Below are 57,671 nucleotides of genomic sequence, written 5' to 3' on the forward strand. Positions count from 1 at the left end.
GTGCCGCGCAGGTGCTCGTCGATGCCGGGGTGTTGTTTGGTAAAGCCCTTGACGTGGGTCTCGTAGACGATGGTCTCGTCCCAATGGGCTTCCTGCCGTTGCGGCTCCTGCGCCCAGTCGAAATTGGGATCGCACACCACGCATTTCGGCATGAACGGCGCGCTGTCGCGCTCGTCGAACGTCAGGTCGTCGCCGGTCTCCATCTTGTAGCCGAACAGCGCCGGATCCCAGGTGAGGTGGCCTGCATGGGCGCGGGCATAGGGATCGAGCAGCAGCTTGTTCGGATTGAAGCGGTGGCCGCCGTCCGGCTGGTAGGGACCGTAGACGCGATAGCCGTAGAACGTGGCGGGCTGCACGCCATTGATGAAGCCGTGAAACACCTGATCGGTATATTCCGGCAGCTCGAAACGGTGCGTCTCGCGCTCGCCGTCGAACAGGCAGACCTCGACCTTGGTGGCGTTGGCGGAAAACACCGCAAAATTGGTGCCGTGGCCGCTCCAATGAGCGCCCAGCGGATAGGGCAGCCCTTCCTCGATCACATAGTCGGACATCGGTCCCCCAAGCCTGGAATTGGCAAATCAACCAGCAACAAACGCCGCCGCACGGAAAACGTTGCATAGGGTCAATTTAACGGCACGGGTTCATGTTCGTATGACACTGATCTCTCCATCGTCATTCCGGGGCTCGCGAAGCGAGAGCCCGGAATCCATTCCACCTCTTGTTATGCGGCCCAATGGATTCCGGGTTCGTGCTTCGCACGCCCCGGAATGACGAGGAGAAAATGTGCAAACCATCCTCGGCTGAGCAGGAGCGCCTCTAGTTCTCCGTCAGCATCGCAAACCGCCGTCGGTCGATCCGCTCGCGCGCCGATTGTCCCGCGGCCGCGCAAAGATCGGGCGCATAGAGCTGGCAGTTTCCGCGTGCTTCGATTGCCTTGTCGATCAGATCCAGCAGCCGCACAGGCGCGATATCGGGCGGTGCGGCAATGCGGCCGGTGACGACGTGCTTCTCCATCGTCGCGTGATCGGCGTGATCGATGTCGGGCTTGCGCCAGCAATTGGCGCACATGATCTTGAAGCTCTCGGAATGCGAATAGACGACGGCGTCCCCGTCCAATTCCTCGCTGATGCCGGCCAATTGCCGCGCCGTCTCCTGGGTGCCCGCGAAATCGAAGAACTGGTAGTTCCGGCGCAGCAGCGTTGCCAGGTGGGGGAAGACCGGGATCTGCTCGTCACCATAGGTGTGATGCGTGATCGGCGCGCCGTCGATCAGGATGACATCGCCATAGTCGACGCCGAGGTCGCCGTACAGCACGCTGCGGATGATGCCGTGGCACGGACTGAGCCGTTCGATCCATATCGTTTCCTCCTCGCCGGGATCGTCGAAGTCCGCGGTCCGCTCGGCAAGCGGCCGCTCGGCGAGCCTCACCTTGCAGGCCGGATATCCGCCTTCCGGCAATCCGAACCGTCCAGGCTCGATTTTGTGGCCCATCCGCTTCCAGACGTCCAAGGCGGTCCCGGTAACTGCCGACGCAGTCGCTCAACCTTCTCATCATCCTGAGGCAAGTATATTGTCTGCATGGCTTGGACATAGAGCCGCTGCTCGCTCAACCCGGTTTGGCGCGCAATATCAGATACACAAGAATGTTCGAGAGAAAATAAAATTGGCTCGAAGAGAGGCGTTAACACACCTTCCGGATCAATCTCGGATAGTTCTTTGCGCATCTCATCGCGTCCGCGGGTGGACCATATAGTAGGTAGAATTCTCTCTACATCAGATAGGAAGCCAGCTTTGCGTTTGGCGAAGTAATGCATGGCCTGTTTGTGACCAGGCGTGCCTTGCACGCTCTTCTTAATCTCGGCGTAATCAATAAGACGGAAGAATCGTTGATCAATGGAGAATGCCTCTACAGCATCAGATAGGACTGCGCGGTAGTTAGCGATTTGTTCCAATGAAACCGTGTCAAAACAGGGGTAGCGCCCAGCATCACGACATGCAAGGATTCGCACTGGTACGATTGGGGCGTCTTTAAACGCGAACCAACTACGTATTGGAATGGACGATGCCGCAAGCTCGACCAGTAGACGAACAAAAGTGGGCTTATCGTTTACTTGAAGCCTCGGAGGATTGGCTGCGCCCTTCCTTAGGAGCTTTCGAGTCGCCGCGCATTCCGTTGGGTTTTTGATGCGCTTCTCACATTCCTGTATAGCTGCTTCAAAAAGATGCTTTATGCCGCATTTCTCGTCCGTCGCAGTGGGTTGAGCGCATTCTCGGGCGCCATCTCCGACCCGTTTGGCAACGTCTTCGATCAGCGTGGCCATTTTTTTCTGCGCGACGTGGCACGCACGTGACAAACTGTAGAGCGATATCAGCGTATAAAACTCGCCCATGTCGGGAAGCGTTCCACGATTCTTCAAAGGCGTAGATGTGCGAAATGGGAGGAGCAGGATCGCGAACTCGACCTCGCCACTTTGTTTAATTGCATGAGAGATTTGGCAGGATCGCTCATATCGGCCCGCCTCACTGATGAAGCCTTTTCGGATTGATTTTTCGGTCATGACTTCGCAAATCAGCGCCGCGGGGCCAATCTCTCCCAGGCGGTCGTTCCGCAGGACGCGATTCACTGCCTTTGACGAAAGATTGGTTACCAGTCGGTCTCCGAAATCTTGCAATGACCTTATTATTGAGCGCTCGAACATCTTGGCATCAATCTTGAGAGATTCAGCATTAGAGTCGCCCCTACGGGCGAGGGCGTCAATTCGCGTCAAGCGCTCAAACGTGCTGCCAAGCGCATCAGTATTGTATTCGATTTTCCGGGACATCCTGGCGTCTGTACCTAGTGGAGCTTCTTCCATACTCTGTCGTCATCATTGCCAATCTGAAAACCCAGCGCGATATCTTCGCCTTTATTTAGGATTCCACAATCGAACAAGGCTCCGTTCCGCCCTGGGCTCCCCCGATCGAGATGGAGTTAAAAGGCGCCCAAGCCCGTATCTACGATGCAGCGACCGGACACCAATAGAGAACAGTCGCTACTGAAATGACCTCAGATCCCATCTCGGCGGCGCTCCAATAGTGAGAGCCCGCGTGTTAGATAAGTTGCCGCCGATCCGTTCCGGGACTTCGCAACACGATACCAGATCTCCTCCCTGGCTGGTAAAAACTGGAGCTTCCCTTGAGCGTTGCGCGCAAGTCGCAAGCTTCCCGTCGCGCTTAGCCTGTTCCAGAGCCCTGCGCTCCATCTTCGGTTCGTTCCATCGGACGCCTGTAATTCTGCCTCGGCGAAAGGACTCGAAGGCGACTCGGAAGGTCAGAGCAGGACCCGCGGCGGCCCGCGGCTCCAATTCTGGTGCGGTCGACCATCGCTGAAGAGTTTCGAGCTGCTCCAGTCCGACAAGCGCGAGAACGTCACTGTCCTTCAAAATTGAGATGTCGCGAATGCAACGCCCCCAAGTTGGGTGTCTAAGTCTTGTGATTCCAGCCAGCGGCTGATTGCGTCTAATGGAGACTTGGCCTCAGCACTCCTTCTCGCAGTCGTGGTTGGAGTCCTCGCGGCTGGCACAAGGGGGTGAATGCGATTTGGCCCCGAGAACGCTCCGTTGGTCAACTACAAGAACCTGCAGGTGACGGAACCGACTTGATCCAGGATGTCGTCCGACTAGTCGTGCGAATCCTAAGTTCGCCAGTTATGACCGCCCTGCGTGGGTGATCGCTCATGAGCGATAACCTGCGCGCGTAGTCGCGCCGGCCACGGTCGCTGGATAGAGCGCCACCACGGGATCGCGCAAATGGCGGTGCCATCTGCGACTGCGCAGCCGATCTTCTCGATAATCGGCGCCATTGCCGTCAGCATCACAGCGTTCGTCCGCTTCACGGCGATGACAACGCCGGAGTCAACCGAAGCAGGGCAGGGCGTGTGGCTGACAGCCCCCAAAGGGGCGGTCGTAGGGCCAGATTAGGGGCTAGGCTTCGCGATATGCGTCTCACGCCACGGCTGCGGTGGGGCTGATGAGCACGGTGAAGCTCGGATCGCACGCAAAGGTCCATCTTGATGCGCCCGTCGGTGCAATGGCAGGCGCCACGGCGAAACTCGGCACAACGCGGCCAACAAGTCCGGGACGACGGGCGCCTTGGCGAGCAGTCATTGTGGTGACCATTTCCGTCCTTCTCGAATAGAGAGTTTCACTCGCCGTGGAATCTCTCGCCGGTAGCCGAAGGCATCGCGACCGTCGCCATGTTCCCCTTGATGTTTGCTTTTTCGCACCGAACGGCCTCTCCGATCGGTGGATCTGGCCGAAGGGCGGCTAAAGCCTCGACCGCCTATGGCGCAATGGCGCCGATCGACTTTCTTCCCTTGCCGGCTGCGCCGTCATTCCTCGCGAAACAACAAAGTCGCCCGGCTGCCATCCTTCGCTGGCGCTTCGGCCCCTTCGGTGTGCGCCGTCGATCGCCTCCGGCCTGTCGATCACCATCGAGGCCGCAAGGTGCGGGCTCGGAAACCGAGATCAAGGAGAACTACCATGGCGACCATCGGCACCTTCAAGAAGACCGGCAACAACGAGCTCACCGGCGAGATCGTCACCCTCTCGCTCCAGGCCAGGAACGTCCGGATCGTCCCCGAAACCAACCGCTCCGGCGACAACGCACCGAGCCACCGCGTCTATGTCGGCCGAGTCGAGATCGGGGCCGGCTGGTCCAAGCGCTCCAACGAGGGCCGCGATTATCTGGGTCTCAAGCTCGACGATCCGAGCTTCACTGCTCCGATCTTCGCCAACCTCTTCGCCGACGAGGAAGGCGAGGGCTTCAGCCTGATCTGGTCCCGCCCCAGCCGTCGCAGCGGCGACTGACCCGAGCCACAATGCCTCGCCCGGCCTGGCCCGGGCGGGGCATTACCTTGCGCGGGAGCCGGCCGCGAACTTGCGGCAGCGTCGCACCACGACCATGCGAGCTTCGCAGGACGGACGCACCGATTCCCTCAAGGAGCTTTAGTCGCAAGTAACCGAGGGCGCGTCGTCGTGCTTGAGGTGTCGCTTTCGGACATTGTAACTCACCAGCCAGATGACGCCGACCGCGATTGGCACGAAGGCTGCGGTCAGGAACGAGGGCTCTACTCGCAGTCCGACATCATGCGCGCCCTTGGCAAGATAGCTAAACAGGCTGACCACATAATATCCTATCGCCCCGACCGACAATCCTTCGACCGTGCACTGCAGCCGAAGTTGCTGTCTCGCGCGCTCGTTGATGGCCTGCAACAGGTCACGGTTCTGTCGTTCGATTTCGACGTCGACCCGAGTTCGCAACAGATCGGCGGCACGCGCGAGCTTGACCGACAGAGTCGCCTGGCGATCCTCCACAGTCGCGCAGGTTCGCATCGCCGGCGCCATGCGGCGTGCCAGAAACGACGACCAGGTTGGATAGCCCGAGACATCGTTGCCTTCAATGATGGACAGTCGCGATTGGACCAGCTCGTTATAGGCCCTGCTGGCGCCGAAGCGAAACAGGCTGCCGGTCGCGCCTCTCTCGAAGGATGCGGCCAGCGCCGTCAGCTCGGCAAGCAGATGGTTGTTGAACTGCAGCCCCTCACCGCTTTGCATCTTCTCGAGCGCCTCAACAAGACGGCGGTCGATGCGATCAACAGATGGTGCAAGCTCAAGGGCCGCCGACAGGCCAAGCAGCGCCAATGGACGGTAGGTCTCGATTTCCAGGAGCCGTTGCACCAGCGCTCCGAGATCGTGCGACGTCAACCCGAGGTCGCTGACGAGGATTTTTGTGAAGCCTTTTTCGTCTACGCGGAAGTCTGAGGCGGCAACGCCTAAGCCGCTCTTTGTGGCAACCATGGCCAGGCTGTTCTTGTCAAAAATCTGTTCGGCCCGCTTGATCGGCGAGGTGTCCTGCTCCACTTCTAGCCTGATTGCGACCAGCAACTGTCCGGTCTGACGCAACGCGCGGATCAGCGATCGGACGGTACCCTCAACTTTGTCAAATTGGTCTGCGGCAGAACAATTCACGTTAGTCCAGATCCAGGTGAATGTTGTAAATTCCGAATGCTGCTCCCAGCGTAGCGTAGCGGGCCCGATGACAATCTGATGAAGTTTCGCCGATTGCTCAGGCGGCGGAAGATTGCGCTCGAGACAAAAATCGATAAAACGGCAACGATCGCTTGTGGCTGCCTCGCCCTGTGCAAGAAAAGCGAAGTGGATCACGCTGAGGGCGAAACAAGGCGCGTGAAAGGGCGCGCGTGCACTTCGCCGAGCACGGCGTCGCGTTGCGGATGTGGCGTGAAGGTTCGCAGATCCAGTTCATCGATCATGTATTGACGCCTCGCTTCAGAGCGAGCAAGCAGCCGTCAGCCTTAACGCGGTAGGCAATGGCGGTGCTGAAAAACGGTTTCGCCAGCAAGCCGTTTCGCGACCTTGGCCGTGGCGCGCGCACCTTCCGACGAATGCCCAGATTTACGTGGACATGGTTGTCTGTCTCCAAATCCCACCGACATCGCCCGCCACCGAAGGCTGCCGCGCGCAAGTGAAGATACGTCGGCCCTTTCTGAAAGCAGGTTTCCGGTGGCATGACCGATGCCGCGCGAGACCGTGGCAAGCAGGAGCGTCTTTCGTTCGCCCACCGTGGCGAAGGCAGGCGGCCTCCGGTGTGGCGACCGCATTATCGATTGACAGTTTGAGGCCCAAACGCGACTCCCATCTTGATGCCGCCCCAAAACTTCTTGGCGCGGAGAGGCGGTGCAGGATTTGGGCCAGCACTGTAGAAGGGACACGTCCACGTCTTTTTGGACGCAATGTGGCTTTCGAAAACAGTCGGAGACGGGTTTCAGACATGGAGCGCGCTTGTAATCTGACAGAATGCGCACGTGCGCAGGCCACAGGGAATTGCCTGTTTCGGCACGGTGATCGCTCGCTTGGCGGCCCCATTATCTGAGGCGCCATGCTGTGGTTGGATTTGTCCATGCAGAGGAGGCCGGCGCGTGACCGCGCCCGAAGCCGCCGGGTAAAGCTTGGCGATGGGCTGATAACGTCACGTCGAGTGAGGTTGATCACGCAGCCGGAGCGCTCGTCGTCCTCGTCTTTGAGGTGACGCTCAGGCAGTGCAAGCGTCGCGGCTCGACAGATTGTCGCAGTGAGGCAGATACGTGGCAATGTCGTGAGCGATCGACCAAATAGCGGCGGATCACAATACGGCCGACAACTCGACTCGTCGGGCGTATTGCTCGAGTGTGGTCACGGAGGCTTAGATCCGTCGTCGGCACGCGGCCGAGAGCCAATCTCCGTCGAACTCGCTGGCCGGTCTTTGCGGGACGCCAGGATCGCCATGTTCTCTTGATTTCAGCTCTGTTCGGATCGAGCGCATCAACGGCCTCTTCGATGGATTGATCTGCCCGAAGGACGGCTGACGCCTCGACCGCCTAAGGCGCAACAGCGGCGTCACAGCTTTCTTCCCCTGCCGGCTGCGCCGTCATTCCTCGCGCGAGCCAAGAAAGTTGCTCCTTTGCTGTCAGGCCCCTTCGGGGTGCGCCGTCGATCGCCTCCGGCCTGTCGATCACCATCGAGGCCGCAAGGTGCGGGCTCGGAAAACAGAGATCAAGGAGAACTACCATGGCGACCATCGGCACCTTCAAGAAGACCGGCAACAACGAGCTCACCGGCGAGATCGTCACCCTCTCGCTCCAGGCCAGGAACGTCCGGATCGTCCCCGAAACCAACCGCTCCGGCGACAACGCACCGAGCCACCGCGTCTATGTCGGCCGAGTCGAGATCGGGGCCGGCTGGTCCAAGCGCTCCAACGAGGGCCGCGATTATCTGGGTCTCAAGCTCGACGATCCGAGCTTCACTGCTCCGATCTTCGCCAACCTCTTCGCCGACGAGGAAGGCGAGGGCTTCAGCCTGATCTGGTCCCGCCCCAGCCGTCGCAGCGGCGACTGACCCGAGCCACAATGCCTCGCCCGGCCTGGTCCGGGCGGGGCATCACCGCGCTCGAGAATCGCGAAGGCACCTCGTCGGCCGTGCCGCAGCAAGCAGAGGGCGTAACAGATGGCGGTTAGCGCCCGCGTGCCGGTTTGATCGGCCGTCTTTGATGGGCCTCCGCCACGCTATCGACGATGTCATCCCAGTCGGGACAGATTGCGATGAGGCGGTCTATCACCGTAGGGTCTCGGTCGATCTGGCCGAGCGCCTGAGCGCGCCATTGGTCGTTGAAGCTTATGCTCATCAGCCCCAGGCATTCGACGACCGAACTGTGGGGCGGCAAATGCTCCAACGTCGCCGTCATGATGCCGGTCCATTCTTGTATCAGACGCCAGCGGTCCGACTCGGCGTTGGTGTCCAACTTTTCTTGGAGCAGATCAACTAGTGCGCGGAAGCGAATTGGCCAAGGTTGGGGCCTGAGTTCCGCAACGTAGGCATCCACCACTTCGCGGATGTCGTCTGGCAAGTGCTCGTATAGCGTCGTCATAGCGCAGGCTCCGCTCTGCCAACCGTTACCCTTCGGTCCTTCGAACAGAGCAACAACCGTCGGGCCAGAGCAGATCTACGCCCAAAGCCGATCATCTACCACGTTTAGGTGATTTCCAGCGCGCCGGTGCCGCGGCCTGGCATAAACGTACCTGTCATCGACCGTGAGTAGAATGAACCGTCGTCCGCTTAATCAGGTCGGTTGCTTCGACGCCCAGCGCCTTCGCGATCCGACCCAGCACCGTCACGCTGGCCGACACGTCTGCGCGTTCGATTGAGCCGATGTAACGGACGCTTAGTCCGGCGCTATCGGCCAATTCTTCCTGCGACATCTTCTTCACATGACGGATCCGACGCAGATTGATCGCCATGATCTCCTTGAGATCCATAGCGACAAGGGAACTCACATCGGAACGATCGTTCCAGGAACGATCGTTCCGATTCGTACAGCGCGATGTTATTCATAGGCTCTGTCCGGGGCCTGTTAGCCGTTTCCGGGGACCACCGCGATGCGGTCTCCGCATCGCGCAGCTAATCGTGTGACATTTCGCGGCTTGCCAAGTTCCACGGCAAGTGAATGTCTAAGGTTGTTTCGATCCTGAGGGGGACGATCGCAATGACCGAAGCGCCATTCCAGGAACAGCCGCCACAGACCGACCGTGTAAACGCCTACGACGAGCAACATCTCGCGATCTATGTTCAATTATTAATGGCTGAAGAAGAGGGCGCCGACTGGCGTGAGGTCGTGCAGGTGATCTTCGGTCTCGATCCTGCCCGAGAACCCGAGCGTGCCAAAATCGTCCACGAGAGCCATCTCGCGCGCGCCCGATGGATGACGGAAGCCGGATATCGGCATCTGTTGGACCCGCGAATGCAGTGACCGGGAGGCGACCGTCACACAAATTGTGGTCGTCGGTGATGCAACCTATGGGTCTAGTTTGCCGGACCGTCTTTCCTGATCGTGGTGTGTCCCTCCTTCGGGAGGACAGAACAAGAAAACGCAGGAGGACACACCATGCCCACACAGTATTGGCGCTCGCCGGAGACGATTGAGCGCCTGAAGCGGCTCGAGCGCCCGGGCTTCGCGCTTGAGTTCCTGCGCCGCAACGCTGAGTACCGCCGCGATTTCGCCCGCACACAGCGCCAGATCGCGCGCGACGGCGTTGATCCAGAGACCGTCCGTTCCAGCCTCGCACGTCGTTGGGGGTTGCGATTTCGCTCATGACCCAGCTTCCCCGGTTGGGCCCGAACCAACCATATGGCTGCCCGAGGCATCACCTGGAACCGTAATCCTCGAACCCGCGCCATCGGGCTTCAAAACCATCCATTCGATCGATCGCAATGCATTCGGACTGCCGCTCGTCGAGCGGACGGATGCTGACGGTCGCGAGCTGGTGATTGCGGACGGATCGGGTGAGCTTCATGTTCGTTTGCAAGACGAACAGGCCGCGCGACGTCCTGCCGTGCTTCTGCCGCTTGACAGCATGGCCGAGCTGCGGCTCGACGTCGCGCTATACTTCGTGCGCCATCTTGGTGACCACCGTCTGGGCCTTCTTCCAGCGGCTCTGCGGCTGACGCCCTTCAAGAAGCGGCGATTGATTCAGCTGCTTCACGCCTTCGACGTTCATGAATCTGGGGGCAGCCCCCGAGACGTGGCAGCAGAGGTGCTCGCTTCCGACCACGCCCAGCGTCGTTCGGTTGAGTGGAAAGATTCGCATGCCCGCCGTGCGGCGAACCGCCTCATCCATGATTCGACCGCCTTGGTCGAGCGGGGCTACCTGAAACTCCTGCGCGGCCTCTGACAGGCCCCTCGATCCCTCCACGCAATCCGCCGTGATGACGCTCACCCGCGCTCCGCTGGTAACGCCTCGGTTCGCCTGGTTACGCCCGTAGGGGGGACACGCATCTGCAAATATTTTCGTCCACCCCCAACGCCTGAACTCTCCGCCACTCTGGCCCCGACAAGCCGCGACTTGGCCGCGGCGCTTCGAGGCAAGACGGAGATCTCCCATGCTCGACCGGACCGCGCAGCTCACCACGCGCTACGTGCGCACCCCTGAGGCGGCGCGCCTCCTTGGCCTCTCGCCGCGCACCCTTGAGAAATACCGCTGCCATGGCAACGGCCCGACGTTCCGCAAGCTCGGAGGCCGCGTTGTCTACGCCGTTGGCGATCTAGAAGCCTGGGCAGATCAGGCTGCTTGCAGCTCGACCTCGGATCCTCGCTACGTCGAGGCCCGCGCAGCCGGCCACGCGCATCGCTAAGGCAACGCTCGCCATGCTGACGCGACGCCTCATCACGCCCAGCGAGCGAAGCAAGCTCGATCCGTTCGTTGTCGCCACTGGTGACGCCAGCCCGCGCGATCAGCGCGACCTGATGGAGCGGCCATTCTTCTCGCTTGCCAAGGCGAGGCGTACCCGGCCGATCCTCTACCAGGCCGGCGATGTACGCGTCGAAGTCCATGCAGTCCCTGAGCACGGTATGGCGACCATTTGGGACGCCGACGTGCTGATTTGGGCGGCGAGCCAGATTGTCGAGGCCGAGAACCTTGGTCTGAAGACCTCGCGCTTCCTGCGCTTCACGCCCTACCAGCTTCTGATCGCGGTCGGCCGACAGACCGGGGCGCGAGACTACAAGCTCTTGAAGGGGGCACTGGCCCGTCTGCAGGCAACCGTCATCCGCACCACCATCCGGCAGGGCGAGCATTGGCGACGCCACCAATTCTCCTGGATCAATGAATGGGAGGAATGCGCAAGGCGCGACGGTCGCGTGGAAGGCATGGAATTTGTCCTCCCCGACTGGTTCTACCGCGGCGTCATCGATCGCTCCCTCGTCCTTGCAATCGATCCGGCCTACTTCCGCCTGACCGGCGGGATCGAGCGCTGGCTCTACCGCGTCGCGCGCAAGCATGCCGGACGACAGCCACGAGGATGGCTGTTTGAGATCGCGCACCTCCACAAGAAATCCGGCAGCCTGGTGCGAGCCTCCGATTTCGCGCGGCAGATCCGGCTTATCGCAGCACGCCAACCACTCCCCGGCTACAGCTTGTACGTCGAACGCGAGGGCCGCCGTGAGCTGCTGCGCATTCTGCCGGCGAAGTTGTCCACCGCCCCTGTGGATGGCGCTGTGGACGAGCTCGGGACTTCGCACGCAATCCTTGTCGGGACTTCGCACGCAGCCCCATCGGGACTTCGCACGCATACATTAGAATCTAACTTAGAGTCTAACCTGGAATCTAACTGTTGTAGTGGGCTCGTGCGTCATGCGGATAACGCCGACGCGAGCGCTGAGCCGTCGTCAAATACGCCCCCAAGCCAACAATCGCTGCCGCTTCTCGATCACAAGACGGGAAGCAAGCGATGATTGTCGCACTGCTCAACCAGAAAGGCGGAGTCGGCAAGACGACGCTCGCGCTACACCTCGCCGGCGAATGGGCGCTCCGCGGAAAGCGTGTAACGCTGCTCGATGCCGACCCCCAAGGCTCGGCATTGGACTGGTCGCAGCAGCGGGCGCGGGAGAACGTCTCGCCGCTATTCGGCGTCATTGGCCTCGCGCGGGATACACTCCATCGCGAGGCGCCTGAGATCGCGCGCACTGCCGATCATGTCGTCATTGACGGGCCGCCGCGCGTCGCCCGATTGATACGATCGGCGCTGCTGGCCGCTGACCTGGTGCTGATTCCTGTGCAGCCGTCGCCATTCGACGGCTGGGCGTCGGCGGAGATGCTGGCTTTGCTGCGCGAGGCTCGCATCTACCATCCGAAGCTCGCCGCTCGCTTCGTGCTCAATCGCTGCGATACGCGCACAGGCATCGCCCGCGCGACAGCGGAGACGCTCGCCGATCACGATCCGCCAGTGCTCGCCACCACGATCGGACAGCGTGTCGTCTTCGCCGACGCCGCGCAGTCGGGTCGGCTCGTCTTCGAGTTTGCGGAGCAGAGCACCGCATCCGGCGAGATAACCGCGCTCGGCGCCGAAGTCGCGAGGCTCGCGCCATGAGCGGGCGCTCCTCCAAGCGCGGCTTCGCGTCGCGACCTGGCGATGCCGAAGGCTGGGTCAAGGCCAGCGATGCGTCGCGGCGTCGCACAGATAACACAGCAGCATTGACCCGCGCGCCTGACAATCGACGTCTCGCCGGCGCTGCGCGGCCGCATCAAGGTCGCCGCATTCCAACGCGGCGTCACCGTCGCCGACATGCTGCGCGAATTGCTGGCGCGAGAATTCCCACTGAGACCGGAGAGCCGTCATGAACGACAATGAGGCCTTGCCGCCGCGCGCCGTGCCGCCCTCGCATCGGCGGAGCGTTGCGCTCACCCATGTCGAGCTGACCTGGATCGAGAAGAGGATCGAGCATTGGCTGCGCTTCGGCCGTCGCACGGAGGAAAAGATTCTCGATCGCCGCCGCAGTGTTTCAAGTTTTGCGCCTGGCAGCATCTTCGGCTTCGTTTGCTGGGCATCGAACGACTATGGCACCGTGGTCTCGCGGATGGACATCGTGCGCGCCGTGGAGGCGGGCCAGCGCTATCAGACGCTGCCATTCGTCCGGCCCGGCGGAGAGATCCTGCTGCGCGTCGATAGCTGGCCGAAGGTCGAGCTCGTGTTGCAGGCGATCGATGCCATCGAGGCGCTCGCCATCAATCCGGCCGATGCCGCGCCCGATTACTGGCGGCATCTCCACAACCGTCTCGCCGCCGACCACGTGCCGCGCGCCTACACGCGCGAGCAGCATGTCGCGTGGCTCAAGCGCCGGAGCGTCACGCCATGACCCGATTTGGCTATGTCGTGGTGACGTATATTGCCGTGCTCGCTGCCGGTGGCTTGGTGTTTTTTCATCCCGCGCCGAGGCTGGTTTGGAACGCCACCGCAAGCACGCCGACAGGGCTCTACACGCTGCATCCGGCAGGACGGCTGCATGCCCTCGAGCTGGTCCTGGTGCAGCTCCCGGAGCCGATCGCGAACTTCCTCGCCGATGGCGGCTTTCTGCCGAAAGGAGTGCCGTTGCTCAAGCATGTGATGGCGCTGCCGGGACAGACCGTGTGCCGGTCCGGCGATGCCATCACGGTCGACGCGGTCGATGTCGGTACCGCACACGATCACGACCATCTCGGCCGACCGCTGCCGCATTGGAGCGGTTGCACCACTCTTCAGCCGGGTGAGGTCTTCCTCATGAACCCGACCGTCCCGGACAGCCTGGACGGCCGCTATTTCGGCTCACTGCCCGTCAGTTCGATCGTCGCACGCGCGATCCCGCTTTGGACCAATGAGGCCGCCGACGGCCGCTTCGTCTGGCGCGCCGCCACCCACTAGCTCGCTTCTCAACCCGCCAAGTAAGGAGGTTTCCCATGGCGCAAATCGGCCAGTTCACCCGCGATAAGTCCGGCTTCACCGGGCGCGTTGAAACGCTTTTCTTCGAGCGGATTCTCACCCTCGTCCCGGCCGAATCCTCGGAAGCCGAGAACGCGCCGGACTACCGCATCCGCCTCGGCGATGCTGACGGTCCGGAGATCGGCGCAGGCTGGAAACGCACCGGCGAGAAGGCTGGCGAGTACGTTTCGCTCATCATCGACGACCCGGCGCTGCCGCGGCCGATCCGCGCCAATCTCTTCCAGTCAGGCGACGACAAATCGGCCTGGACGCTGAACTGGAATCGGCCGCCCCAGCGCGCCGAGCGGGATTGATGGCATGCAGGGTCCCGTCACGCATGCTGCCGACAAGGCGCATCTAAGCTCGATCCCTTTGTTCGCGGCAAAGCCGTCTCATCCCTCCATTCCGCGCAACCGTCAGCCGGCCGCCGCGCACAGCGGTGGTGAAGCCGGTGGTCCGCGCGCACCGCTGCTAGGCAGCACGACGGCTTACCGTGATGGCGGAGCCACGGCGGGCCTTGCCGTTCTCCTCCTTACCGGCCTGCTGGTGATTGGCGGTTCAATGCCGGCGGCGTCAGCAGAGAAAGCGCCGGCGCGCGGTCAACCTACGAACGATCGCTATGCCACTCATGTGACGGAAGCCGCGCGGCGCTTCGGCGTTCCGGCAGCATGGATACACGCCGTCATGCGCATCGAGAGCCATGGCGAGCGGCGCGCGGTGTCACCCAAGGGCGCGCTCGGCCTGATGCAACTGATGCCCAAGACCTGGGCGGACATGCGCGTTCGCTACGGTCTCGGGCGCGATCCCTTCGATCCCCGTGACAACATCCTCGCTGGTGCCGCCTTCCTTCGCGAGCTCCTCGACCGCTACGGCTCGCCGGGCTTCCTTGCGGCCTACAATGCAGGGCCCGGCCGCTACGAGGCGTTTCGCGATAGACATCGTCCACTGCCGGCCGAGACCGTCGCCTACGTCGCGGCCATCGTCCCTTTTGTCGATGCGGAGAGGGCACCAGGACCTCTTCTCCTCGCGGCCTCTTCTCGTTCATCCTGGACGCGGGCGCCGCTCTTTTTCGACCACGCTGACGAGCGGTCGGCTGCCGCGCGAGCGACAGTCGATCGACCGGCGCACGACAAGTCGGCAGCAGTTCCCGTGCATGATCTCTCTGCGATTGCGCCGCAATCAGAAGGCCTGTTCGTCGCGCTCTCGACAACGGGACCATCGCAATGACGGCACGGCATCATCAACATCAGCGTCGAGTTCGACGCTCGCCTGCAGGCACCCATGTTGCGGAGATCTGGATATCCGCTGTGCGATGGCGGCTTGCTATCGCGATCGGTTGCGAATTCGTGCTCAGGCGTGCCTTAGCGCATCCCTGCGAGGGAGAAAGAGCAGGCGAGGGAGATGAGCAGGCAACGACCGAACGAGGGCGAGATAAAAGGCCGCAATGTGCGGCTCGATCGGTCGGTTGTTGTTGCTTGGCTTTTTCGCTGATCCAGCAACGTGCGCATCTAGCACGCAATGTGCGCTCCACCATCAACTCATTGCACGGATTCTCACTTTCGCACATTGCCGAGGCTGGCCATGGCTGAGGAGAAGGAATTTCGGCCGCGGCCTGGCCGCATCCGCTCCCCAAGGAGCCAGCGGGCCAAGCCTTTCATCGCCCAGGCGCTTGCCGCCACTCGGCGCGCCGGCGGCGTCGTTTCGCGAGCAGGCCGTCTCGCCAACCATCGTCATTCGCGCTTTGGTCGCGGCCGGGTTGCCAGCGAGCGGGCGAACCGTCTGCTCACCGGCCGCTCGCGTCTGGTGACGGTCAAGACCCGCGTCGTCCGTCATAGGACGAGATCAGCCCCGCTCGCCGCGCATCTCGACTATCTCCGGCGCGAGGGCGTCACCCGGGACGGGGAGAAGGCCCGTCTGTTCGGCCCCGATACCGACGATGCCGATCCTAAGGCGTTCGGTGAGCGCTGCCAGAATGACCGGCACCATTTCCGGTTCATCGTCTCGCCGGAGGATGCGGCCGATATGGCCGACCTCAAGGGCTTTGCGCGCGAACTGGTCGGCCAGATGGAGAAGGATCTCGGCACCAAACTCGATTGGGTCGCAGTCGATCACTGGAATACCCAGCACCCTCACGTCCACATTCTCGTGCGCGGTATCGCCGAGGATGGCCAGGATCTCGTGATCTCCCGCGACTATATCAAGGAAGGAATGCGTGCCCGCGCGCAGGACCTGGTCACACAGGAGCTCGGACTTCGCTCCGATCTCGACATTCGTCGCTCGCTCGAGAGCCAGGTCGAAGCCGAGCGCTGGACACAGCTCGATCGGCAGCTCGTTCGCGATGCGGGTCGCCACGGCGTCATCGACCTTGCACCCAATCCGTCGCAGCAGCCTGATCAGTTCCATGCGTTGAAGGTGGGTCGGCTGCGGCGCCTGGAGAGCCTTGGCCTTGCGCATCAGCTCGGGCCAGGCCAATGGGTCATGGACGAGGCCGCTGAGACGACGTTGCGCGAGCTTGGCGAGCGCGGTGACATCATCAAGCGCATTCACCGCAGCCTGACCGAACGCGGCATCGAGCGTGCGACCGCGAGCTACGTGCTATCAAGCGAAAGCCTCGACGTCCCCGTCATCGGACGCCTCGTCGACCGTGGTCTCGATGACGAACTCAAGGCGACCACCTATGCCGTGGTCGACGGCGTCGATGGCCGTACCCACCACATCAGGCTCCTCGACCTCGACGCCGCCGGCGACAGCACCCCAGGCTCGATTGTCGAGCTCCGCAAATTCGATGACGCGCGAGGACAGCGTCGCGTGGCGCTGGCCGTCCGCTCCGATCTCTCGATCGAAGCGCAGGTGACCGCAAGTGGCGCGACGTGGCTCGACCGGCAGGCGGTCGCCCGTGATCCGGTGGCGCTTGGCCATGCCGGTTTCGGCGGCGAGGTCCGTGAAGCCATGGAACGGCGGGCGGAACAGCTTGTCGAACAAGGTCTTGCCGAGCGCCAAGCGCGTGGAGTGGTGTTCGCGAAGAACCTCGTCGGCACACTGCGCCGCCGGGAGTTAGAGGCGCTCGGCCAGAAGCTCGCCGCCGAGACGGGCCAGCCGTTCAACCCGTCGGGCGCCGGCGAACATGTCACTGGGACCTATCGACAGCGCTTCGCGCTCGCCTCCGGCCGCTTCGTGATGATCGACGACGGTCTCGGCTTCCAGCTCGTGCCTTGGACCCCCTCACTCGAAAAGCAGCTCGGCCGCCATGTCTCTGGCGTCGCCCGTGATGACGGTGGCGTCGATTGGGGCTTTGGGCGCAACCGGGGGATCGGACTGTGAGCGATCCTTCCAATCACCGACGTTAGGAAAGGGCGGCGGAAATGTCCGCGACCAAAATACTCTGGGGACAGGTAATCACCGTCTTAGTGATCGTCATGCTGACGTTCTGGACCGCGACGGAATGGACCGCCTGGCGACTCGGCTTCCAGGCGCAACTGGGGCAGCCCTGGTTCAAGCTGTTCCACTTTCCATTCTACCTTCCACCCGCCTTCCTCTGGTGGTGGTACGCCTATGATGCTTATGCGCCACATATCTTCATCGAGGGCGCCTATATCGCGGCATCCGGCGGCGTCATCGCCGCAGCGGTCGCAATCGGCATGTCTGTCTGGCGCGCCCGGGAAACCAAGAATGCCGAGACCTATGGCTCGGCACGCTGGGCTGCGGCGAAGGAGATCGGGGAGGCTGGTCTGCTTGGGCCTGACGGCGTGGTGCTCGGCCGGTTCGAGCGGACCTATCTTCGCCATGATGGACCGGAGCATGTCCTCTGCTTTGCGCCGACCCGGAGCGGCAAGGGCGTTGGCCTTGTCATCCCGTCACTGCTGACCTGGCCTGGATCTGCGATCGTCCACGACATCAAGGGCGAAAACTGGCAGCTCACGGCCGGCTTCCGTGCTCGGCACGGCAGCGTTCTTCTGTTCGATCCCACCAATGCGAAGTCATCAGCCTACAACCCGTTGCTGGAAGTCCGGCACGGCGAGTGGGAGGTACGCGATGTTCAGAATATCGCCGACATTCTGGTCGACCCGGAGGGCAGTCTCGAGAAGCGGAACCACTGGGAGAAGACCAGTCACGCGCTCCTGGTCGGCGCGATCCTCCACGTCCTCTATGCCGAGGAGGACAAGACGCTTGCCGGCGTCGCAGCCTTCCTGTCCGACCCCAAGCGGCCGATCGAATCGACGCTCGCAGCGATGATGCGCACCGCACATCTCGGCGAGGCCGGCGTCCATCCGGTCGTTGCCTCCGCGGCGCGCGAACTGCTGAATAAGTCCGGCAACGAGCGCTCCGGTGTCTTGAGCACCGCGATGTCGTTCCTCGGCCTCTACCGAGATCCCGTGGTGGCCGAGGTGACGCGACGCTGCGACTGGCGGATTAGTGGCATCGTAGGCGGAGACCGAGCGACCACGCTCTACCTCGTCGTACCGCCATCGGACATTAACCGCACCAAGCCGCTGATCCGGCTGATCCTCAACCAGATCGGCCGCCGCCTGACCGAGGATCTCCAGGCCAAGGCCGGGCGCCGCCGGCTCCTCCTGATGCTCGACGAATTCCCTGCGCTCGGCCGGCTCGACTTCTTCGAGTCGGCGCTCGCCTTCATGGCCGGCTACGGCATCAAGAGTTTTCTGATCGCCCAGTCGTTGAACCAGATCGAAAAGGCCTACGGGCCAAACAACTCAATCCTCGACAACTGTCACGTTCGAGTCAGCTTCGCGACCAACGACGAAAGGACGGCCAAGCGGGTGTCCGACGCATTGGGCATGGCGACCGAGATGAAGGCGATGAAGAACTATGCCGGCAGCCGGCTGGCCCCTTGGCTCGGCCACCTCATGGTGTCGCGGTCGGAGACCGCCCGGCCGCTGCTGACGCCTGGCGAGATGATGCAGCTCCCCCCATCAGACGAGATCGTCATGATGTCGGGTCTGCATCCGATCCGCGCCAAGAAGGCGCGCTATTACGAGGACAGCCGTTTCCAGGAGCGCATCCTGGCACCGCCGACGCCGACCAAGCCCAACAACAACCGGCCGGACGATTGGAGTTCACGGCCACTGCCGCCTCGCCCCAAGGCACCGCCGGCGTCGACGGACGACCAGGCCGACGTAGAGGATCCGAAGACGGCTGACCGCCGGCAGCAGCCGGAACTGGATCGGGACACCGTGGAGAGGAAGGAACCGATCGACAACGAGTTCGCGCCCGATTTTGCCGACGAGCTCGATGAAGACGCTCCGCGAGTCAGGCGCATGAACGACATGATGCAGGGCGTCGCGCGCCAAGCATCACTCGATCCCGACGACGATCTCGGATTATGAGGCAGGCATGACCTCGCCGAAGAAGAAAGCCCAGATATCGGTCTATCTCGATCCAGACGTCATGAAGACGCTGTCGGCCTATGCCGCCCGGCGCGAGCAGTCGATGTCGCTCATCGCCGAAGCCGCGATCGCGTCCTTCCTGTCGCCGGACGCAGACGAACGGCGGGAGGCTGCCGTTGCCAAGCGACTTGATCGGGTCGATCGCCGCATGGCGCGGCTCGAACGCGACATGGGGATCTCGGTCGAGACCCTGGCGTTGTTCGTTCGCTTCTGGCTGACGACGACACCACCACTCCCCGAGCCGGCTGCAAAGGCGGCGAGGGCGCAGGCGGCCGCGCGCTACGACAATTTCGTCGCGGCGCTCGGGCGACGGCTCAGTCAAGGGCCGAAGCTGCGGCAGGAAATCCCAGAGGATATTCAGGACAGCGAGCCGACGGGAGGGGCGCCACTTATAGTCCGATGACCGCCTACCCGTGTGGACGAAAATCCAACCGCGGTGGCGATTCAAGTCCGTGCATCGCCAGCAGTTCCCGCGCGAGAACCGACAGTGCGCAGCCGATATCCTCAACGCACGCGGATGCGTCCTTTTCGATAGACTCCCGCTCAATCGCCTAGAGGCTTGTTCACATGTCGTAGTCGCCGCTGACGGCTCCTCGAAGACACGAAGTTCGGTAGGATCGAGCCCAGCAGATTGACGAAAGGGAGTAACTCCATGAACCAGTACGTTGGTTTGGGATCTCTATGGAAGACACCGGCATTTGCGTTTTGAACCAGAGCGGCGCTGCCACATTCAAAGGTTGCGTGTCTACCAATCCGGAGGCTATCGCTCAACTCTTGCGGCGTCATGCCGGCAGTCCGCGCCTGGCGCGCGCCGGGTCCCTTCGACCCCGCGCGCATTTTGGAGGGCTTCGCAAGCGTGTCGCGTCCGAGGGCGGGAGCTAGCCGTTCGAGCTCAATTTGTGGTCATTGCAATGGCGCCATTCGACATTCAAGAAGCCCTCAACGCCACAGCTTAAATGCCGAAGAATCTCGTGTCTGCTTTTGGAGCCACTTCATCTTCTCGTGCTCTGCAATAAAGAGGTTGCCCTCTGTTTCACGAAGCGAGCCTGAAAAAGCGCGCGATGGGGTTTATGCCTCGGCCAATCTCTGCGATAAGGCATCGAGTACTTGAAGGCAACAGCCGTCGAGTGGCTTGCAAAACGAAATGGGAGACATTGGGTTGCGAACAGATTTTTCGCGTATCAATCGGTCTAAAGCTATCTTCGATGATATTTATGCTTTGGATGATCCAAGGGCATATTTCTCTGTCCTGGGAGACTTGGATTATATGATCCCGGACGTGGCTGAGCCGGTTGTGCGCCAAATTCTGGCAGCGAAAGCTTCGGCAACCGGCCTTAAGCCGGTCGTGCTTGATGTTGGCTGTTCATACGGCATCAACGCAGCGGTGCATCGGTTTCCACTGACCTTTGGGGGCTTGCGTCACCGCTACGCCCGGCGCGAGATGAGGGCGATCAGTTCTGAGACACTGGTGCATCTCGATCGAAATTTTTATGCAGCTTGGCCTGATGTCGGTTTGGCGCGGTTTATCGGCCTCGATGTGTCGGCACCGGCTATCAGCTATGCAACGGATGTTGGTCTCCTGGAGCAGGGCATTGTCGCTGACCTTGAAAAGGAGGCGCTATCGACGGACAGCGCGCGCATTATCCGCTCCACGGATGTTATCATGTCGACGGGTTGCATCGGCTACGTTACCGAGAAAACGTTCAGCAAAATTCTCGATGCGACAGATCAGCGTCTATGGATCATCTCCTTCGTCCTACGAATGTTCCCATTTGATTCCTTGGCCGCGACGTTCGCGAGGCGTGGCCTTGTGACAGAACGTCTTGCGGGCGCGACGTTTGTCCAGCGTCGCTTCCGCGATGCTGACGAGTTTGAAAGTTGTTTGGCCAGCTTGGCGGCTCTTGGCGTCAATGCTACCGGTCTTGAATCAGAAGGGCTGTTTCACGCCGATCTGATCTTGTCCCGCCCTGAGGCGGATGCGCGCGCCACGCCTCTGGAAGACATTGTCACCGTCGCCAGCGGCAGGGGTCGGCCGATCGGGCCCCGTTATGTTCATGTTGAGGACAGCAAGGGCTTGCAGGTCGCGCTGGAGCCGTGACAGGTTCGTTTTCCGAAGATAGCCAGTGGGTGTGATCCAGCGATCTGTGCACCTTAGTGGATCACGCCCTCGCTCCCTGCACGGTTACGTTCGGTCCGGTCGGCAGGCTAGAGAGACGCCGTGCTCATGACAGCTTTGCCGATTTCGAATCCATCTGTTTCAGTGCCGTATGTCGAGATCGAGGCTGGGCATCGTCAACTTAATCGACCGCTGAGCCGAAGAAGGGGATTCTCAGAGGTTCGAGATTCGGCGATAGCGCTTGTCGTGGAGATCTCGCCCCAAGTCGCAAAGGCTCGCGCGAAGCACGACGGAAGTCGGCAGCGACGGCTCCGGGATAGGGGATGTTGAAAAGCTTCGCGACCTGATCGTGAACTGACAGAAACCGTTGAGTTTGGCGGGACGATTTGAAACGCTTCATGATCCGCTCGCGTCGCCGCGTCGGCCTGATGAGAATTCTCGGCCGATTGTTGGGAGCTTTGTGCTGACGATGTTCGACGTGAAAGCCCAGCTTCCCCCTCGCAGCGCCGTACAAACGGAGCTTGTCCGTGATCATCACGCGGCGGCGTACCGGCGGATTTCAAGAGCTTCTTCATGAGCTGCTCCGCGGCGCGCGAGTCTCTTCAGCGCTGGATCAAGACGTCGAGACGAAGCCATTCTGGTCGACAGCGCGCCAGAGCCAATGTTGTTCGCCCGCGAGCGAGATAACGACTTCGTCCAGATGCCATTTGTCGCCGCGAGCGGGAGCGCGCTGGCGCTGCCCGATGGCGTGTCCGGCTGTTCGCAGCTTCTGGAGACGTCTTTCATCGGCAGCATTAACTCTACGAGATGGCAGTCAATCTCTCTCAGTAGTCGCAATCTGGTGTCGCTTGATGTTCGCGCGGGCGAACTCGGCGACGCGTCACCGAAGCGGCGAGCAATCGATTCCATGTATGTTTACTTCTTACAGCTAATCAAACCTCGCAGTGCCGTGCTGCCCTCGGCGCTGCCTTGCAGCGGCCCTGTCGTGTTCTTGCACAGCAGGGCCGCTTGCTTGTGAATCAGCGACGCATTCCCAGTTGTCGCCTCGTTCTTGACTCGCATGCAGCCGGTCGAGTGGAGTGATCTTCGGTACCGCAGGCCGACAAAATCGCGTGCTCAAAAATCACAGCACGCCCGAAGTCGATAAACGTCGAGAGAAGATTGTACGATCAGTCCATTGAATTGAGGATGCTAACCATCTGCTGACTTAAAAAGCGAGCGCACGTCCGTTCCTTATATCGAATTAAACGGTCTGCATCGATACCACTCAGGTCAGAAGCGTGGGTTTCGGGAACGTGCCATGGGTGCTGCAAAGAAGCAGTCCGCAAAACCAAATAACGAGATATCCGAAGACGTGCAGATTCTGCAGCGCAGGTGGAGAGCTGCGGTCAGGACCGGCGCAAATCTTCCGAGCTATGAGGACGTGTTGCTCGGCAGCCTCGGGCGGCTCGCCGATCACATCGTTCTGCTCAAGTGCGAGATTGGTGCGTTCGCCGTCTCGCGTGCCGGCCGCTATGCGCGGGAATGGCTGGGCAATGAGGGCTGGGGCGTTCCGATGCCGGATTGCGCGACCGTCCTGAACGAAGCTGCCTCCAACGCTATTGCAAGCAATCGCCCCTATCTCACGACGGCCCATTGCGTGCGCGACGGCATAGTAAGGGCCTATGACGTTCTGGCGCTTCCGACATTGTCGCGCTGGGGCGGTATGCTGGTCGGCGTGTACGTCAACGAGCGTGGCACGCAATACAATCTTCTCGATGCGATGTTTTCCACGACCGGCGACGGCGTGATCGTACTATCACCGATTCGTGACGCGACGGGACGTCCGTCCGATTTTCAGATCGTACATCATAATCCGGCCGCGGCGAGACTGCTCAACGTCGCAGAAGGAATCCTGCAGTGGCAGCGTCTCAGCAATGGACGCCATCTGCTCTGTTTGGAAGCCGTAGTGGCGCGGCTGCACGCCGCACTCGCGAACAGCAAGCCCGATCAGTTCGAAATCGACAGCGACGGTAGCAGCCTGCGGCTTAGGATAACGCCCTTCGGCAACATCCTTTCGCTGGCTATTTCCGACATCACGACCTTGAAACGGCGAGAGGCGTCATTCCGGCTGCTGTTTGACAGCAACCCGATGCCGATGTGTGTGGTCGACCGCGCGACGATGGCAGTTCTGACCGTCAACGACGCGGCGCTCGGCCCCGTGATCGCCGACATGGAGAAGCTCACCGGCGTGGAGGCTCGCCGTATCCACGTCGATAAAGGGTATCGCGGCCACAATCATCCGCATCGGTTCAGATTCTGGATTTCGGGTCAGGTCCGCCGCGTCACAGCTCCCATCCGCCGCGAGATGAGGCGTCGCGCGGCTGTCGAGCCCGTCATCGGTCACATCAAGGCCGAGCACCGCATGGACCGCAACTATCTCAAAGGGCGTCCCGGCGACTGTATCGACGCTGTCCTCGCCGCCGCCGGCTACAACTTCGGCCTGCTCCTGCGATGGCTCTCAGAGCTCTTGCGTGCCATCATCCGAGCCTTCCTCCAGACCATCCCGGCGCCAAATATCGCCTGAGCCCGATGGCACGCCGGTTCTTCACGAACGACTATAGAAGAAGCGCCTGGTGAACTGTTCGTAGTCCTCCATGGTATGGGCGGTAACGTATAAGATAAAATCAGCAAAAGGGGGCTGAAGCCGGTTCTTTTTCAGATCATTCCAATCAAGATGGAGAGCGATCTCAGTCTGGAAAGTGACGCTCATAAAGGCGACCGTCGCCTACAGGGCAACAGCATCGCTTTCACAACTCGGCGCTCTCTTCCGATCTCGCCTGGGCAGCAGACGTAGGAGCCGAATTTCCGACTAGCTAGGGTGGGACTGCGCAGCCATAGCCTGTTGTCGCAAGATATTGCAAAGATTTGGCCTGGATCCGATCGGCACGCATTCGATACAGCAAGTATTTTCTCTCTACTCTACGCTGGCTCCCTACGACGGCTGAATACTTGTTGAACTGACCCATTTCCTGCCTTTTCTATCCATCCCCGTCACCGATCGCTTGTTGCGATTGGTGCTCGACGGGGGCGGGCGTGGCGGTCACTTCAATCCATTCAGAAGCCTTTTCGCGTGGCGCGCGCATGCTGCGCACCGCGCTGGGGCCTGCAATTGCGACGTTCCTCGAAGATCCCTCGATCGTCGAGGTGATGCTCAACCCCGATGGTCGGCTCTGGATCGACCGGCTGGCGGGCGGGCTGGAGGATAGCGGACGCACGATGTCCGCCGCCGACGGCGAGCGGATCGTACGCCTGGTTGCGCACCATGTCGGCGCTGAGGTGCATGGCGGCAGCCCCCGCGTGTCGGCTGAGCTTCCCGAGACGGGAGAGAGGTTCGAGGGGCTTCTCCCGCCCGTCGTTGCGGCGCCGGCCTTTGCGATCCGCAAGCCCGCGGTCGCGGTGTTCACGCTGGAGGATTACGTCGCCGCCGGCACGATGACCGCCGCTCAAGCGACGGCGCTGCGGGCTGCCGTCGCATCTCGTAAGAACATCCTGGTCGCCGGCGGCACTTCGACCGGCAAGACCACGCTCACCAACGCACTGCTCGCCGAAATCGCCGGCACCACCGATCGGGTGGTGCTGATCGAGGACACGCGCGAGCTGCAGTGCCGCGCTCCGAATTTGGTCGCGCTGCGCACCAAGGATGGCGTCGCGTCCCTGTCCGATCTCGTCCGGTCCTCGCTGCGTCTGCGCCCCGACCGTATTCCGGTTGGGGAGGTGCGGGGCAGCGAGGCCTTGGAGCTTCTCAAAGCCTGGGGGACCGGCCACCCCGGTGGGATTGGAACGATTCACGCAGGCACGGCGCTGGGCGCGCTCCGTCGCCTCGAGCAGCTCATCCAGGAAGCCGTTCTCACCGTTCCCAAGGCGCTGATCGCCGAGACGATTGATGTCGTCGCGGTGCTGCGCGGCCGCGGAAGCGAACGCCGCCTTGCTGAACTTGCTCTCGTCGCCGGCCTCGATCCCGCCACCGGCGATTACCGCGTCCAGTCCGCCGGGGCGGGCGGCGAATCCTCAATTACCGGAGAACCATCATGATCCAGTTCCCTTCCGCGATCCGTCGTGTTCGACGTCGCTTCGCCGACCTCGCCGCGATTGCCTTCATCTCAATCGCGCTCGCACCCGTGGCCTACGCCTCCGGCTCTTCGATGCCTTGGGAGACGCCGCTCAACCAGATCCTGGAATCGGTGCAGGGTCCAGTCGCAAAGATCATCTCGGTCATCATCATCACTGTGACCGGCCTGACGCTTGCGTTTGGCGACACCGCCGGCGGCTTCCGCCGGCTGATCCAGATCGTCTTCGGCCTGTCGATCGCCTTCGCCGCCTCGAGCTTCTTCCTGACGTTCTTCAGCTTCTCGGGCGGAGCGCTGGTCTGATGGCTGCGATTGTCGATCCAGACGTGCCGGGCTTCTTTGCGCCGGTTCATCGCGCACTCACCGAGCCAATTCTGATGGGCGGCGCGCCGCGCTCCGTCGCGATCGCCAACGGCACGTTGGCGGCTGCTATCGCTCTCGGCCTTCGTCTCTGGATTCCCGGCGCACTGATCTGGGCCGTGGGCCACGTCGCCGCCGTCTGGGCGGCAAAGCGCGACCCGCAGTTCGTGGACGTCGTTCGCCGCCACCTCCGCTATCCGCCTTACCTCGCCACATGAGGCTTCCATGCTGAACCTCACTGAGTATCGCAATCGACCTGCCAGTCTTCCCGACTTCCTGCCGTGGGCCGCGTTGGTTGAACGCGGTGTGGTCCTCAACAAGGACGGATCATTCCAGCGGACGGCGCGCTTCCGTGGTCCGGATCTCGACAGCGCGACACCTGCGGAGCTGGTCGGGGTGACGGCCCGCCTCAACAACGCATTGCGCCGCCTCGGCTCAGGCTGGGCGATCTTCGTCGAAGCCCAGCGCAGCGCCGCCCAGAGCTACCCCTATGGCGCCTTTCCCGATCCCGCATCGGCGCTTGTCGATCTGGAGCGGCGGGATGCGTTCGAAGAGGCCGGTGCGCATTTCGAGAGCCGCTATTTCCTGACCTTCGTCTGGCTCCCGCCGGCGGAGGACGCCTCGCGCATCGAGGGTTGGCTTTATGAGGGCCGTGCGCAGAGCGGCGTAGATCCTTACGAGCTGCTGCGCAGCTTCCTCGATCGGACCAACCGTGTCCTGCAACTGGTCGAAGGGTTCATGCCGGAGGTGGCGTGGCTCGATGACGGCGACACGCTGACTTACCTGCACTCGACCGTCTCGACGCGGCAACAGCGCGTCCGCGTCCCGGAGACGCCGATGCATCTCGACGCGCTGCTCGCGGACGAGCCGCTCGCCGGCGGGCTCGAGCCGCGTCTCGGCAGCCACCATCTTCGCACGCTCACCGTGGTTGGTTTTCCGACCGCGACGCATCCCGGAATCCTCGACGAGCTGAACCGGCTTGCCTTTCCCTACCGCTGGTCGACCCGCGCGATCCTCCTCGACAAGACCGAAGCGGTGAAGCTGCTGACAAGGATCCGCCGGCAGTGGTTCGCCAAGCGAAAGTCGATCGCCGCCATCGTCAAGGAGGTGATGACAAACGAGGCCTCGACCCTGGTCGACAGCGACGCCGCCAATAAGGCCACTGACGCCGATCTCGCGTTGCAGGAACTGGGCACCGATGATGTCGGCCAGGCCTACGTCACCGCGACCGTCACCGTCTGGGACGAGGACCCCAGGCGCGCCACTGAAAAACTTCGCCTCGTCGAGAAGGTGACCCAGGGGCGCGACTTCACCTGCATGCCGGAAGGAGTGAATGCGCTCGAAGCCTGGCTTGGCTCGCTGCCGGGACACACCTACGCGAACGTTCGCCAACCGCCGCTCTCCACATTGAACCTGGCCCACATGATTCCGCTGTCGGCGGTCTGGGCGGGACCGGCGCGCGACGAGCATTTCCGTAGCGCACCGCTCTTCTTCGGCAAGACAGAGGGATCGACGCCGTTCCGCTTCTCCCTGCATGTCGGCGACGTCGGACACACCCTGATCGTCGGCCCGACCGGCGCCGGCAAGTCCGTGTTGCTGGCGCTGATGGCGATCCAGTTCCGCCGCTACCGCAAAAGCCAGATCTTTGCCTTCGATTTCGGCGGTTCAATCCGTACCGCGGCGCTGGCCATGGGCGGCGACTGGCACGATCTCGGCGGCAGCCTCTCAAATAGCGCCGATGATTCCGTTTTGCTTCAGCCGCTCGCACGGATCGGCGATGCCGCCGAGCGCGCCTGGGCGGCCGAATGGGTGACCGCGATCCTCGCCAAGGAAGGCGTCACCATCGACCCGACCGCGAAGGAGCATGTCTGGTCGGCCTTGACGTCATTGGCTTCCTCGCCGGTCGAGGAGCGGACGATTACCGGCCTAACCGTTCTGCTGCAATCGACCGCGCTCAAGCAGGCGCTGCAACCGTATTGTGTCGGCGGTCCTTCCGGCCGGCTGCTCGACGCCGAGGTTGAGCAGCTCGGGCTCGCGTCAGTCCAGGCTTTCGAGACCGAGGGTTTGATCGGGGCGGGCGCTGCACCTGCCGTCCTCACCTACCTCTTTCATCGTATCGAGGGACGCCTCGACGGCCGGCCGACCCTCCTCATCATCGATGAGGGCTGGCTCGTCTTGGACGATCCGGCCTTTGCCCAGCAACTCCGCGAATGGCTGAAGACGTTGCGAAAGAAGAATGCGTCCGTCGTGTTCGCCACGCAGTCGCTCTCGGACATTGACGGCAACAACATTGCACCCGCGATCGTCGAGAGCTGCCCGACGCGCATCTTCTTGCCGAACGAGCGCGCGATCGAGCCGCAGCTCACAGCGATCTATCGGCGCTTCGGTCTGAACGATCGCCAGATCGAGATCATCGCGCGAGCGACGCCAAAGCGGGACTACTACTGCCAATCGCGACGCGGCAATCGGCTGTTCGAGCTGGGCCTCGGGCCGATCGCGCTTGCCTTCTGCGCGGCATCCTCAAAGGACGATCATGCCGCGATCGAACGGCTGCTCGCCGAGCACGGCCGCGAGGATTTTACGCCGGCCTGGCTCGCCGATCACGAGCTCCTGTGGGCCGCCGATCTCATCCCTGACCTAACAAATCTGGAGGTGCAATCATGAGCATCCGCAAGACGCCCCGTAGCTTGATGATCGCGAGCGTCCTGTCGCTCAGCCTGTCGTTTCAGCAGCTTTTGACGACGCGGGCCTCTGCGCAAGTGATCGTCTACGACCCCAGTAACTTCAGCCAAACCGTGCTGACCGCGGCGCGCGAACTGCAGCAGATCAACAATCAGATCCAGATGCTAACCAATCAGGCCCAGAGCCTGGTGAACCAGGGAAAGAACCTCGCCAACCTGCCGTTGTCGACGCTGACCCAGCTTCAGTCACAGGTCGCACGGACGCAGTCACTGCTGAGTCAGGCCCAGAACATCGCCTTCAACGTTGAGCGCATCCAGACAACCTATTCCAGCACCTACGGCACGGCGGCGGCTACGGGGTCCAATGCGACAATGTTTGCCGCGGCTCAAAGTCGTTGGCGGAACTCGGTGGGCGCTTTCGAAGACTCGCTGAAGGTGCAGGCGGGCGTCGTTGGCAATATCTCAGCCAATTCCAGCGCCATGAGCTCGCTGGTCACCGCCAGCCAGTCGGCAAGTGGCGCCCTGCAGGCCGCTCAGGCCGGCAATCAGCTCCTGGCCCTGCATTCCCAGCAGTTGTCCGATCTCGTCGCGGTGCTCGCCGCGAAGGGACGGGCGGATGCATTGGAGCAGGCGCGCGTGACGGCGACCGAATCGCAGGGCCAGCAGCAATACAAGATCTTCTCGACGCGCGGGGGTTATCAGCCCGGCAACGTCACCATGTTCCGCGGCAACTGAGGCGCGGATCATGGAGCGCTCGGATATCCTTCGCGCAGGCGCGATGATCGTCGTGTTTGTGATTTTCCTCGCCGCACTGCACGTCATTCATCGGCGTCCGGCGGAGCGGCCTGTATCCGATGCCCCCTCTGTGTCCGCTCCCGATGATCTTTCGGCCGAGCTGCGCCGCTGCCGCGCGCTTGGTCCCCAGGATGCCGAAGATCCGCACTGCCAGGCGGTCTGGGAGGAGAACCGCGCGCGCTTCTTCGGCAGGCCGGCGCGGCCACTTCTGCCGCAGGCCGCGCCGGCCACTTCGTCGATGACGAATGCTGCGGAAGGAGATAAGCGATGAACAACGTCGGGGTCATCGATACCTTTCTCAATACTTACACCACCTATATCGATTCAGGATTTGGTCTCATCAAAGGCGAGGTCACCTATCTCGCCTCGACACTGATCGTGATCGACATCACCTTGGCCGGCCTGTTCTGGGCCTGGGGCGCAGACGAAGACATTCTCCAGCGGCTGGTGAAGAAGACGCTCTATATCGGCTTCTTTGCCTTCATCATCACCAACTTCAACAATCTCTCCGGCGTCATCTTCAACAGCTTCGCCGGCCTTGGCCTGAAGGCCGGCGGCTCGTCCATCTCGACGGCAGACTTCTTGAGGCCCGGCCGGCTTGCGCAGGTCGGCTTAGATGCCGGGCAGCCGCTGCTGGACGCTGCAAGCCAGATGATGGGCTTCACCAGCTTCTTTGCGAACTTCGTCCAGATCGCGGTGCTGATGGTGTCCTGGCTGCTGGTGCTGATCGCCTTCTTCATTCTGGCCGTGCAGCTGTTCGTCACCCTGATCGAGTTCAAGTTGACGACGCTCGCCGGCTTCATCCTGATTCCATTCGCGCTGTTCAACAAGACCGCCTTCCTGGCGGAAAAGGTGCTCGGCAATGTCGTTGCCTCCGGCGTGAAGGTGATGGTGCTTGCCGTCATCGTCGGCATCGGCACCGGACTGTTCGCCCAGTTCACGTCAGCCTATGGCGGCGGCCAGCCGACGATCGAGCAGGCACTCTCGGTCGTGCTGGCGGCACTCGCCATGCTCGGCCTCGGCATCTTCGGGCCTGGCATCGCAACTGGTCTCGTCTCAGGGGCGCCGCAGCTTGGCGCGGGCGCTGCCGTCGGCACCGGCCTTGCCGTTGCCGGCACGGCGATGGCGGGGAGCGCCGCGCTTGGGCTCGCGGGGCGGGGAGCGATGGCCGCAGCCTCCGGCACTGCTGCGGCAGCACGTGGTGGTGCGGCGACGGCGGGCGGCATGTCCTCCGCCTACAGCCTGGCATCGGCTGGCCGGTCCGGCGCTGGCGGCGTCGCCTCGGGTCTCGGCGGCGCGGGCCGCGCTGCAGCCAGTGCGGCGACAGCTCCCGTCAGACGCGCCATTGCGCAAGCGACCGGCTCGATGACGGAGAGCTTCGCATCAGGCGCCCGGTCCGGGGTCGCAAATACCGGCGGCTCCTCGACGATGGGGACCATTGGGGGCGGCGAGGCCACAAACGATGAAGCCACATCTCAAGCCGCGAACGACAGCGGTCCGCCCGCCTGGGCCCAGCGCGTCAAGCGCAATCAGACAGTCATTCACGGCGCGCAGACAGCCGCGCAAGCCCTCAAAACCGGCGACAGCCATGGTGGCGGCCATTCCGTCGAGCTATCAGGGGGAGAATAAAGAATGTCAGTCTTTCGGCGATCGTCGGTCCGCTATGGCCGCACGCCCGAACCCGAAACCCCCTATCAGCGCGCAGCGCAAGTGTGGGACGATCGCATCGGCTCAGCCCGCGTGCAGGCGAAGAACTGGCGGCTGATGGCGTTCGGTTCGCTGTTCCTCGCTTGCAGTCTCGCCGGCGGGCTCGTCTGGCAATCTACCCACGGCACCGTCGTTCCCTGGGTGGTGCAGGTCGATAAGCTCGGCGAGTCACAAGCGGTGGCGCCGGCTGTCGCCGACTTTAGACCAAGCGATCCGCAGATTGCCTGGTATCTCGCCCACTTCGTCGCGATGGTGCGCTCGCTTCCAGCCGACCCCATCATCGTGCGGCAGAACTGGCTGAAGGCCTACGATTTTACGACCACGGCGGGCGCAATGGCGCTGAACGACTACGCCCGCGCCAATGACCCCTTCGCCAGTCTCGGCAAGCAGCAGGTCGCAATCGACGTCTCCAGCGTCATCCGCGCCTCGCCCGACAGCTTTCGCGTGGCCTGGGTCGAGCACCGCTATCAGGACGGGGCTCTCGCCGGCACCACACGTTGGACCGCCATCCTCACCATCGCAATCCAGCCGCCCACCGATGCCGACCGGCTGCGCAAGAATCCGCTCGGCATCTACGTCAACGCCATCAACTGGTCGAAGGAGCTGGGACAATGACCCCGCCGTTTTCTCCAATCGCCGGCGCTCCGGCTTCGCGTCTCTTCATCGCTCACCGAAACCGGAAAGCTGGCAATACGTGCTTCCGTAAATCCGAACTTGTGGCGTTGCTGATATGTGTCTCGATACTCGGCGGCTGCGCACACAATTTCATCCCGCCCGACATCAACTACGACACCGCTGAGCCGGCAACGCTGACTGCCGATCCACCGCCGCCCGTCAAGATCGTGGAATTGCCCAAGCCGCTGCCGCTGCCCGGGCAGCTGAAACCGCTCGCTCCGGGCAAACGCGTCCCAGAAGCTGCCGATCCGAAGGTTCGCGTCAAGCGGGCCAACGCCGCGGCACGGGTGCAGCCGGTCCGTAACGGATTCATCAACGCGGTCCAGGTCTATCCGTTCTCCGGCGGAGCCCTCTACCAAGTCTATACGGCACCCGGCCAGATCACCGATGTCGCCCTGCAGGAGGGCGAGCAACTCACAGGCTCCGGACCGGTCGCCGCCGGCGACACCGTACGCTGGATTGTCGGTGATACCGAAAGCGGCGCGGGCGCAACCAAGAAGATCCACATCCTCGTCAAACCGACGCGGCCGGAGCTCGTTACCAATCTCGTCATCAACACCGACCGGCGGACTTATCTCCTCGAGCTGCGCTCGACGGAGAAGACCTATATGGCCTCGGTCTCCTGGCAATATCCGGAGGACCAACTCATCGCGCTTCGACAGCAGAACGCAACGGCTGAGGCCGCAGCGCCAATCGCGGCCGGCGTCGATCTCGGCTCAATCAACTTCCGCTACGCAATCGAGGGCGACGATCCTGCCTGGCGTCCGCTGCGTGCATTCGACGACGGGAATAAGGTCTACATCGAATTCCCCAGCGGGATCGTCCAGGGCGAAATGCCGCCGCTGTTCGTCATCGGTCCGGCCGGCGGCTCCGAGCTCGTGAACTACCGCGTGAACCGCAACTACTACATCGTCGATCGCCTGTTTGCCGCTGCCGAATTGCGTCTTGGCGACAAGGACAGCGAGCGGCGCGTGCGCATTGTCCGCACCGACGGAAGGCCGCGATCATGGCGATAGACGGCGAAAACGAACGTCAGAGCGACATTCCGCCCGTTGCGCCCCCGGATCTTCGGCTCCGCGGCGAGCGGCCGCCTGTCACCCGCCTCTCGCGCAAGATCCTGATCGGCCTCGGCGCGGTGTCAGCCCTCACGGTCGCGGCAGCGCTCGGCTACGCCCTGCAAACCCGCAACAAGCAGCAAGCCGGCCAGGAGTTGCTCAGCACCCAGAATAGCCCTTCGGCTGAGGGCCTTGCCGCCTTGCCGAAGGATTATACCGGGCTGCCGCGTCAGGCGCCGCCGCTCGGACCGGCACTGCCCGGCGATCTCGGCAAGCCGATGCTCAACGCGGGCGCTGCACCAAACACCGCAGTTCCCGGAACGACGTCCGATCCGGAGGCACAGCATAGAGTGCAGGAGATCGAAGCGGCACGCGTCAGCCGGCTGTTCGCCCAGACGGTTCAGCAGCCGCAGAGCGTCGGCCAACCCATCCCGAATTCGGCGACCGGTGCCGCGACGCCGCCGGCCGCGACACCACCCCTCGACGCTGGATCGGCCCAGAACATGCAGGACCGCAAAGCGGCCTTCCTCAATGCGTCGACGGACAAGCGCACGGTCAGTCCGGACCGGCTTGAGGCCAAAGTCTCGCCTTATGTTGTGCAGGCGGGTACGGTGATCCCCGCTGCGCTCATCACCGGCATTCGCTCCGATCTGCCCGGCCAAGTCACCGCCCAGATCACGGAGGCGGTCTACGACAGTCCGTCCGGCAAATATCTTCTGATCCCCCAGGGTGCGAAGCTAATCGGCCAGTACGACAGTTCCGTCGCGTTCGGCCAGAGCAGAATCCTCCTGGTCTGGACCCGGATCATCATGCCGGATGGCAACTCGATTGTCTTGGAGCGCCAGCCCGGCGCCGACACCGGTGGTTATGCTGGGCTTGAGGACGAGGTCGACAACCATTGGGGCATGCTGTTCAAGGCCGCAGTTCTCTCGACCATGCTCAGCGTCGGAGCCGAGGCGGGTACGAGCCAGAATGAGAACAACCTTGTTCAAGCGATCCGCAGCGGTGCGTCCAACAGTTTCAGCCAGACCGGACAGCAGATCGTGCAGCGCCAACTCAACATCCAGCCGACGCTGACCATCCGGCCAGGTTTTCCGGTCCGCGTGATCGTCACGCGGGACCTCGTGCTGGCGCCCTACGCGAAGGGAGGAAGACCATGACGAAGCTCAAGCTCGGGCCGCTCGAAGACGACAAGCCGGTGAAACTCACCATCGAACTGCCGGCGGCGGTCTTCAGGGATCTCAAAAGCTACGCCGAGATTCTGACGCGCAGCGGAGGCGCGACGACGCCGGCCGAGCCTGTCAAATTGATCGCGCCGATGATCGAGCGTTTCATGGCGACCGACCGAGCCTTTGCGAAGGCACGACGGAATGCTGCTCAGTTCGTTTCCGGATCAGCCGAGAGGTCCGGATAGCGCTCGCGAAGCAAATCGAGGAACGGACGCAGCGATGGATTGCAGCTGGCCTGCCGCCAATATGCGTGGAAGCTTAGCCGCGTCGGCTCGTCGGCATCATGAACCTCGCGGAAGATGACGCCCGGATATGCAATGCCCGTCACACTTTCCAATGCCAGCAAGATACCCCAGCCCACGCCGACCAAGGTAAGAAGCCGGTCGAGCGCCACATCATGGCGAAGAAGCGGGCAAGGATCGGAAGAACCCAATTTGCTGATGAGCAGCTTGTGGAATTCTGGTCCCGGGCCGCGCAGTGACGTTAAAAGTGGTTCGCGCCTCAGTTCGCCCCAGTGAACCACGTCACGGCCTGTCAGCGGATGGTTCGCGGGGAGAGCGGCGACGATACGTTCGCTCCAGAGCAGTAATGACCTGTCGCTCCACGTTGTATGGGGCTCGGCCACGAAGGCGACGTCAATGGCGCAGTTAGCGAGATCCGAGATCAGATGGTCGCTCGCTCCGTCGACGAGATGCGTTTCGACCTCGGGAAAGCGGTGCCGGTGCTCAAGGAGGGTGGCCCGTAGATTGCCGGCTGAGAGGGAGGTGTGGATGCCGATGGTCAGTCGACCGCTCTCGCCGCGCGAGTGGCTCTTGAGGCGAGCCGCGATTGACTCGGTATCATCTACGATGCGCCGCGCGGCATCGAGGAATTCCTGTCCCTCGATGGTCGGTCGCGTGCCGCCGTTTGTGCGCTCGAAGAGAGTGACGCCCAGCTTGTATTCGAGGTCTCGTAGTCGGCGACTGAGGGTTGGCTGCTTGATTCTGAGCGTCTCTGCCGCTTGGCGTAAACTCCGGTGCTGGGACGCCGTGATTGCCCAGCGCAGCTCTCGGAATTCCACTGGCACGGTCGATGCCCTGTGGCGAGTTGTTGTGACCGTGTGTTTTCTTGATTGGCACACTCCATTTGCTTGCACTGCATCATCCCTTCATTCGCTTCGGCTACACGTACCCTTGAAACTGACTAATTTCCTTCTGGGCGTCGGGGTTCGATATTGCCGACACTCATTCGGTAAGTGAGGACTTCTCGTGACGACGTCCGCTTTGAAGGGAGGCGCACAGTGCAGCGATGCGACCGATCGCCGGCGGCGTTCTAAGAGCCGACGTTGTTTATGTTCATCGGCGCGGCACTTCCGCCGATGAGCGGCGGACGTCTCCATTGAGCGTTCTTCCCCAGGTTTCGGTGGCTCCACAAAAATGTCGCCAAACCGGTGGTCAGAGCCGGATGACCGCGCGCGTATTGATCCGCCGGAACGCGCTGGTTGGCCGCCTGCCAGGCTTCTCTGATGCTTCTCACTCAGGATTCAACGCCATCTGGGTTGGCGGTGCCGTGTCGGACTTCGATTGCCGCTCAGTCCTCCTCCGCAGCGATCGATTCCATCAGCGACACGAGCTGTCGCTGGACGGTCTGATCCTCGATCTTGCTGTAGGCGCGTAGCAAGCGAAGGCTGAAGGCGCTGTCGAGGAGCAGGAGGCTGTTGACTTCGCGGGCCTTGTTGTCACCGTCGTAGAAGAAGGTGACCGGTACATCGAGCGCAGTCGCGATCTGCTGAAGGCGGGCGGCGCCCACGCGGTTAACGCCCTTCTCGTACTTCTGGACCTGCTGGAAGCTGACGCCGAGCTTGTCGCCGAGTTCGGCCTGCGAAATCTTCTGCTCCACACGCCGCAGGCGGATCCGCTTGCCCAACTCAATGTCCGATTTGCCGGTACTACGCGGCTTCATCTTCTTCGCTGCTGATTTGTTCATTCTGGTGACCTGTCCGTCAAATCGAGGATCGATTGCCTTCTAAGATCAGAGACCCGTCCATGATGTACCGCGCTAACGTTCGTCTGGATCGTCAGTCGCTCTTAAGAACCACAGCAATCCAAGAAGCGGCATCGTACCCAAGCGCAGTCGCGTGCTGAAAGCTGATGCTGTGGAATACCTAAGGTCGAACCCACCGAAGATGCCTCTCGAGACTTCGGCTCGTTCATTTGGCGGAATATTGACCGGGCCACAACAAAAGCGATCATACCCTGTCACTTATTCGATGTGCGTGCTTCCTCGAGGCATCCGACTGCTCCTGAGTAGCTCTTGAGCAGGTGTCCGTCACACACCAGATGCTTCACCAGCCTAAATGGTGCGTGGCTCCTTCAATTCAGCCAGAGACGGTGGGAGGCATCTGACATCCCGATCAGTCGAACGGGAGATTAAGGAGGCCGACGCAGCGGCAGGCCTTCCTTGAGCAGAGATAGTTAACGCCACACGTTCTCAGGCGCGCATCCGCCACACGCGTCCTCGCAAACGGTGACGACCTTCGAGCGATGCAGACCATGCTGGGTCATAAGAAATTTCGGGACCGCCGAAATCTAAAGACCCGCGGAGCGATGGTGATTGATCCACCTTCCTCGATGTCTAAACTAATCCCGACACTGGCTCGGATCGGTCGGCACCGGGTGCTATACGACTCCATTGGTACTAGCGGGGCTGAGCCTTCGCGCTATTGGTTTCGAACTTCAGCCCGGCTCTGCCGATTTCGAGTCGGAATTCCACGCCCCAGCCATGGCGGCCAGAAACTAGTGTCCTGAACCAGAAGTTCGCAACATCGTGGCGCGTTCTGCCGGGATATTGTATCGGCAGAAGCGCTCGATGGAAGCAAGGATATCATCGGCGGATTTGGTCCATCGGAACGGTTTTGGATCGGCGTTGTGCCGGTCGATGAACGAAGCGATGTCCGCTCTAAGAGCGGCGACGCTGCGATAGATACCGCGTCTGATCTTCTTATCGGTAAGGAGCGCGAAGAAGCGCTCGACCTGATTGAGCCATGACGAACTGGTCGGGGTCAGGTGCACATGCCAACGCGGCCTCTTAGCCAGCCATCGTCGGATCAGCGGGGTTTTGTGCGTGGCGCAGTTATCCATGACGAGATGAACGTCGAGTTCGTGCGGCACGGCGGCCTCGATCTCGTCCAAGAGCTTGCGGAACTCGGCGGCTCGGTGACGTCCGTAGCACTTGCCGATGACCCGTCCGCTCGCATTGTCGAGGGCTGCGAACAGGGATGTAGTGCCGTGCCTCTTGTAGTCATGGCTTCTTCGGGCCGGTTGGCCGGGACGCATCGGCAGCATCGGCTGGCTGCGGTCCAGCGCCTGGATTTGGGACTTCTCATCCACACACAGAACGATGGCGTGCTCCGGCGGCGAGACGTAAAGGCCCACGACGTCGCGCACCTTGGCCACGAAGTTCGGATCGGTCGAGAGCTTGAACGTCTCCAGCCGGTGCGGCTGGAGCGCGAAGGCCCGCCAGATGCGTTGCACCGTCGACACCGACAGGCCGCTGGCCTTCGCCATGCCGCGAGAACTCCAATGGGTAGCGTTCTCAGGGCATCTTTCCAGCGTCCGCACGATCACGGCTTCGATGCGGGCGTCGTCAATCGTGCGCGGCGCTCCGGAGCGCGGCTCGTCGTGCAGCCCGGCGACGCGCTGCTCTACAAAGCGCCGCCGCCACTTGCCTACGGTCTGCCTGTCTAGTCCCAGCTTGGCCGCCACTTCCGTGTTCTGACCACCTTCCGCGCAGGTCAGCACGATCCGGGCCCTCAGGGCCAGCGCCTGCGCCGTCTTCCGCCGCATCGTCAGCGACTTAAGTTCGGCTCGCTCATCATCGCTCAATATCAGGGGTGCAAGTGGCTGGGCCGCCATCAGATCCTCCGTCGCTGTTACAGCCGCCATCTCTGGCACAGCGACGCGAATCTATCGCGAATCTACGATTGCGAACTTGTGACTCGGGACACTAGCATGGCAATGACGATAATCAGCCGGCCTTGCAACGCTGCTGGTGGGCCTGCTCGCGTTACATGGCGAATCTATAGATCATGGACTACGGATCATAACTGATGGGCTTTCCGCTCGTCAGGTGCATCTTTCTACCTTCTGTAAACAGTGTGATGCCTACGCAACTCTGATGCAGCGCTGCCTCCGCAGTCAAGTCGCAGTTTGGGAACAGACCCGGCCGTCAGCGAGCTCTTTAAGTTGGTCGATCCCAACTGTCGACGTTGAAGGCTGTCCTGAGGCGACGGAGTTTGCGATCGAGCTCCTCGCGCTCCGGCCCGTGGGGCGTATTCACGAGTTGAGCCTCAATGCGCGCCAGCTCGGCGGCAATCAATGCTTTGAAGGGTAGCGCTCTTTTCGTCACGTCGGCGGCTGAATGCTTGGATGGGTTAGCAGGTGATAGGTGAATGGGTCGGACGGGCCGCCTCTACCGCGTCTCACGAGACGTCCGTTCTCCACGAGTCTATGGCATACCGGGCTGACACGTTCTATTTGTGTTTCGTCATCGGACAGTAGTTCGGCGATCGCTGCAGCGGTGAGTCCGGCTTTGCCCCACATCTCCCGCAAGATATCATCAGCGACGGTCATTGGTCTCCTCGCCAACAGAGCGGTATCCGCGCATCATCATAAAACCGTAGCGAGATGCAAGGGCTCGGACGGTCGTATGCAACGTTCGAACGGGATCTGTAGCTTCACCACGCCGCCGTTCGCCTGGTAGAGTCGGCGTGTAAACTTTGTGCGGATCGGACCAAAGTGCGGGGCTTGGCACGCGCATTCACTGTCTATGGTGGCCCATCCCCGGGCTGCGTACGTTTCGTGCCTTGAATTGCGTGTGCTAACCAGTCGACCGTCAAGAAGCCGGATTGAGCTGAGGTGGACGGTTGAGCGTGCGCCAGAGCGAGACCAAACAATAGGCGCAAAAGTTCTCTGAACCAGGAGAGGATGGTTGTGCCCGACGGCGGAGAGGACGACGTTGGCGGCATCGCCGGCGAGGCCCTTGAGGTAGCACCGGCCGAGGTGTCCTTCGGCTTTGAGGTGTCCGATGATGGGCTCAATGGCAGAGCGGCGGCGCAGCTCAGGCTCGATGGTGCCGAAGACAACGCGGCGGGGATTTTGCGCGTCGTAGCCGCGGTAGCCCTTGTCGACATAGGCCCGCTCGATTGCACAGCCGGTGAGTGTCTCGGTGCGGTCCATAACGTCCCGCAACGTGTGGCCGTCGTAAGGGTTGTCGGGCAGCGACCAGGCGTGCAGCATGAATAGGCTACCGGGGGGCGGCAAGTGTTAGGAACGATGGAGGCCTTCATGCCGAACGGTGACGTCACCTGCCTCGGGTGAGACCTTGCGCTGCGACGGCCGGAGAGCAAGTGACGCTCGAGATCAAAAGCGCAGGCGCCGGAACAGCCTTGTTCGCTTGGGCGGGATCTTTTGGTCGGCCCAATTGTGGCTCTGCGCTGCGCGATAGCGGAATCGGCCCACGTTGTTGGAGCGGCCAAAGCACGAGGGGGCCGTCGCATATGACTCCCGCCAGCTATCCTCGTCGCAAGCCGAATCGCGCAGGCTTACCCTTCAGGCGGACGAGACCGAGCAACCGATAGGCCTTCGAGAGCTTGCCAAAATGGTGAGCCACGGTTGCCGACCAGGGCAACGCGGGATCGTCATTGATCAATCGCGCGGAAATGGCGCCCTCGCGTTCCACCAGGCGCTTGAGCCCCAGCAAAAGGTCATCCGTGCGGTAGGCAAGTTTGGGGCGCTGGCCGGGATGGCGGCGCTGGCGCCTGATTGTTTTGCCTTCTCGCTTGCGCTGGCAGGCGCTGAGCATGATTTGCGAATGTGTCTCGAGCGGCAGCTTGGCCAAGGCCTTGGCCCGGGTGAACGAACCAAATCGCTTAACGAAATAATAGGCGCCGGGGGTATTCTTGTCCCAGTCGAGAAGATTCTGCGTGACATATCCATGCTCCCCATGCAGGCTGCGCAAGGCCAGCAGAAGCTCCGCGTCGCTCCAGCGGACGCCAAGGATATATTCGTCGCCGCCGCCGTCTTTCCTGCGTTTCCATCCGTCGCGCTGTATCTCGCTATGGTTTGGTGCGGGCAGGCGCGCCTTGCGCAGTGCATTCGCGAGAGATCCGAAGCGATGGCGGATGTGTCTGGGACATGGCAGGTCCGGGCAGCGTTCGATAAGCCGGTTCGAGATCCGGCCCTTGGCGGCATGAAGCCGCTGTAGCCCCCTGATGACCGCAGCCCCCGTCCAGTATCTTCCGTTGTTCCCAAAAAACATCCTGGTCTTGGGATCGTAGCCCGCAGCGGCGTAGGCAGCACAAAGCGAGCCAAAGTGGCGATCGACGGTGTCCGCAGACGGAGCACCCTTTGTGCTGTTGAGTAGCCGTTGGGATAGGTGCCCGTTTCTATCAAGCAATCTCTTCAGTGAGGCGAGAATCTTCTCATTGTCCCAAGGGCGATTGCCGACGGCCAGACGCTCCTGCGCCTTGCGGAATTGTGCCGGCGGCACGATCGGTTCGAATGCCTGAAAACGCGCCCAAGCCGATTCCGGATTCTTTATCGCGCGGCCCTGCAATCTCTTCGTCGTGACATTGTAGGTCATCCGTCCCACGCAGAGCTCGCTGGCAAGAATCCTGTGAATGGTCGTCTCCGAAAGGGCCTTTGCGCCGTAGCCCTTCACGCCCGCCTTCGCCAAACGCCGAGCGATCTCATAAATGGACAACTTGTCACGTAAATACAGTCTGAATATGCGCCTGATCACCTCAAGTTCTTCGGCCGGACCCGGGACCACCACCACCTTGTCATGGCTGAGGGCCTTGTACTCGCCTCGCTTCAGGACCTGTCTCGGGTTTCGCTTGGCGTCCACGAGCAGCCGCCTGAAACCGTAAAGCAGCCCGCCGCCCTGGCGGAAGCCCAGTAGCGCTTGCTGCCGATGCGCTCGCGACAGTTTTGCGGAAAGCTCGCGGCTGTATTCGCTCGCCATGACCCGCTTCAGGTGCTTGACGATGGTTGTGATGGGAGCGACATCCTCCCCGAACGGCTCGCCGCAGTAGACGACACGCACGCCGGCCTGTCGGCACAGGAACTCGTAGTGAGCGGCCTGGTCGGGATTCTGGAACCGGCCCCAGCGGCTGACATCAAGAACGAGGATGACATCAAAGGCGCGCGGCGTCGCAAGCGCGTCGCTGAGCAGCTGTTTTAGCGCGTCTCGGCCTTTTAGTGACAGGCCGCTCTTTCCGGCGTCGATGTAGGATGCGACCACGGCATAGCCGTGCTGCTTGGCGTATTCGGAAATCGCGTTCTGCTGATTTTCAGTCGAGTAGATCTGATTCTCAGATGACATGCGTAGGTATTGCGCCGCACGCATCTGGCCGTCGAAGGTCGGTGTGCTCATCATGCGTAACGACGGAACATGTCCATCTCCCGATGTGACGCATTGTACCTGCATCCTATCCCGTGTTCTGCCTAAAGTTGATTGCCCGGGATAAGTTGCTCCGAATAAAGCCACGACCTCGTATTCTCTCCCGATATGATATGCACGGCCATTGGAAATGTCCCACATCGTGTCCGGTTGGGGCAGGTGGTTCTCGCACGTTGCGGGCCACCAGCTCTCATAGCTTCGGCCATCGGTAAGGATGACTGTCCTTCGCGACACCGACCAAATGCATGTGCGGTAGAAATGATCTGGGCTCGGTGACGCCGATGCCGGCTTGAATCGAAATCGCTTCGAATGAGAGCAGTTGCGACGCTATATCGTCCGACGAGAAACCCGGTCGTGGACAGGCCTCCCTGCCATTGTGATGCGTTCACTGTCGACAAGTTTGTCTCGATGTCAGGTAAGCTCCAGCTAAGGTTTATCGCCGGGTCACGGTAGGGCGGCAGCCATTTTGCGCCTGCACTTGGTTACTTCGAGGGCCTTGCTCGACCAGGCGGCTAATCGCTTCGAACCGGGATGGAAGTGCCTCATCACACCGGCCCCCGGCGCTCTACCAGTCCGTCGAAAACATTCGCTGATCCCTGCAGGACGAGCGTCGCAATCGACAAGATCGCGAACGGGAAGCAGAGCAGTGCGGCTTGCCACCACTCCCAGTGCCAGCCGTGATACGCCCCATAGAATGAAACAGCTGCCGCTACGATCGAGCCGAGCGGTGCCAAGGCGAGAATCAGGAAGTTGATCAGGCCGACCACGAACCCGAAGCCGAGCCAAAGCTCAATTCCCTCGAAATATGCGGCAAGCTACACAATTCCGAGGGTCAAGTAGCCGATTGGAAGAATCGGCATCTGCAACTCCGCTCGAAGCAAGACCCTCGGCTGGTTGAGGAACCTGTGATGACCCCAACCGAAAGTCGAATCTAAAGTGCATACGAATCGCACCGCAGCCGCCCCGCGGGGCGGCCTTTTCATTTCTGGAGTGAGGCGTCACTCTGGAGCTGGCCTTGTCTATCACGCCGTTCGCCCACCTCGTTCATGACATTCCCCTGCACGACCACACTGGCAAATGAGGGCGACGTCGAAGGCGGATAGCCGAGTTCGCCGGCGCCACCGTCAATGACGGTCAGGCCTGCTTTTCCGAACGAGAGGCGTTCACCCGGCGTCAGCGCGGGATCGCGTGGCTGGCTGCAGGGCCCCTGATGTGGCTCGCGCCGAGCGGGATGGCCGTCGCATCATCCTTGCAGATCGTGACGAGCTAAGTGATGTCGGCTGCCTCCAGCTTTGTCTGCCGCCGGTGATCGGACCACTGTCGCTGGCTTGAAGCTGTGAAGGAACGTTCTCGTCATAGCGCCAGCGACCGTTTTAGATCGTCGTGCTCGAAGGCGCTGGCCATGCGGTTGATTTCGGCCGAGCGGGCGCCGACCGCCTTAGCGGCTTCGCGCCAGGTTGCCGTTACGCTCGCGACTTCTTTGATAATCGTGCGGGCCTGCGGCAGCGTGAGTGCGAAGAACTCCGATGCGGCCTCCAGCAGGTCGAGCGAGCAAGTGCCCTCGTCCAGATCGATGTTCGTCGACAACACGCGGGCCTTGAGATCAGTTGGAACGGGATTGAGGTCGTATGCCGGCGAGAGAGACCATCCTGCCTTTCCCAGCCACAGGAAACCGTGGTTGCGGAGGTGATCGTCGACATTTGAGATCAGCACGTTGAAGACGACACGCTGATAAAGGGCATGGGCATCCGTTTTCCCTTGTGCGCCGTGTTGAGCAAGGGCATCGACGATCTCCGGATAACTGCCGCGCTCTCCGTCTTTGGCGCCCATCATCGCCATCGCCGACAGGAACGGGATGCGGATCGCACCCTCACGATCGAAGCGCCGCGACAGCATGACCGGCTTGCCGCCGACGTCGATCAGTTCGTGCTGCGGAGTGGCGATACCTGCCTGGCCAGCGAGCCGCAGTGCGATCTCTTCCCAGGTCTCCATGCTATAGTCGTCGGTCTCCTTCGGGAATTTGGCGATGGAGAGGTGACCATGCTGGTCAATGACTGAGGCCTTCGGACGCCCGCCGCCGAGCGAAGAGCCGGGGGCAAAGATGAGTTGGAGCTCCTCATCTGTTTCTTCATCCCGGAGAAGCCGCTCGGTGATTTGGAGCAACCGGCCGAGTTCGATCAGGGCAGGCACGCCGGCCCGGGTCGGCGCCTGGAAAACACGGTCGCCGACCCAGCGGAAACGGAGCGCGCCTAGCCGGCTCTCGTCGGCGACGCCCAGCAGATAGTCGCTTTCCGCGAGGGTGCGAACGGCACGGCCCTCGTGTTCGGCGAGGCGGCGCTCGGCGCGCTGCATGAGGCGGCGGCCCCAGGTGTCCGGCGCCGAGTCGCCAATGGAGCCAAAGATGGCTAATCGGGCGGGAGGAGCGAATGCGCCGCGTGTCAGTGCAAGTGCCGGCTCCAGCGAGAAGCGGTCCGGATCCTCAAGCCATGCAGCGTCGTACTCGAAGAGGATGGTCTCCGCGCCTCTGACGCGATTGCTCCTCGCCAACCCTATCGGGCGCGTGCGGCCGTCCAGATCGATGTGCACCTCGAAGTCAGCCATCGTGGGATGGTCCGGTTGGCCGCTTGAGGTGGACGTGCTTGGGAAGGTGCGCGCTGGCGAGGGCTTGGCCGACGCTGTCGTTGCTGATGTCGGCGACCTGACCCAGGCCGTCGAGCAGGCCGAGCGCCTGCAGCACGCCAGCGTAGATGCCGATGCCGACGCTGGTATCACCAGCTTCGACCCTCTGCAGGGTCGACCGGGACGTGAAGGCGCGCTCGGCCACGACCGCCATCGGCAACCGTCGGCGTCGACGGGCGTCATGGATGTCCGCCCCAAGCTTGCGTAGCGCGCGCCTTACCGCAGCAGGAGGATTGTGTGGAGTAGGCATTGTTGATGTCTTCCTGCTTCAAATTCGATGAATATGTAGCACGAAGATCACAATTTTCCTAGATGGTCGAAGCGCAACCTCAGCAATGATTGGAGGTGTATTTGTACCGCAGTCGCGACGGCGCGACTTGGACAATTTGGACGTTCGCAATCGCGGTTACGATGGCTCTCACATCGCAGGCTCGCTGGGCGTCCGTCAATCTAAGTGACGCGCCACCTGTCTCCGCCAGGATTCGATCGACCGGCAACTCTGGTGCGAGGGCGCGGCCTCGGTCGAACGCTCCCGCAGCACAACTTGCGTTTGATGACGATGACGCACGAGCATATGTAGCCGGCGACTCTGGTGCGTGATGAACGGGACGCGCCAATGCCAGCGTTCATCGGTTATCCAAACAGCAGGCGCGAGCGCCTCAGTTGCCGTTGTCAAGTAACGCGTGTTCAGATATCGGGCCTTGGAATACTACAATTCACCAAAAGCAAAACCCGCCACAGACCACCCTTCGTGGTCTGACTCTCATCCACCTTCGGCAAATATTACACGCCAACAGGTTCGACGATCGTGCACCGACCACGTCTGAGCAGATCGCCTTGCTTGCCTTGTTGGGTCGTCACGAGGTTGAAATTGGCCGGACCATCCAGAAAAGGAAGATTCACGCCCTTTTCACCGTCCGTAGCCTCAGCTGCGATCAGTGAGAGGGCGAGGGCGCGCCAGCCCAGTTCCATCGGCTTCGCATAAGTCGAGGCGATCTTGGGCGTCCCGTCGGGTGAAAACTTCCAGGTGATGACGTACTCTTCGTGTGGTCGATTGTCGCGGTGCCTGGACCACGAAAAGAAAGCGTATTCGCTTCGGCCGGCTCCTCCAGCAGCGCCCCAGGTTCGGGGGACCAAGTGCGCTACTTTCGCGACCTTGGAAGTTTGTTCTACGCTTTCAGCCGTTTTGTGCTCGCCAACTCGACTTGACTTGATGCAGGAGAGGGTTGTCGTTTGCGCGAACACTACAGCTTGTGGCGGTTAGGTCAGCCAGACAGAGCAGCAAGAAGCCCAGACAGAGCAACAGCGCGCGTTTTCCAACCATCTCCTGCTGCCCGGATCCATCCGTTCTGTCTCGAGGCCTTTCCTGAAGGAGGCCATAGTCACGCTGTTCACAGCGTTGAAAGTTAGCGGCAACGTGACGGAGGCGCCCACCGGTATCCGGTCGAGTCGACGCGGCCCCTGTCTATGTCACGCGCCGCTAACCTCAGTGGCCGGCCACGGCCATGCTTGAAGGAGGGAGGGCCCCCAGGCACGTCGACGGCTAGCATTCTTCGTGCCAGCCGATGGTCAACTGTTCGCAACATGTTTGTGTTGGCCTTGTCACGCCGTTTTTCGCCAGAGTGGAGACATCGGCTGGAGCACTGGCGATGGCGCCGTCCGGCGATCCTCTCGGGGCATTAGCTGGACAAGGCAAAAACGAGCATTTGCACGTCATTCGGAGGCTTGACAGGGAATGTGCAGCGGGCCGCTCGATCATCGCGTTGCGAAGACGACCAATCGAACAGTTGGGAACACGACATGCGCAAAGAAGGTAGCGAGCGTTACCGGGATGCGGATCGGGCGAAACCGCTACACCATTGTTATTTTCGCTATCGCGCGCGACCGGAAGCCCTGCCTGCGGTGTGCCGAAAAACTTAGGCGAGATCCCAAATGGCTCGAGACAGCGCCGACTTCTTGAACTCGCGCCTTCCGCGGCTTATTGAAGGCTCTAATCTTGCCTCTCCCGTGAGAACCTCTTTCGAACGCCATGCTGCCCATGTTCTGCTGTATCTACGAGCCGGTGGCATATGGTGCGGCCATCCGGGACGAAGGCACTGGGAGCGCGGAGGTGCAGTCAGGACGATGCACACAATTGGCTGCGCGCTCGTCGCGCTCGGGGCGCGCTGATCGAGTTCGAGTTCGTCAGACGATAACGGCGCTCCGGCCTGACCCGGCCGGCGCGAGTAAGGCGGCCTTCTATTTCGTGACGAGCAAGTGCTGACGCTGGGCGTCTCGCGCTTATCCCTTCTTTAACCTCAGTAAATCGGGAGGGCGTTCAAAAACCGCGGCCTCCCTCGCCGGAGTATAGTCATGAGCAGCCAGACTGACCGACACATGCACCTCGCGGCCTTTTGCGGTCAGCCTGGCAATCACACTTCCTCCTGGCGCCACCCGCTGGCCGCGACCGCCTCGATACTTGAACCTTCCTTTTACCAGGAGATCGCGCAAATTGCGGAGCGTGGACTGTTTGACGTCGTGTTTCTTGCTGACATTCTGGCTTTGACCGAACCAAAATCAGCCGCTGGGGCACGAGAGGTTTTGCATGAGGTACCGTTCCGGATCGATCCCTTCGCAGTCCTGCCTATCATGGCAGCCGCAACTGAAAAGTTAGGTCTCGCAGCGACTGCCTCCACCTCCTATAACGAGCCGTTCAGCATCGCCCGCCGCTTCGCCGCGTTGGATCATCTTAGCCACGGGCGGATCGGCTGGAATGTAGTGACTACCGCAAGCCAGCCGGAAGCACGTAATTTCGGTCGGGAGACAAATCCCTCTCATGCAGCGCGCTACGCGCGAGCCACAGAATTCGTAGATGTGGTAAGAAAGCTCTGGGGCAGCTGGCAGGATGACGCGCTGATAGGCGATAAGGCGAGCGGTGTTTATGCCGATCGAGCGAAGATCGCTACTGTCGACCATGCCGGCGAATATTTCAATGTCCGGGGCCCGTTGAACTTGCCAAGGCCTCCACAAGGTCATCCCGTTCTGTTTCAGGCAGGAACTTCCGACGTCGGCAGGGATTTCGCAGCAAGAACGGCAGATGCCGTCTTCTTGGCGGCCCAAACCCGGGACGAGGCAGCAGAAGCGCGTGAAGCAATTCGTTCGCTGTCCGAACGCAATGGACGCTCTGCGTCAGACATTCGGTTCCTACCAGGGGCGCTGATCTTCGTCGGCCGGACATCCGACGAAGCAAAGGAGAAACAAGCAACGCTCAACGATCTGCTGACGCCACACGCAGGCATGGCACTGCTCAGCGAGCTCCTGGATACCGACCTCTCGGAATTTCCAGCGAACGGACCGCTCCCCGAGCTCGACATCAACGCCGTCACAGGCATCAAGAGCCGCTATCAACTTCTCAGGGCGCTCGCAGATCGCGACGGCCTGACCTTGCGGCAGGTCGCCGAGAAGGTCGCGAGCGGAGCCGGGCACAGGATAGTGGTTGGCGATCCCGCGGAAGTGGTTGATCAGCTCGAAGATTGGTTCGTCGCCGGAGCGGTCGATGGCTATACGATCATGTCTCCGTATATGCCGCAGGGTCTGACCGATTTTGTCGATCTGGTCGTCCCGGAGCTACAAAAGCGCGGCCTATTTCGAACACAGTATCAAGGCCGGAGGTTGAGAGATCATCTCGGCTTGAAGCGACCGGCTCACCCACTTCGATAAAGTGCGGTTGTTCACGATTGCCTCCGAACGCGGTTCCTCTGGATTGAGACGCCAAGTTCGATTTCGTCTTTGTTGATCGTCAGCGAGGTATCAACACAACAGCGAACAAAAGGTTTCAACCCGTTTCTTTCGTTGTGCCGCTCAGAGGCTGCGTTCGAGCTTGATGTTGTACTCGCGGACTTTGCGATAGAGCGTCGGCTTTGAGACTTTCAAGACATCGGCGGCACGCGTCATGTTGAGTTCAATGCAACGAGTGTTCGTCGGACGATGTCCCGCTCATAATCCTTCAGCGGCCGCAACACGATTACACGATTATGCGACCATGACGCCCGGCCCCTGCGCCAAGGCATCTACCCCTGTGGCAGTCCTGTCGCATTTGTGGTTGTGCGACAATGCGATTTTACGATTCATCGTGAACGCGACTATGCGATTCTGCGATGATGGCAGGAAATCGACGTGGACACGCATCGGTGCCGCGTGGCCGAATGAAGACGGCAAGGGATTCAACATCGTGATCGCGCCGGGCGTTGCGGTCTCAGGAAGGATCGTCTTGCGCGAGCCGAAGCCGCAGACCGACCGGGAGAGCGATTAGATGGTCGCTCCGATAGCCCGAAGACCAGCTTGTCCTGGAAGGTGCGATTGACGTCCGCGAGAGGCGGAATTCCCGCAGCGCTTTACGGCCGCGCTCATCCTGTTTGCGAAATGCTAAGGCTCTCCGACCGGAGAGCCTTTTTGAGTTGAGCGTGCCCTGCGGGCCGGGCTCTAGGCTTCGCCCGGAGCCGGTCGTCTCCGCCCATTCGGGTCACGATCCCTCACGCAAGGTATATTGAACCCTTCGCCGGAGGCACTCGGTCACGCCTTTGCCTGCGGCATCGCTGTCACTAAGGCGCGCGCCGGGTGCCTTTTTAGACCGGTCTCAGGGCCGGAGAACGGTCCTCGCCTTGCTGCGGGCCATACTCCTTTTTTTCTTCGGCCCTGATCGACACGATGAAACTGTTCGAGGAATAATCCCGAATCCGGCATTTGCGTAGGTCTTCGTTCGGCGGCGTCCGAGTGGCTGCCGACTACCCGGTCATTAAATCTCTAATTAATCAACGTTTTTTGGCCGATCGTGGCTGAAAAGCTCTAGTTTCGCGCGGAATCGACGCTTACCTTCAAATTCTGAGTCAGAGGCCGGTCGAAATGCCGAAATCACATCAATTGTTCGAGTAGCGACTCCACGCCTCGCGCTTCGTCGACGATGTGGGTAATTGAAAGCCTCAACGGAGGGATACTGTCCGAGCTTCATGCCGCCATAAGAACCGACAGAGCACGTCGGCACGGCGACTATTTTCAACCCTCGCGTAAGAGCCTTCCTAAGTAGAAGGGGTCCCGAGCTGCGCAAACTTTAGTCCACCTCAAGAATCATTTCGACTTCGACCGCGGCAAGGAAGCGCCGCCACGCCTAGCGAGGAGCGGGCATCTCTGCCAATTGATTCCCCGAACGCATCGACCATCAGGTCGGAATATCCATTGACCACCTTGGCTTGGTCAGCGAACTCATCGGCCGAGTTCACCATGCCGACCACCTGACTACGCGTTTCACCCGATCGAGGCTACCATGATCAGGCCGGCCTGCCGTGCAGCTTCATAGCCTTGTTCGACGGCCAGATCCCGGCCGAGATTACCCTTCGGCTCGCTTAAGACACTACCGGCCATGAACAAGAGATTGCCACTTGAACCGCGTTGACAAAGCTGTCGACCGTCGCCGCAGCAGCCGGCAGTGTGATGTTCTTCTCTCTCAAGCGCGCCTCCGCGCTCGACGAATTCGCTGCCTGCGCACCCTCAAATGCGGAAGCTAAGATCACCAAACAAAAGGCGATATACCCGCAAAATCTTCATTAAGCGCTCCCGCACTTACCTATGAACGTACATCTCTAAAGTGGCCCTACGAGCAGTGATACCGCAGTTCGCGTCTGTTTCAAGCATGCCCAACTCATCGTTCGTGCGCTCCTCGCAACCAAATCATCTGCATCATTGATGAAGCAGACGCTCAGACGATCACGTATCCAGCAACGGTGTAAGAGCGATCAAAAACGCGACTTCCACCAGGTTTGGTCTACGTCCTCGTAAAGAAATCCCAGCCAGTCACTTCATGAAAGTGCCAGTCGGCCCCCACGTAGTACATCGTCCATCGAGTTGGAATCGTGTCACCCGCTATACGGCCATGCCAGATCGTCATTGTTCTGCAGGTCGGAGCTGTAGATGAGGTCCAATTGACGTAGAGGTATATTCTGTTCGCCGTAACGTTTCCCGCTGCAGGGTACGGATATCCCTGGCACGAAAATCCCGCCGCGCTATTCACATACGCTCCCGTGAAGTCTCCTGTTGGTGCGTCTAGCGTCGGTACCGAAAGCACGGAGCCCTCTGATTCACCTACGTAGAAGGGACTGGCAGCTGCGCGTGCGCCCGTAGCGATACGATGGCAAGGAGCAGCAACGCAAACAAGCGCGTCATCATAGTGTTCTCCTCGGCCGCTTCAATAAAGCCAGCTCGGTTATTGATCCGGCTCATGAAGAACTGGTGAGCTGCCCGAGTATCTCCCCCGGCGTTCCGCCCAACTCCGACAGGACTGATAGCGTGAGGCTTACAGTCATCCTCGCTCGCACGAGCTTGCCACTAACGATCGGTGGTCACCAAGCGTTAAATTTCAACGGAATTCACCGACGAGATCTGGTGGTTGACATGGCAAGTTCGCGATTTCAACTTGGTTGCCGGAGCCTTAGCTGCCATTAATTGCTAACGATGCTTGGGCATCATTACTACGGGTGGATCACGCACGAACGCGACCACGTCCTTTGGACCGCACTCACGAATGAATCTCGCCTTGGTGTCCCGCTCAGCTATATGGGGTGTCCCGCTCGGCTATATGGGGCTCAATTGCGACCGCGAATCCAAAGTACTATGTCGCTCGATCCAATTACGCGTCTTGGATAGTATGGGTTTATCGTTCCAGCTAACATCGTAGTCAAACGTGCAGGAGGACTGTTCAGCAGTTCGCTAGCAAATTGTTTTGCGTCAGCCTCGCTCGGAAAAGTTCTGGTTTCTCGAATGGGATATCGATTTGGCCGCTTCGATTGATTAAAGGAAACATACCAAGTGTGTCGTAGCCATATCCGTTTCGTGCTCATCGGCCGATGATGACTTTATGTCCAAGAACCGACCGACGCATGCGATGTAGCCAAGTCGGTACAGCGTTTTCACTGACGATCGATAACCAACGAGGTCGTAGCGCCACCACCCGGTCAGTTGCGATTATTAGTAGTGATTGTGTGCGACAATTGTAGGGATTTGAACCCGCACGTTCTTGTAGTTGACCAGCGCAGCGTTCTCTTGGCCGAATCGCTCTCGCAAACCGACTTATGCCGGTCGCAACGCTTGAACCGCGATTGAAAGGCAGGAGAGCCAAACTATGTCTCCATTAGAAGCAATCGCCCGTTGGCTAGAAGCCCAGGACCTGGATACGCAACTGGAGGTCGCCGCATTGCGACATTCCTGCTCTTCGGGGAACGTGCCGAGCTTATACGTGGTACGCCGGACCAGCTCGAAACTCTTCAACGCTGGTTAACCGCCCCAAAGTTGGATTCGCGGGCCGCCGCAAGCCCGTGCTCTGACCTTCCGGGTTATCTTCGAGTACTTTGCGGAGGGTGGAATTGCAAACGACGGATGGAAGCTGAACGCGACGGCAAGTATGCGGCTGAGCGCAAGGCGCAAAGGAAGCTACAACTATTGCCGGCCCGAAAGGAGAACTGCTTTCGTGTTGCGAAATCTTGGAATGGCTTGGCTGCAACTTATTTAACACGCCGGGCTCTTATCGGAGCGCCGGCGATCCTCACAATCGTGGGCGCCGGCTTACAAACCGAAGCCGTTATCAAGGTCTTGCTTGCGCCGGCCTCGCTTGCAATTACGCTGGCGCTGCTGCTGATGCTGCTGCGGATCCTGGTACTGCCGACACGTATCCAACTAATGAAGCCTATGCGGCGCTTGAAGAGGAGGCGAAGCAGCGCCGCAGGGCCGAGGCCATGGTGAAGCGCTTCAGGAGATCGAGGCCCACGAGGCTCAGATCCGACAAGCGCAGAAGATGGAAGCTATCGGCCAGCTCACCGGCGGCGTCGCGCACGACTTCAACAACATCCTGTTTGTGTCCTTTGACATTCTTCTATGTCCTAGCACAATTGCCTCACCTCGCGGAAGCGGTCGCCGACGCTGACGACGGCCAAGCCTAACCATCTTGGCAGTTGGGTTATTGGCGAACGCTCTATGCGCGGCGCGCCGCCCGGCGGGGCGCGCTGTTTCTCATGTCGGGCACCGCCTTGATGCTGAGAGGGAGAGGTCGGCCGGAACGAGTCTGAGCCGGCGCGGTCCGAGAGAGAGCGCCGGCCTACTCGCCCGTTCCCGCTCTAGCCGATCTCGCCCGTCCGCGCGTTCCCGAGGGCGCCAGCATCATAATCGCTGCGGCTAAGCAGCTCCTGCCGTATCTCGAACGTGGCCGACGCATCGAAAGCGCTATCTTGCGCGCCCGCAATGGAAGCGGCCTTCGGCGCATCCCGATGCGAGGGCGCCTGGAATTGGAAGATGGCCTATGACGCTTGCGAGGTCCCATCGTCCTGCCTCTGCGCAAATCCGGAAAGGCGCTTTTCCGTAAAGCCGGCTCTGCGGCTTCACAACTTTCCGCTTTGGGCAAGATCGCAGGCCTTCTACCGACCCACACGCGCCGCAATGCCGAGAGCGAGACTTTCCAGCAGTTCTCGACGCCGATCCCGCTCGGCCTGGCTGCTCTGACCGCGGCCGCGATTACGGCAGCGGATCGCGTGCTGGGGGCCGTCCGCAGGCACCGGGCTGCTCGTCATCCTCGCCGAGATCGCCGGCGGCTCGGCTGAACGAATTGGCCGAGACCCGGGCCAGGTTGCTCTCTTCCCTCGTTCCGGCCATTTCCGTCACGCGCTTCGATGCGGTCCAAATCGACGATCGATCCCGCCATCGTGCCGAGGGTCGTGCTGATGAACCCGCCGTTTTCGGCGATGCCGAGCGTCTCCCGCCGCGTGGCCGACACTGCGTACCGCCACATCGCCTCAGCGCTTGCCCGTCTTGCTGACGGCGGCCCGCTGGTCAAGTTCCCCGGCGCAAACTTCTCAGCCGAAGCCCGGCCTGGCGCGGCGCATTCGCCCGATTGCACGAACGCGGCCGCATGGTGTTCACCGCCGCGATCGCCGGTGCGGTCTACGTATCAAGCACGGCACCACGATCGAGACGCGCCCCACCGTCATCGACAAGGTGCCCGTCGATGACCCGCGGGCGTTCCCAGAGCCGCCGGGAATGGCGCCCGACGTTGTGACTCTGCTCCGCTGAACCACGTTCCACCTCACCTGAGTATTGCATCAACCGGCGCGCTTCCCATGTTAGCGTCGCCGGCGCCGCACACCGCGCGTAGCTATCTCGCACGGGCGGCCGCGCAGTCGGCTAGCCTCGCTCGCCATCGTAGCGGCTGCGATATTCGTGCAATGAATTCGGTTACCCTGTTCGATGGCGCCGGAATTGCAGAGGCCTGCTAGCGCATAGGCAGTGCCTGCGGAGCGCAGCAAGATGGATGGTTGGATAGTGACAGTCGCTCTTTTCAAGAAAGATAGCGACGACGACGAAGAATATAGGCACGTAACATACGTGGTAGCCGTCGCTGACCCCTCAGAAGCGGTGAGGAGGACCGTAGCAGACTGCGGCGCAAAGGCCGCAATGCTCAACTGTCCAATCGAAAAGGAGCAGTTGCAAAGGCTCGGCTTGGAGCCGGGTGAGCTGATGGCGATACATGATGACGAGATTGATCCGATCCCCTTACGTCCCCGGCGTCATTAGCAGCGCGTCTGGTTCCGTCCAAACCGCGTCGGGTTAACGACATGTATGTGCGGCCCACACCTTACAGCACATCGGTTCCCTTCGTTCTCTGACTGGCACGCGGGTTGCTGAGCCAGGTATGGCTTGGTCGCTTGTTGAATGACCCTCATGAGGGCCAAGCCTGTTCGCGCGGCGGGCGTGCGGGCGGCCGTCAGCACCGTCCGCACGTCTTGCGCATATTGCACGTCGCCGCTGTGCTCTGTCGTGTTCGTGCCGTTCTGGCATGCGAGTTGCTGAGAGGCTTATCGGCTTGGCTGTTCTTCCCGCAACTCAAGACAGACCAAGCTTGGCGTAGCAAACTCAGCGCGGATGGTTCCTCCAGACGCCCGCGCGCTTTTTTCGGAGCCGCAAGCCACATGGTCTTCGGCAACAGGGGCGCTGTGGAAATCGTCCGTGACTCGTGAAGAGGGCTTGGAGATCGCGATAGCATCGCTCAAACAATGGTCCGAATGGAGGGCCAAAACGAGCGTCGTACTTGCGGCGATTACCGAGGCTCATGGCGACTAGGCCGCCACTATGGTCGAAGCTCTCTTCACAAGGAGCGTGCTGCAATGGACAGGCTCAAATTCATTCCAGCCTTCGAGGCGGCTATTCGCTCCGCCGATCCCGCCAAGCTCGCCGCACTCCGAGATACCATCCGCCAGCGTGGAGGCCCTGACGAATTCGCGCTGGCGACCACTGAGCTTGTACGGAAACATCCACTCACGCTTTTTAGGCTGATCAAGATCATCTCCGACGCCGCGCATGAGGAGCATCGCCCATGAGCATCAACCCCGCCCGAAACCACACCATTCTCATCGCCGACGCGGCGGTATCTCTCGTCACTGTGGCTTGCGCAGCATGGCGGCTATATGTGCGGGCAAACAGAACGACCGAAGACATCGACCAAGGCGAAATACGCGCGCGATGGCCGATGCCATCCGTCTTTGATGGCCTGATGCGCTCAGTCCAATTGCGCCGTATTGACTGAGGTCCGCCGCCATGTCGCCGCTCATCATGATCGTCGCCTGGACGCAACTAAGCGTTTTAGCTACGATCAACATCACTGCTCAGCCCTCAGACAATATGGACGAGTGCCGGAAGATGGGCGAGGCAACGATCAAGGCCGCCACTGTGAAGCCCGGCTTTTCGGCCGCCTATGTCTGCCACGACACGACCCTTCAGCGAGGATTATCGGGTGCATTAGGCGTGGTCGCCTACCAGCAAGAGGATGGCGGAATAACGATCCTAGAAGGGTACATGTCGACGCTGTCGGACTGCAAGGTTGCTGGAACGGTAGCGGCCGGCAGCAAAGTTGTTCCCGGCTCAACGGCCTGGGCGTGGGCTTGCTACGACCTCGCAAGCTTTCGACGGTAGGCGATCAACGTGTCAGTCTTCGCCGCTTATAGCGCGCATCATCCACGGATGAACGCCGAGCGCATCGTTGATGCGACGACAAGATCAATTGTCGGGTTCTCCGATTGCCTCTCGAGGCTGTCTATCTATGAGCGGTCAATCCGGGCGAGGCGAGCCAGTTTCTCTTGCCTGATAGAATCTGAGCCGCCGCACATTCAAGCCAGTAGCGCACGAGCTTTCCTGCGCCAGAGCATGCCATCCGGACACGTCATTAAACCACAGGCTATAGCCTCACCCGCCACAAAGCCTTCCCAGCGGCCCGAAGGGTCGCGATCAACACGAGCACGCTATCCAAGATGCGGAGTGGTGCGCGGAGCGTTGCGGGTTTTCATTTTGCACCCGTGACGAAGTCCGATCTTGCTTGCATGATCTCGCGCCGCAGTTTAAGCAGCTCGGACCGTTGGCAGGCCCTCCGGGTTTTCGGCTCGGTCCAGCCGTCGCGATCTCACCATCGGCATTGCACTGTCGATGAGGTCGCGGCTGCATCCGCGCTCGATACCCCAATCGAAAATCGACGACCGAAAACCGTGCACGGTGACATCTTCGCCGCCGTGAGCCCTAAGCGTGCTGAGCAATGCGGCGCCACGTCGCGATGATCGGCAATCAGTTTCCGGGCTTCGGAGACCACACAGCTGCCATCGGCGCGCGAATGATCGCGATCCCATTCCGCGTGTCATTCGAAGGTCGCGAGGATGCCGAGTTGACGGCGAAGCTCCTCACGGAGTTGCCCGGCATCCTCAACTTTGCTCTTGATGTTGGGACAGCCTGCGCGAGACGGGTAAGTTCATGGTTCGCATAAGCATCCGAGGACGCCAAACGACCGATTTTCAACTCGAACAACCGGGTTCGCGGCTTCGTCGCCGATCGGTGCGAGGTCGGGCCAGAGCTCATGATATCGAAGGATGATCTCTTCGACGCCTACACGCGTTACTGCATCTCGGCTCGCGCGTTCACACTCTCGCGCAATGTGTTCTTCACCAAGCTCAATACAGCGGTTATCACCTTGCAGGATGCACAGGCGGGTAACGACAGTGACCGCGAGCGGATGATCGCCGCCATCGGACTGCGTGACTTCGACGACCATCACGAAGAGGTTTTGGTTTGATCAGAACCTCGTCGGGCTTGGCATCCCGCTCGAAGACGCGATCTTGCGTGACCCGATCACCGGCAGCGACGTCGAAGCCATCGACAACGAGTTCCCTGGCTGGAGCGCTTGATCCGCCTGTGCCGCGCGTTCCCGGGCCCGGAGGGCCACGGGGGTCGGGGCACGCGCCGCGTAACGCTTCCTCAATTGCTGACATCGTGCCCGTTGCGAGCCCAAGGGCCTCGGGAGCCGCCATGCCGCCAGAAGCTATCGAACCGATCTCGTTCAAAGAGGCGAACCGATACTCCGATCTCGCCGCGATCGGGCCCGAACGGTAATTGCCTCGCAGCGCACGGATTCGCTACCGGACAAGTTCTGTCGAATGTCTCGCGCGTGATGCCATCCCGCTCGGCCCACAGCTAGCGCTGTCGGTGCAAATCCTACGGGAATCGACGGATTCAGATAGTACTATGTGCTGGATGGCGGTGAAGGCGTCGGTGCCGCTGTGATGATGTTCGAGGATCGCGAAAGCGGCGATGCAGCGAACAAAAAGGTCTTGGAGTTCGTTCAAGCGAGTCCGCATGACCTCAATCTTGGAGACCCCGAAATTGTCGCGGGGGACAATGGTGAATATTCAATCTGACCAGTAGCGTGCGCCTTTCCATGGAGCAACCCGTCATGGCGCCGAACGATAAGCTCCGTACTGAGAGCCCTAAACACTAGATTAATTCAGCCGCAGCTGGAATCCTCTACCTGTGCGCAAATCCTTGGAAGTGAAGATGGAGAAAAGCTGCGCAAAGGGGCGAAGGTCAGCTCTGAATTGAATGACGAACCGCGGCAAACATGCGGTAGAAATTCTTGGTCTTGGATAAATCGCGGCTCCTGCTTCACGCAATGCTCGGCACGAGAGCACGGAGCAGGGTGTCAACCGAGTTTGTTGAAATGCGTGGCGCTAGATTGACGAGATGGTGAACTGTGGGTTTGAACCTCGGCATTCCCTGAGCTAGGTGGGATTTTCGGTTCCGTCGGGATTTCTGGAATATACCCCAGCTGCCGCTATAGGGCGGCTACCGGCAGGCGGGCGTAATCCCAATCTCACAGTCGACTCACTCAGCTCGGCCCACGCGTTGCCCGACCGCGAGACCGCGGTCGGACAAATCTCAAACAGCCCATTCTTGAGCGATGGCGCTGCCGTGTCTATTATGGCCCACGCCAAATCAAGCGGTGTGTTCGTCAGCGCTCGATGGGCGGAAGCGTCCTCTCGTTCCCGGTTTTCCTCGACGGCGGAAGCAGTCGCCCTTGTCGGCCGTTATAGGCAAGTAGGCGCAGAGCTCTCGATCGATACTGTTACTCAAGGGGCCTATTTGCGGTTATACTCACAGCCGCGCCGTGGTGGTGGTGGAAGGCGAAGCCGTCAGACTTCTATCTCACGGAGCCCACCGCCATTATCATCCTCGGACCACCGCTCCCTTTACTCGTCATCGGCTTGGTCTG

General features: G+C 61.1%; 49 protein-coding genes and 9 pseudogenes (1 of these 58 cut by a window edge). 41 read left to right on the forward strand and 17 right to left on the reverse strand.

From position 1 onward, the window contains the following. The 3 genes from glgX to ACVMB0_RS10740 form a co-directional block, all read right to left on the reverse strand. On the reverse strand, window positions 1–551 hold the start of the coding sequence (glgX, locus tag ACVMB0_RS10730) for a glycogen debranching protein GlgX (protein WP_461346199.1). 1,564 nt of this gene lie to the left of the window's left edge; 551 of the gene's 2,115 nt are visible here — the first part of the coding sequence; it begins with the start codon at window positions 549–551; its stop codon lies off the left edge, out of view. A 265-nt stretch (window positions 552–816) separates the two neighbouring features. Further along, window positions 817–1,458 (reverse strand): hypothetical protein, encoded by a 642-nt coding sequence (locus ACVMB0_RS10735; RefSeq protein ID WP_461346200.1) that lies wholly within the window; start codon window positions 1,456–1,458, stop codon window positions 817–819. After that, entirely contained in the window at window positions 1,425–2,822 is a 1,398-nt protein-coding gene (locus tag ACVMB0_RS10740) for a hypothetical protein (protein ID WP_461346201.1), read from the reverse strand. Before ACVMB0_RS10740 ends, ACVMB0_RS10735 begins: the two co-directional genes overlap by 34 nt. 1,698 nt (window positions 2,823–4,520) lie before the next feature. Here ACVMB0_RS10740 and ACVMB0_RS10745 point away from each other — a divergent pair. Then, window positions 4,521–4,847 (forward strand): DUF736 domain-containing protein, encoded by a 327-nt coding sequence (locus ACVMB0_RS10745; RefSeq protein ID WP_461346202.1) that lies wholly within the window; start codon window positions 4,521–4,523, stop codon window positions 4,845–4,847. A gap of 138 nt (window positions 4,848–4,985) precedes the next feature. On the opposite strand, the pseudogene ACVMB0_RS10750 reads toward ACVMB0_RS10745, so the two are convergent. Next, window positions 4,986–6,310, reverse strand: a pseudogene (locus ACVMB0_RS10750) (DUF3422 family protein). Between the two features lie 1,294 nt (window positions 6,311–7,604). On the opposite strand from ACVMB0_RS10750, the gene ACVMB0_RS10755 reads away from it, so the two are divergent. Then, entirely contained in the window at window positions 7,605–7,931 is a 327-nt protein-coding gene (locus ACVMB0_RS10755; RefSeq protein WP_461346202.1) for a DUF736 domain-containing protein, read from the forward strand. Window positions 7,932–8,046: 115 nt separating this feature from the next. Here ACVMB0_RS10755 and ACVMB0_RS10760 read toward each other — a convergent pair whose 3' ends face one another. Next, the gene (locus ACVMB0_RS10760) at window positions 8,047–8,460 is read right to left on the reverse strand and encodes a hypothetical protein (protein WP_461346203.1); all 414 of its coding nucleotides are present in this window, start codon (window positions 8,458–8,460) and stop codon (window positions 8,047–8,049) included. A gap of 154 nt (window positions 8,461–8,614) precedes the next feature. Continuing rightward, the gene (locus ACVMB0_RS10765; protein ID WP_456854653.1) at window positions 8,615–8,848 is read right to left on the reverse strand and encodes a helix-turn-helix domain-containing protein; all 234 of its coding nucleotides are present in this window, start codon (window positions 8,846–8,848) and stop codon (window positions 8,615–8,617) included. A gap of 227 nt (window positions 8,849–9,075) precedes the next feature. On the opposite strand from ACVMB0_RS10765, the gene ACVMB0_RS10770 reads away from it, so the two are divergent. From ACVMB0_RS10770 to ACVMB0_RS10845, 16 genes and pseudogenes are all read left to right on the forward strand, one after another. After that, a complete protein-coding gene (locus ACVMB0_RS10770) occupies window positions 9,076–9,339 on the forward strand; it encodes a DNA -binding domain-containing protein (protein WP_456854654.1) in 264 nt (87 codons plus the stop codon). Between the two features lie 135 nt (window positions 9,340–9,474). After that, a complete protein-coding gene (locus ACVMB0_RS10775) occupies window positions 9,475–9,684 on the forward strand; it encodes a transcriptional regulator domain-containing protein (RefSeq protein ID WP_456854655.1) in 210 nt (69 codons plus the stop codon). Beyond that, a pseudogene (locus tag ACVMB0_RS10780) lies at window positions 9,623–9,901 on the forward strand (DUF7012 domain-containing protein); the annotation flags it as partial. The gene ACVMB0_RS10775 and the pseudogene ACVMB0_RS10780, both read left to right, overlap by 62 nt. A gap of 21 nt (window positions 9,902–9,922) precedes the next feature. Then, complete coding sequence (locus ACVMB0_RS10785; protein WP_461349630.1) at window positions 9,923–10,261, forward strand: DUF2285 domain-containing protein; 339 nt, start codon at window positions 9,923–9,925, stop codon at window positions 10,259–10,261. Between the two features lie 208 nt (window positions 10,262–10,469). Further along, window positions 10,470–10,721 carry a helix-turn-helix transcriptional regulator gene (locus ACVMB0_RS10790; protein ID WP_253639140.1) on the forward strand — a complete coding sequence of 84 codons (252 nt, stop codon included), beginning with the start codon at window positions 10,470–10,472 and terminating at the stop codon, window positions 10,719–10,721. A gap of 13 nt (window positions 10,722–10,734) precedes the next feature. Next, complete coding sequence (locus ACVMB0_RS10795) at window positions 10,735–11,820, forward strand: replication initiator protein A (protein WP_461346204.1); 1,086 nt, start codon at window positions 10,735–10,737, stop codon at window positions 11,818–11,820. Further along, complete coding sequence (parA, locus tag ACVMB0_RS10800) at window positions 11,817–12,455, forward strand: ParA family partition ATPase (RefSeq protein WP_456779635.1); 639 nt, start codon at window positions 11,817–11,819, stop codon at window positions 12,453–12,455. Before ACVMB0_RS10795 ends, parA begins: the two co-directional genes overlap by 4 nt. Beyond that, a pseudogene (locus tag ACVMB0_RS10805) lies at window positions 12,452–12,716 on the forward strand (ribbon-helix-helix protein). Before parA ends, ACVMB0_RS10805 begins: the two are co-directional and overlap by 4 nt. Then, on the forward strand, window positions 12,703–13,221 hold the full coding sequence (locus ACVMB0_RS10810; RefSeq protein ID WP_461346205.1) for a DUF2840 domain-containing protein: 519 nt from the start codon (window positions 12,703–12,705) through the stop codon (window positions 13,219–13,221). Before ACVMB0_RS10805 ends, ACVMB0_RS10810 begins: the two are co-directional and overlap by 14 nt. After that, window positions 13,218–13,763, forward strand: coding sequence for a S26 family signal peptidase (locus ACVMB0_RS10815; RefSeq protein WP_461346206.1), 546 nt, complete (start codon window positions 13,218–13,220; stop codon window positions 13,761–13,763). The genes ACVMB0_RS10810 and ACVMB0_RS10815 overlap by 4 nt, the downstream gene beginning before the upstream one ends. Before the next feature lie 35 nt (window positions 13,764–13,798). Beyond that, entirely contained in the window at window positions 13,799–14,134 is a 336-nt protein-coding gene (locus tag ACVMB0_RS10820; RefSeq protein WP_461346207.1) for a DUF736 domain-containing protein, read from the forward strand. A gap of 4 nt (window positions 14,135–14,138) precedes the next feature. Continuing rightward, on the forward strand, window positions 14,139–15,047 hold the full coding sequence (locus ACVMB0_RS10825; RefSeq protein WP_461346208.1) for a lytic transglycosylase domain-containing protein: 909 nt from the start codon (window positions 14,139–14,141) through the stop codon (window positions 15,045–15,047). 354 nt (window positions 15,048–15,401) lie between these two features. Then, window positions 15,402–17,141 carry a relaxase/mobilization nuclease domain-containing protein gene (locus ACVMB0_RS10830; RefSeq protein ID WP_461346209.1) on the forward strand — a complete coding sequence of 580 codons (1,740 nt, stop codon included), beginning with the start codon at window positions 15,402–15,404 and terminating at the stop codon, window positions 17,139–17,141. A gap of 41 nt (window positions 17,142–17,182) precedes the next feature. After that, window positions 17,183–19,165, forward strand: coding sequence for a conjugal transfer protein TraG (locus ACVMB0_RS10835; RefSeq protein WP_461346210.1), 1,983 nt, complete (start codon window positions 17,183–17,185; stop codon window positions 19,163–19,165). Window positions 19,166–19,172: 7 nt separating this feature from the next. Continuing rightward, entirely contained in the window at window positions 19,173–19,628 is a 456-nt protein-coding gene (locus tag ACVMB0_RS10840) for a CopG family transcriptional regulator (protein WP_461346211.1), read from the forward strand. A gap of 741 nt (window positions 19,629–20,369) precedes the next feature. After that, complete coding sequence (locus ACVMB0_RS10845; RefSeq protein WP_461346212.1) at window positions 20,370–21,323, forward strand: class I SAM-dependent methyltransferase; 954 nt, start codon at window positions 20,370–20,372, stop codon at window positions 21,321–21,323. Window positions 21,324–21,522: 199 nt separating this feature from the next. On the opposite strand, the pseudogene ACVMB0_RS10850 reads toward ACVMB0_RS10845, so the two are convergent. Beyond that, window positions 21,523–22,077: pseudogene (locus ACVMB0_RS10850) on the reverse strand (IS6 family transposase); the annotation flags it as partial. 1,026 nt (window positions 22,078–23,103) lie between these two features. Here ACVMB0_RS10850 and ACVMB0_RS10855 point away from each other — a divergent pair. From ACVMB0_RS10855 to ACVMB0_RS10915, 13 genes and pseudogenes are all read left to right on the forward strand, one after another. Next, window positions 23,104–23,523: pseudogene (locus tag ACVMB0_RS10855) on the forward strand (PAS domain-containing protein); the annotation flags it as partial. Window positions 23,524–23,532: 9 nt separating this feature from the next. Next, window positions 23,533–23,907, forward strand: a pseudogene (locus ACVMB0_RS10860) (IS5/IS1182 family transposase); the annotation flags it as partial. 509 nt (window positions 23,908–24,416) lie between these two features. Beyond that, the gene (gene trbB / locus ACVMB0_RS10865; protein WP_461346213.1) at window positions 24,417–25,415 is read left to right on the forward strand and encodes a P-type conjugative transfer ATPase TrbB; all 999 of its coding nucleotides are present in this window, start codon (window positions 24,417–24,419) and stop codon (window positions 25,413–25,415) included. After that, window positions 25,412–25,753, forward strand: coding sequence for a TrbC/VirB2 family type IV secretion system protein (locus tag ACVMB0_RS10870; RefSeq protein WP_461346214.1), 342 nt, complete (start codon window positions 25,412–25,414; stop codon window positions 25,751–25,753). Before trbB ends, ACVMB0_RS10870 begins: the two co-directional genes overlap by 4 nt. Next, on the forward strand, window positions 25,753–26,028 hold the full coding sequence (locus tag ACVMB0_RS10875; RefSeq protein WP_461346215.1) for a VirB3 family type IV secretion system protein: 276 nt from the start codon (window positions 25,753–25,755) through the stop codon (window positions 26,026–26,028). The genes ACVMB0_RS10870 and ACVMB0_RS10875 overlap by 1 nt, the downstream gene beginning before the upstream one ends. A 7-nt stretch (window positions 26,029–26,035) precedes the next feature. Continuing rightward, entirely contained in the window at window positions 26,036–28,474 is a 2,439-nt protein-coding gene (gene trbE, locus ACVMB0_RS10880) for a conjugal transfer protein TrbE (RefSeq protein WP_461346216.1), read from the forward strand. Next, entirely contained in the window at window positions 28,471–29,226 is a 756-nt protein-coding gene (gene trbJ, locus ACVMB0_RS10885) for a P-type conjugative transfer protein TrbJ (protein ID WP_461346217.1), read from the forward strand. The genes trbE and trbJ overlap by 4 nt, the downstream gene beginning before the upstream one ends. Before the next feature lie 10 nt (window positions 29,227–29,236). Further along, window positions 29,237–29,557 carry a putative entry exclusion protein TrbK-alt gene (trbK-alt, locus tag ACVMB0_RS10890; protein ID WP_461346218.1) on the forward strand — a complete coding sequence of 107 codons (321 nt, stop codon included), beginning with the start codon at window positions 29,237–29,239 and terminating at the stop codon, window positions 29,555–29,557. Continuing rightward, on the forward strand, window positions 29,554–30,915 hold the full coding sequence (gene trbL, locus ACVMB0_RS10895) for a P-type conjugative transfer protein TrbL (protein WP_461346219.1): 1,362 nt from the start codon (window positions 29,554–29,556) through the stop codon (window positions 30,913–30,915). The genes trbK-alt and trbL overlap by 4 nt, the downstream gene beginning before the upstream one ends. 3 nt (window positions 30,916–30,918) lie before the next feature. Next, the gene (gene trbF / locus ACVMB0_RS10900) at window positions 30,919–31,608 is read left to right on the forward strand and encodes a conjugal transfer protein TrbF (RefSeq protein ID WP_461346220.1); all 690 of its coding nucleotides are present in this window, start codon (window positions 30,919–30,921) and stop codon (window positions 31,606–31,608) included. Continuing rightward, complete coding sequence (gene trbG / locus ACVMB0_RS10905) at window positions 31,605–32,684, forward strand: P-type conjugative transfer protein TrbG (RefSeq protein ID WP_461346221.1); 1,080 nt, start codon at window positions 31,605–31,607, stop codon at window positions 32,682–32,684. The genes trbF and trbG overlap by 4 nt, the downstream gene beginning before the upstream one ends. Next, the gene (locus tag ACVMB0_RS10910) at window positions 32,675–33,883 is read left to right on the forward strand and encodes a TraB/TrbI/VirB10 family type IV secretion system protein (RefSeq protein WP_461346222.1); all 1,209 of its coding nucleotides are present in this window, start codon (window positions 32,675–32,677) and stop codon (window positions 33,881–33,883) included. The genes trbG and ACVMB0_RS10910 overlap by 10 nt, the downstream gene beginning before the upstream one ends. Further along, a complete protein-coding gene (locus ACVMB0_RS10915) occupies window positions 33,880–34,137 on the forward strand; it encodes a DUF2274 domain-containing protein (protein WP_461346223.1) in 258 nt (85 codons plus the stop codon). Before ACVMB0_RS10910 ends, ACVMB0_RS10915 begins: the two co-directional genes overlap by 4 nt. On the opposite strand, the gene ACVMB0_RS10920 is transcribed toward ACVMB0_RS10915, so the two are convergent. The 9 genes and pseudogenes from ACVMB0_RS10920 to ACVMB0_RS10960 form a co-directional block, all read right to left on the reverse strand. Continuing rightward, window positions 34,101–35,018 carry a LysR family transcriptional regulator gene (locus ACVMB0_RS10920; protein ID WP_461346224.1) on the reverse strand — a complete coding sequence of 306 codons (918 nt, stop codon included), beginning with the start codon at window positions 35,016–35,018 and terminating at the stop codon, window positions 34,101–34,103. The genes ACVMB0_RS10915 and ACVMB0_RS10920 overlap by 37 nt on opposite strands. Window positions 35,019–35,521: 503 nt before the next feature. After that, window positions 35,522–35,917 carry a helix-turn-helix domain-containing protein gene (locus ACVMB0_RS10925; RefSeq protein ID WP_461346225.1) on the reverse strand — a complete coding sequence of 132 codons (396 nt, stop codon included), beginning with the start codon at window positions 35,915–35,917 and terminating at the stop codon, window positions 35,522–35,524. 809 nt (window positions 35,918–36,726) lie between these two features. After that, window positions 36,727–37,845: an IS630 family transposase gene (locus ACVMB0_RS10930; RefSeq protein ID WP_461346226.1), complete on the reverse strand. Its 1,119-nt coding sequence runs from the start codon at window positions 37,843–37,845 to the stop codon at window positions 36,727–36,729. 979 nt (window positions 37,846–38,824) lie between these two features. Continuing rightward, a pseudogene (locus tag ACVMB0_RS10935) lies at window positions 38,825–39,284 on the reverse strand (IS5/IS1182 family transposase); the annotation flags it as partial. 218 nt (window positions 39,285–39,502) lie between these two features. Beyond that, window positions 39,503–41,365, reverse strand: coding sequence for a recombinase family protein (locus tag ACVMB0_RS10940; RefSeq protein WP_461346227.1), 1,863 nt, complete (start codon window positions 41,363–41,365; stop codon window positions 39,503–39,505). Between the two features lie 572 nt (window positions 41,366–41,937). Continuing rightward, a complete protein-coding gene (locus tag ACVMB0_RS10945; protein WP_461346228.1) occupies window positions 41,938–42,159 on the reverse strand; it encodes a hypothetical protein in 222 nt (73 codons plus the stop codon). A gap of 586 nt (window positions 42,160–42,745) precedes the next feature. Further along, entirely contained in the window at window positions 42,746–43,993 is a 1,248-nt protein-coding gene (locus ACVMB0_RS10950; protein WP_461346229.1) for a type II toxin-antitoxin system HipA family toxin, read from the reverse strand. Further along, on the reverse strand, window positions 43,986–44,321 hold the full coding sequence (locus ACVMB0_RS10955; protein WP_456709381.1) for a helix-turn-helix domain-containing protein: 336 nt from the start codon (window positions 44,319–44,321) through the stop codon (window positions 43,986–43,988). The genes ACVMB0_RS10950 and ACVMB0_RS10955 overlap by 8 nt, the downstream gene beginning before the upstream one ends. Before the next feature lie 533 nt (window positions 44,322–44,854). Continuing rightward, window positions 44,855–45,316 (reverse strand): hypothetical protein, encoded by a 462-nt coding sequence (locus tag ACVMB0_RS10960; RefSeq protein ID WP_461346230.1) that lies wholly within the window; start codon window positions 45,314–45,316, stop codon window positions 44,855–44,857. Window positions 45,317–46,423: 1,107 nt separating this feature from the next. Here ACVMB0_RS10960 and ACVMB0_RS10965 point away from each other — a divergent pair. After that, window positions 46,424–47,770, forward strand: coding sequence for an LLM class flavin-dependent oxidoreductase (locus tag ACVMB0_RS10965; RefSeq protein ID WP_461346231.1), 1,347 nt, complete (start codon window positions 46,424–46,426; stop codon window positions 47,768–47,770). Window positions 47,771–47,911: 141 nt separating this feature from the next. On the opposite strand, the gene ACVMB0_RS10970 is transcribed toward ACVMB0_RS10965, so the two are convergent. Then, window positions 47,912–48,004, reverse strand: a complete 93-nt coding sequence (locus ACVMB0_RS10970; protein ID WP_456854752.1) for a hypothetical protein — start codon at window positions 48,002–48,004, stop codon at window positions 47,912–47,914. A gap of 88 nt (window positions 48,005–48,092) precedes the next feature. Here ACVMB0_RS10970 and ACVMB0_RS10975 point away from each other — a divergent pair, with 88 nt between their 5' ends. The 9 genes and pseudogenes from ACVMB0_RS10975 to ACVMB0_RS11015 all read left to right on the forward strand — a co-directional run bounded on the left by ACVMB0_RS10975 (window position 48,093) and on the right by ACVMB0_RS11015 (window position 56,820). Continuing rightward, entirely contained in the window at window positions 48,093–48,362 is a 270-nt protein-coding gene (locus tag ACVMB0_RS10975; protein ID WP_461346232.1) for a hypothetical protein, read from the forward strand. Window positions 48,363–49,495: 1,133 nt separating this feature from the next. Continuing rightward, on the forward strand, window positions 49,496–49,654 hold the full coding sequence (locus ACVMB0_RS10980) for a hypothetical protein (RefSeq protein WP_461346233.1): 159 nt from the start codon (window positions 49,496–49,498) through the stop codon (window positions 49,652–49,654). 2,088 nt (window positions 49,655–51,742) lie between these two features. Further along, window positions 51,743–51,953, forward strand: a pseudogene (locus ACVMB0_RS10985) (hybrid sensor histidine kinase/response regulator); the annotation flags it as partial. Window positions 51,954–52,251: 298 nt separating this feature from the next. After that, window positions 52,252–53,271, forward strand: a pseudogene (locus tag ACVMB0_RS10990) (methylase); the annotation flags it as partial. A 978-nt stretch (window positions 53,272–54,249) separates the two neighbouring features. Then, window positions 54,250–54,462: a hypothetical protein gene (locus ACVMB0_RS10995; RefSeq protein WP_456854757.1), complete on the forward strand. Its 213-nt coding sequence runs from the start codon at window positions 54,250–54,252 to the stop codon at window positions 54,460–54,462. Beyond that, the gene (locus ACVMB0_RS11000) at window positions 54,459–54,668 is read left to right on the forward strand and encodes a hypothetical protein (RefSeq protein ID WP_456854759.1); all 210 of its coding nucleotides are present in this window, start codon (window positions 54,459–54,461) and stop codon (window positions 54,666–54,668) included. The genes ACVMB0_RS10995 and ACVMB0_RS11000 overlap by 4 nt, the downstream gene beginning before the upstream one ends. Window positions 54,669–54,679: 11 nt before the next feature. Next, complete coding sequence (locus tag ACVMB0_RS11005; RefSeq protein WP_456854761.1) at window positions 54,680–55,054, forward strand: hypothetical protein; 375 nt, start codon at window positions 54,680–54,682, stop codon at window positions 55,052–55,054. A 928-nt stretch (window positions 55,055–55,982) separates the two neighbouring features. Further along, on the forward strand, window positions 55,983–56,198 hold the full coding sequence (locus ACVMB0_RS11010; protein ID WP_461346234.1) for a hypothetical protein: 216 nt from the start codon (window positions 55,983–55,985) through the stop codon (window positions 56,196–56,198). Window positions 56,199–56,649: 451 nt separating this feature from the next. Then, window positions 56,650–56,820 (forward strand): hypothetical protein, encoded by a 171-nt coding sequence (locus ACVMB0_RS11015; RefSeq protein ID WP_461346235.1) that lies wholly within the window; start codon window positions 56,650–56,652, stop codon window positions 56,818–56,820. Window positions 56,821–57,671: the final 851 nt, after the last annotated feature.

Source organism: Bradyrhizobium sp. USDA 4451 (genome assembly GCF_054822585.1).

Bases quoted from the DNA above. Each gene is read 5' to 3' on its own strand.
- ACVMB0_RS10760 (WP_461346203.1), bottom strand. From the start codon at position 8,460: ATGACGACGCTATACGAGCACTTGCCAGACGACATCCGCGAAGTGGTG.
- ACVMB0_RS10770 (WP_456854654.1), top strand. From the start codon at position 9,076: ATGACCGAAGCGCCATTCCAGGAACAGCCGCCACAGACCGACCGTGTA.
- ACVMB0_RS10915 (WP_461346223.1), top strand. From the start codon at position 33,880: ATGACGAAGCTCAAGCTCGGGCCGCTCGAAGACGACAAGCCGGTGAAA.
- trbG (WP_461346221.1), top strand. From the start codon at position 31,605: ATGACCCCGCCGTTTTCTCCAATCGCCGGCGCTCCGGCTTCGCGTCTC.
- ACVMB0_RS10745 (WP_461346202.1), top strand. From the start codon at position 4,521: ATGGCGACCATCGGCACCTTCAAGAAGACCGGCAACAACGAGCTCACC.
- ACVMB0_RS10930 (WP_461346226.1), bottom strand. From the start codon at position 37,845: ATGGCGGCCCAGCCACTTGCACCCCTGATATTGAGCGATGATGAGCGA.
- ACVMB0_RS10875 (WP_461346215.1), top strand. From the start codon at position 25,753: ATGGCTGCGATTGTCGATCCAGACGTGCCGGGCTTCTTTGCGCCGGTT.
- ACVMB0_RS10765 (WP_456854653.1), bottom strand. From the start codon at position 8,848: ATGGATCTCAAGGAGATCATGGCGATCAATCTGCGTCGGATCCGTCAT.
- ACVMB0_RS10755 (WP_461346202.1), top strand. From the start codon at position 7,605: ATGGCGACCATCGGCACCTTCAAGAAGACCGGCAACAACGAGCTCACC.
- trbJ (WP_461346217.1), top strand. From the start codon at position 28,471: ATGAGCATCCGCAAGACGCCCCGTAGCTTGATGATCGCGAGCGTCCTG.
- ACVMB0_RS10740 (WP_461346201.1), bottom strand. From the start codon at position 2,822: ATGTCCCGGAAAATCGAATACAATACTGATGCGCTTGGCAGCACGTTT.
- ACVMB0_RS10830 (WP_461346209.1), top strand. From the start codon at position 15,402: ATGGCTGAGGAGAAGGAATTTCGGCCGCGGCCTGGCCGCATCCGCTCC.
- ACVMB0_RS10775 (WP_456854655.1), top strand. From the start codon at position 9,475: ATGCCCACACAGTATTGGCGCTCGCCGGAGACGATTGAGCGCCTGAAG.
- ACVMB0_RS10840 (WP_461346211.1), top strand. From the start codon at position 19,173: ATGACCTCGCCGAAGAAGAAAGCCCAGATATCGGTCTATCTCGATCCA.
- ACVMB0_RS10825 (WP_461346208.1), top strand. From the start codon at position 14,139: ATGCAGGGTCCCGTCACGCATGCTGCCGACAAGGCGCATCTAAGCTCG.
- trbF (WP_461346220.1), top strand. From the start codon at position 30,919: ATGTCAGTCTTTCGGCGATCGTCGGTCCGCTATGGCCGCACGCCCGAA.
- ACVMB0_RS10965 (WP_461346231.1), top strand. From the start codon at position 46,424: ATGAGCAGCCAGACTGACCGACACATGCACCTCGCGGCCTTTTGCGGT.
- trbL (WP_461346219.1), top strand. From the start codon at position 29,554: ATGAACAACGTCGGGGTCATCGATACCTTTCTCAATACTTACACCACC.
- ACVMB0_RS10810 (WP_461346205.1), top strand. From the start codon at position 12,703: ATGAACGACAATGAGGCCTTGCCGCCGCGCGCCGTGCCGCCCTCGCAT.
- trbE (WP_461346216.1), top strand. From the start codon at position 26,036: ATGCTGAACCTCACTGAGTATCGCAATCGACCTGCCAGTCTTCCCGAC.
- ACVMB0_RS10925 (WP_461346225.1), bottom strand. From the start codon at position 35,917: ATGAACAAATCAGCAGCGAAGAAGATGAAGCCGCGTAGTACCGGCAAA.
- ACVMB0_RS10970 (WP_456854752.1), bottom strand. From the start codon at position 48,004: ATGACGCGTGCCGCCGATGTCTTGAAAGTCTCAAAGCCGACGCTCTAT.
- ACVMB0_RS10910 (WP_461346222.1), top strand. From the start codon at position 32,675: ATGGCGATAGACGGCGAAAACGAACGTCAGAGCGACATTCCGCCCGTT.
- ACVMB0_RS10995 (WP_456854757.1), top strand. From the start codon at position 54,250: ATGGACAGGCTCAAATTCATTCCAGCCTTCGAGGCGGCTATTCGCTCC.
- ACVMB0_RS11000 (WP_456854759.1), top strand. From the start codon at position 54,459: ATGAGCATCAACCCCGCCCGAAACCACACCATTCTCATCGCCGACGCG.
- trbK-alt (WP_461346218.1), top strand. From the start codon at position 29,237: ATGGAGCGCTCGGATATCCTTCGCGCAGGCGCGATGATCGTCGTGTTT.
- ACVMB0_RS10820 (WP_461346207.1), top strand. From the start codon at position 13,799: ATGGCGCAAATCGGCCAGTTCACCCGCGATAAGTCCGGCTTCACCGGG.
- ACVMB0_RS10975 (WP_461346232.1), top strand. From the start codon at position 48,093: ATGACGCCCGGCCCCTGCGCCAAGGCATCTACCCCTGTGGCAGTCCTG.
- ACVMB0_RS10955 (WP_456709381.1), bottom strand. From the start codon at position 44,321: ATGCCTACTCCACACAATCCTCCTGCTGCGGTAAGGCGCGCGCTACGC.
- ACVMB0_RS10870 (WP_461346214.1), top strand. From the start codon at position 25,412: ATGATCCAGTTCCCTTCCGCGATCCGTCGTGTTCGACGTCGCTTCGCC.
- ACVMB0_RS11010 (WP_461346234.1), top strand. From the start codon at position 55,983: ATGATATCGAAGGATGATCTCTTCGACGCCTACACGCGTTACTGCATC.
- ACVMB0_RS10845 (WP_461346212.1), top strand. From the start codon at position 20,370: ATGGGAGACATTGGGTTGCGAACAGATTTTTCGCGTATCAATCGGTCT.
- ACVMB0_RS10815 (WP_461346206.1), top strand. From the start codon at position 13,218: ATGACCCGATTTGGCTATGTCGTGGTGACGTATATTGCCGTGCTCGCT.
- ACVMB0_RS10790 (WP_253639140.1), top strand. From the start codon at position 10,470: ATGCTCGACCGGACCGCGCAGCTCACCACGCGCTACGTGCGCACCCCT.
- parA (WP_456779635.1), top strand. From the start codon at position 11,817: ATGATTGTCGCACTGCTCAACCAGAAAGGCGGAGTCGGCAAGACGACG.
- ACVMB0_RS11005 (WP_456854761.1), top strand. From the start codon at position 54,680: ATGTCGCCGCTCATCATGATCGTCGCCTGGACGCAACTAAGCGTTTTA.
- ACVMB0_RS10940 (WP_461346227.1), bottom strand. From the start codon at position 41,365: ATGAGCACACCGACCTTCGACGGCCAGATGCGTGCGGCGCAATACCTA.
- ACVMB0_RS10835 (WP_461346210.1), top strand. From the start codon at position 17,183: ATGTCCGCGACCAAAATACTCTGGGGACAGGTAATCACCGTCTTAGTG.
- ACVMB0_RS10950 (WP_461346229.1), bottom strand. From the start codon at position 43,993: ATGGCTGACTTCGAGGTGCACATCGATCTGGACGGCCGCACGCGCCCG.
- ACVMB0_RS10795 (WP_461346204.1), top strand. From the start codon at position 10,735: ATGCTGACGCGACGCCTCATCACGCCCAGCGAGCGAAGCAAGCTCGAT.